General features: G+C 52.8%; 65 protein-coding genes and 1 tRNA gene (1 of these 66 cut by a window edge). 58 read left to right on the top strand and 8 right to left on the bottom strand.

What is annotated here, in order from left to right; translation table 11 throughout:
- Positions 1-10: 10 nt before the first annotated feature.
- A complete protein-coding gene (locus JXQ85_RS03455) occupies positions 11-250 on the bottom strand; it encodes a hypothetical protein (RefSeq protein WP_421747472.1) in 240 nt (79 codons plus the stop codon).
- Between the two features lie 464 nt (positions 251-714).
- On the opposite strand from JXQ85_RS03455, the gene JXQ85_RS03460 reads away from it, so the two are divergent.
- The 7 genes from JXQ85_RS03460 (at position 715) to JXQ85_RS03490 (ending at position 5,702) form a co-directional block, all read left to right on the top strand.
- Positions 715-790: transfer RNA gene (locus JXQ85_RS03460), tRNA-Trp, on the top strand.
- 73 nt (positions 791-863) lie between these two features.
- Entirely contained in the window at positions 864-1,520 is a 657-nt protein-coding gene (locus tag JXQ85_RS03465; RefSeq protein WP_421747473.1) for a CatB-related O-acetyltransferase, read from the top strand.
- Positions 1,521-1,694: 174 nt separating this feature from the next.
- Positions 1,695-2,399 (top strand): hypothetical protein, encoded by a 705-nt coding sequence (locus JXQ85_RS03470; RefSeq protein ID WP_421747474.1) that lies wholly within the window; start codon positions 1,695-1,697, stop codon positions 2,397-2,399.
- Positions 2,400-2,481: 82 nt separating this feature from the next.
- Positions 2,482-2,676, top strand: coding sequence for a preprotein translocase subunit SecE (secE, locus tag JXQ85_RS03475; protein ID WP_421747475.1), 195 nt, complete (start codon positions 2,482-2,484; stop codon positions 2,674-2,676).
- Positions 2,677-2,891: 215 nt separating this feature from the next.
- The gene (nusG, locus tag JXQ85_RS03480) at positions 2,892-3,425 is read left to right on the top strand and encodes a transcription termination/antitermination protein NusG (protein ID WP_421747476.1); all 534 of its coding nucleotides are present in this window, start codon (positions 2,892-2,894) and stop codon (positions 3,423-3,425) included.
- Between the two features lie 114 nt (positions 3,426-3,539).
- Complete coding sequence (locus JXQ85_RS03485) at positions 3,540-4,439, top strand: hypothetical protein (RefSeq protein ID WP_421747477.1); 900 nt, start codon at positions 3,540-3,542, stop codon at positions 4,437-4,439.
- Between the two features lie 114 nt (positions 4,440-4,553).
- Positions 4,554-5,702, top strand: coding sequence for an alpha-hydroxy acid oxidase (locus tag JXQ85_RS03490; protein ID WP_421747478.1), 1,149 nt, complete (start codon positions 4,554-4,556; stop codon positions 5,700-5,702).
- A 33-nt stretch (positions 5,703-5,735) separates the two neighbouring features.
- Here JXQ85_RS03490 and JXQ85_RS03495 read toward each other — a convergent pair whose 3' ends face one another.
- Positions 5,736-6,812 carry a fatty acid desaturase gene (locus JXQ85_RS03495; RefSeq protein ID WP_421747479.1) on the bottom strand — a complete coding sequence of 359 codons (1,077 nt, stop codon included), beginning with the start codon at positions 6,810-6,812 and terminating at the stop codon, positions 5,736-5,738.
- Between the two features lie 369 nt (positions 6,813-7,181).
- Between JXQ85_RS03495 and rplK the strand changes: the two genes are divergently transcribed.
- The 8 genes from rplK (at position 7,182) to JXQ85_RS03535 (ending at position 20,614) form a co-directional block, all read left to right on the top strand.
- Positions 7,182-7,634 carry a 50S ribosomal protein L11 gene (gene rplK, locus JXQ85_RS03500; RefSeq protein ID WP_421747480.1) on the top strand — a complete coding sequence of 151 codons (453 nt, stop codon included), beginning with the start codon at positions 7,182-7,184 and terminating at the stop codon, positions 7,632-7,634.
- Positions 7,635-7,637: 3 nt separating this feature from the next.
- Entirely contained in the window at positions 7,638-8,336 is a 699-nt protein-coding gene (rplA, locus tag JXQ85_RS03505) for a 50S ribosomal protein L1 (RefSeq protein WP_421747481.1), read from the top strand.
- A 140-nt stretch (positions 8,337-8,476) separates the two neighbouring features.
- Positions 8,477-9,562 (top strand): Hint domain-containing protein, encoded by a 1,086-nt coding sequence (locus tag JXQ85_RS03510; RefSeq protein WP_421747482.1) that lies wholly within the window; start codon positions 8,477-8,479, stop codon positions 9,560-9,562.
- A gap of 377 nt (positions 9,563-9,939) precedes the next feature.
- On the top strand, positions 9,940-10,458 hold the full coding sequence (gene rplJ, locus JXQ85_RS03515; protein WP_421747483.1) for a 50S ribosomal protein L10: 519 nt from the start codon (positions 9,940-9,942) through the stop codon (positions 10,456-10,458).
- A gap of 71 nt (positions 10,459-10,529) precedes the next feature.
- Entirely contained in the window at positions 10,530-10,907 is a 378-nt protein-coding gene (rplL, locus tag JXQ85_RS03520; RefSeq protein WP_421747484.1) for a 50S ribosomal protein L7/L12, read from the top strand.
- 239 nt (positions 10,908-11,146) lie between these two features.
- Entirely contained in the window at positions 11,147-15,283 is a 4,137-nt protein-coding gene (gene rpoB, locus JXQ85_RS03525; RefSeq protein WP_421747485.1) for a DNA-directed RNA polymerase subunit beta, read from the top strand.
- Between the two features lie 53 nt (positions 15,284-15,336).
- The gene (gene rpoC / locus JXQ85_RS03530; protein ID WP_421747486.1) at positions 15,337-19,590 is read left to right on the top strand and encodes a DNA-directed RNA polymerase subunit beta'; all 4,254 of its coding nucleotides are present in this window, start codon (positions 15,337-15,339) and stop codon (positions 19,588-19,590) included.
- Positions 19,591-19,723: 133 nt separating this feature from the next.
- Complete coding sequence (locus tag JXQ85_RS03535) at positions 19,724-20,614, top strand: DMT family transporter (RefSeq protein WP_421747487.1); 891 nt, start codon at positions 19,724-19,726, stop codon at positions 20,612-20,614.
- On the opposite strand, the gene JXQ85_RS03540 is transcribed toward JXQ85_RS03535, so the two are convergent.
- Positions 20,590-21,411, bottom strand: a complete 822-nt coding sequence (locus tag JXQ85_RS03540) for a putative rhamnosyl transferase (RefSeq protein WP_421747488.1) — start codon at positions 21,409-21,411, stop codon at positions 20,590-20,592. The two genes, JXQ85_RS03535 and JXQ85_RS03540, sit on opposite strands and share 25 nt — an antisense overlap.
- 193 nt (positions 21,412-21,604) lie before the next feature.
- On the opposite strand from JXQ85_RS03540, the gene JXQ85_RS03545 reads away from it, so the two are divergent.
- From JXQ85_RS03545 to JXQ85_RS03590, 10 genes are all read left to right on the top strand, one after another.
- Entirely contained in the window at positions 21,605-22,570 is a 966-nt protein-coding gene (locus JXQ85_RS03545) for an LLM class oxidoreductase (protein ID WP_421747489.1), read from the top strand.
- A gap of 149 nt (positions 22,571-22,719) precedes the next feature.
- Complete coding sequence (locus JXQ85_RS03550) at positions 22,720-23,484, top strand: SDR family NAD(P)-dependent oxidoreductase (RefSeq protein WP_421747490.1); 765 nt, start codon at positions 22,720-22,722, stop codon at positions 23,482-23,484.
- Positions 23,485-23,580: 96 nt separating this feature from the next.
- Entirely contained in the window at positions 23,581-23,952 is a 372-nt protein-coding gene (locus JXQ85_RS03555) for a MerR family transcriptional regulator (RefSeq protein WP_421747491.1), read from the top strand.
- A gap of 296 nt (positions 23,953-24,248) precedes the next feature.
- Positions 24,249-24,620 (top strand): 30S ribosomal protein S12, encoded by a 372-nt coding sequence (rpsL, locus tag JXQ85_RS03560; RefSeq protein ID WP_009810698.1) that lies wholly within the window; start codon positions 24,249-24,251, stop codon positions 24,618-24,620.
- 15 nt (positions 24,621-24,635) lie between these two features.
- Positions 24,636-25,106 carry a 30S ribosomal protein S7 gene (rpsG, locus tag JXQ85_RS03565; protein ID WP_421747492.1) on the top strand — a complete coding sequence of 157 codons (471 nt, stop codon included), beginning with the start codon at positions 24,636-24,638 and terminating at the stop codon, positions 25,104-25,106.
- 21 nt (positions 25,107-25,127) lie between these two features.
- Complete coding sequence (gene fusA / locus JXQ85_RS03570; protein WP_421747493.1) at positions 25,128-27,245, top strand: elongation factor G; 2,118 nt, start codon at positions 25,128-25,130, stop codon at positions 27,243-27,245.
- 56 nt (positions 27,246-27,301) lie between these two features.
- Positions 27,302-28,477 (top strand): elongation factor Tu, encoded by a 1,176-nt coding sequence (tuf, locus tag JXQ85_RS03575; RefSeq protein WP_421747494.1) that lies wholly within the window; start codon positions 27,302-27,304, stop codon positions 28,475-28,477.
- 202 nt (positions 28,478-28,679) lie between these two features.
- Positions 28,680-29,063, top strand: coding sequence for an SMI1/KNR4 family protein (locus JXQ85_RS03580; RefSeq protein WP_421747495.1), 384 nt, complete (start codon positions 28,680-28,682; stop codon positions 29,061-29,063).
- Positions 29,064-29,696: 633 nt separating this feature from the next.
- Positions 29,697-30,539, top strand: a complete 843-nt coding sequence (locus JXQ85_RS03585; RefSeq protein WP_421747496.1) for an FAS1-like dehydratase domain-containing protein — start codon at positions 29,697-29,699, stop codon at positions 30,537-30,539.
- Positions 30,539-31,774 carry a CoA transferase gene (locus JXQ85_RS03590; RefSeq protein ID WP_421747497.1) on the top strand — a complete coding sequence of 412 codons (1,236 nt, stop codon included), beginning with the start codon at positions 30,539-30,541 and terminating at the stop codon, positions 31,772-31,774. The genes JXQ85_RS03585 and JXQ85_RS03590 overlap by 1 nt, the downstream gene beginning before the upstream one ends.
- A gap of 125 nt (positions 31,775-31,899) precedes the next feature.
- Here the strand turns inward: JXQ85_RS03590 and JXQ85_RS03595 are convergent, their stop codons facing one another.
- Positions 31,900-33,141: an alpha/beta fold hydrolase gene (locus JXQ85_RS03595; protein WP_421747498.1), complete on the bottom strand. Its 1,242-nt coding sequence runs from the start codon at positions 33,139-33,141 to the stop codon at positions 31,900-31,902.
- A gap of 68 nt (positions 33,142-33,209) precedes the next feature.
- Here JXQ85_RS03595 and JXQ85_RS03600 point away from each other — a divergent pair, with 68 nt between their 5' ends.
- The 6 genes from JXQ85_RS03600 (at position 33,210) to JXQ85_RS03625 (ending at position 37,131) form a co-directional block, all read left to right on the top strand.
- Positions 33,210-33,629 (top strand): winged helix DNA-binding protein, encoded by a 420-nt coding sequence (locus tag JXQ85_RS03600; RefSeq protein WP_421747499.1) that lies wholly within the window; start codon positions 33,210-33,212, stop codon positions 33,627-33,629.
- Between the two features lie 278 nt (positions 33,630-33,907).
- Positions 33,908-34,216: a 30S ribosomal protein S10 gene (gene rpsJ, locus JXQ85_RS03605; RefSeq protein WP_058313903.1), complete on the top strand. Its 309-nt coding sequence runs from the start codon at positions 33,908-33,910 to the stop codon at positions 34,214-34,216.
- Between the two features lie 11 nt (positions 34,217-34,227).
- A complete protein-coding gene (gene rplC / locus JXQ85_RS03610; RefSeq protein ID WP_421747500.1) occupies positions 34,228-34,953 on the top strand; it encodes a 50S ribosomal protein L3 in 726 nt (241 codons plus the stop codon).
- The gene (rplD, locus tag JXQ85_RS03615) at positions 34,950-35,567 is read left to right on the top strand and encodes a 50S ribosomal protein L4 (protein ID WP_421747501.1); all 618 of its coding nucleotides are present in this window, start codon (positions 34,950-34,952) and stop codon (positions 35,565-35,567) included. The genes rplC and rplD overlap by 4 nt, the downstream gene beginning before the upstream one ends.
- Entirely contained in the window at positions 35,564-35,860 is a 297-nt protein-coding gene (locus JXQ85_RS03620; RefSeq protein ID WP_421747502.1) for a 50S ribosomal protein L23, read from the top strand. The genes rplD and JXQ85_RS03620 overlap by 4 nt, the downstream gene beginning before the upstream one ends.
- 233 nt (positions 35,861-36,093) lie before the next feature.
- Positions 36,094-37,131, top strand: a complete 1,038-nt coding sequence (locus tag JXQ85_RS03625; protein WP_421747503.1) for a fatty acid desaturase — start codon at positions 36,094-36,096, stop codon at positions 37,129-37,131.
- Between the two features lie 65 nt (positions 37,132-37,196).
- Here JXQ85_RS03625 and JXQ85_RS03630 read toward each other — a convergent pair whose 3' ends face one another.
- A complete protein-coding gene (locus tag JXQ85_RS03630) occupies positions 37,197-37,472 on the bottom strand; it encodes a hypothetical protein (RefSeq protein ID WP_421747504.1) in 276 nt (91 codons plus the stop codon).
- Positions 37,473-37,597: 125 nt separating this feature from the next.
- On the opposite strand from JXQ85_RS03630, the gene JXQ85_RS03635 reads away from it, so the two are divergent.
- The 6 genes from JXQ85_RS03635 to rplP all read left to right on the top strand — a co-directional run bounded on the left by JXQ85_RS03635 (position 37,598) and on the right by rplP (position 41,383).
- Complete coding sequence (locus JXQ85_RS03635; RefSeq protein ID WP_421747505.1) at positions 37,598-38,458, top strand: LysR family transcriptional regulator; 861 nt, start codon at positions 37,598-37,600, stop codon at positions 38,456-38,458.
- 281 nt (positions 38,459-38,739) lie between these two features.
- Positions 38,740-39,582 carry a 50S ribosomal protein L2 gene (gene rplB, locus JXQ85_RS03640; RefSeq protein WP_421747506.1) on the top strand — a complete coding sequence of 281 codons (843 nt, stop codon included), beginning with the start codon at positions 38,740-38,742 and terminating at the stop codon, positions 39,580-39,582.
- Between the two features lie 3 nt (positions 39,583-39,585).
- Positions 39,586-39,864: a 30S ribosomal protein S19 gene (gene rpsS, locus JXQ85_RS03645; RefSeq protein WP_421747507.1), complete on the top strand. Its 279-nt coding sequence runs from the start codon at positions 39,586-39,588 to the stop codon at positions 39,862-39,864.
- A 3-nt stretch (positions 39,865-39,867) separates the two neighbouring features.
- Entirely contained in the window at positions 39,868-40,248 is a 381-nt protein-coding gene (gene rplV / locus JXQ85_RS03650) for a 50S ribosomal protein L22 (protein WP_058313894.1), read from the top strand.
- On the top strand, positions 40,248-40,955 hold the full coding sequence (gene rpsC, locus JXQ85_RS03655; protein WP_421747508.1) for a 30S ribosomal protein S3: 708 nt from the start codon (positions 40,248-40,250) through the stop codon (positions 40,953-40,955). The genes rplV and rpsC overlap by 1 nt, the downstream gene beginning before the upstream one ends.
- Before the next feature lie 14 nt (positions 40,956-40,969).
- The gene (rplP, locus tag JXQ85_RS03660) at positions 40,970-41,383 is read left to right on the top strand and encodes a 50S ribosomal protein L16 (protein WP_058313892.1); all 414 of its coding nucleotides are present in this window, start codon (positions 40,970-40,972) and stop codon (positions 41,381-41,383) included.
- A 78-nt stretch (positions 41,384-41,461) separates the two neighbouring features.
- Here rplP and JXQ85_RS03665 read toward each other — a convergent pair whose 3' ends face one another.
- On the bottom strand, positions 41,462-41,887 hold the full coding sequence (locus JXQ85_RS03665) for a nuclear transport factor 2 family protein (protein WP_421747509.1): 426 nt from the start codon (positions 41,885-41,887) through the stop codon (positions 41,462-41,464).
- 246 nt (positions 41,888-42,133) lie between these two features.
- On the opposite strand from JXQ85_RS03665, the gene JXQ85_RS03670 reads away from it, so the two are divergent.
- On the top strand, positions 42,134-42,781 hold the full coding sequence (locus tag JXQ85_RS03670; RefSeq protein ID WP_421747510.1) for a LysE family translocator: 648 nt from the start codon (positions 42,134-42,136) through the stop codon (positions 42,779-42,781).
- A gap of 6 nt (positions 42,782-42,787) precedes the next feature.
- On the opposite strand, the gene JXQ85_RS03675 is transcribed toward JXQ85_RS03670, so the two are convergent.
- Entirely contained in the window at positions 42,788-43,366 is a 579-nt protein-coding gene (locus JXQ85_RS03675; protein WP_421747511.1) for a hemerythrin domain-containing protein, read from the bottom strand.
- The gene (locus JXQ85_RS03680) at positions 43,363-43,983 is read right to left on the bottom strand and encodes a TIGR02466 family protein (protein ID WP_421747512.1); all 621 of its coding nucleotides are present in this window, start codon (positions 43,981-43,983) and stop codon (positions 43,363-43,365) included. Before JXQ85_RS03680 ends, JXQ85_RS03675 begins: the two co-directional genes overlap by 4 nt.
- A 93-nt stretch (positions 43,984-44,076) precedes the next feature.
- On the opposite strand from JXQ85_RS03680, the gene JXQ85_RS03685 reads away from it, so the two are divergent.
- The 20 genes from JXQ85_RS03685 to secY form a co-directional block, all read left to right on the top strand.
- Positions 44,077-44,496, top strand: coding sequence for a hypothetical protein (locus JXQ85_RS03685; protein ID WP_421747513.1), 420 nt, complete (start codon positions 44,077-44,079; stop codon positions 44,494-44,496).
- On the top strand, positions 44,493-45,167 hold the full coding sequence (locus JXQ85_RS03690; RefSeq protein ID WP_421747514.1) for an HTTM domain-containing protein: 675 nt from the start codon (positions 44,493-44,495) through the stop codon (positions 45,165-45,167). Before JXQ85_RS03685 ends, JXQ85_RS03690 begins: the two co-directional genes overlap by 4 nt.
- Before the next feature lie 193 nt (positions 45,168-45,360).
- Positions 45,361-45,561 (top strand): 50S ribosomal protein L29, encoded by a 201-nt coding sequence (gene rpmC, locus JXQ85_RS03695; RefSeq protein ID WP_421747515.1) that lies wholly within the window; start codon positions 45,361-45,363, stop codon positions 45,559-45,561.
- A 12-nt stretch (positions 45,562-45,573) separates the two neighbouring features.
- Entirely contained in the window at positions 45,574-45,804 is a 231-nt protein-coding gene (rpsQ, locus tag JXQ85_RS03700; RefSeq protein ID WP_058313885.1) for a 30S ribosomal protein S17, read from the top strand.
- Between the two features lie 92 nt (positions 45,805-45,896).
- Complete coding sequence (gene rplN / locus JXQ85_RS03705; protein ID WP_035248467.1) at positions 45,897-46,265, top strand: 50S ribosomal protein L14; 369 nt, start codon at positions 45,897-45,899, stop codon at positions 46,263-46,265.
- 1 nt (position 46,266) lies between these two features.
- Positions 46,267-46,578: a 50S ribosomal protein L24 gene (gene rplX / locus JXQ85_RS03710; RefSeq protein ID WP_421747516.1), complete on the top strand. Its 312-nt coding sequence runs from the start codon at positions 46,267-46,269 to the stop codon at positions 46,576-46,578.
- Entirely contained in the window at positions 46,571-47,131 is a 561-nt protein-coding gene (rplE, locus tag JXQ85_RS03715) for a 50S ribosomal protein L5 (RefSeq protein WP_421747517.1), read from the top strand. The genes rplX and rplE overlap by 8 nt, the downstream gene beginning before the upstream one ends.
- 17 nt (positions 47,132-47,148) lie before the next feature.
- Entirely contained in the window at positions 47,149-47,454 is a 306-nt protein-coding gene (rpsN, locus tag JXQ85_RS03720; RefSeq protein ID WP_072791829.1) for a 30S ribosomal protein S14, read from the top strand.
- Positions 47,455-47,466: 12 nt separating this feature from the next.
- A complete protein-coding gene (rpsH, locus tag JXQ85_RS03725) occupies positions 47,467-47,859 on the top strand; it encodes a 30S ribosomal protein S8 (protein WP_421747518.1) in 393 nt (130 codons plus the stop codon).
- Positions 47,860-47,869: 10 nt separating this feature from the next.
- Complete coding sequence (rplF, locus tag JXQ85_RS03730; protein ID WP_421747519.1) at positions 47,870-48,403, top strand: 50S ribosomal protein L6; 534 nt, start codon at positions 47,870-47,872, stop codon at positions 48,401-48,403.
- An 11-nt stretch (positions 48,404-48,414) separates the two neighbouring features.
- The gene (gene rplR, locus JXQ85_RS03735) at positions 48,415-48,774 is read left to right on the top strand and encodes a 50S ribosomal protein L18 (protein ID WP_421747520.1); all 360 of its coding nucleotides are present in this window, start codon (positions 48,415-48,417) and stop codon (positions 48,772-48,774) included.
- Positions 48,775-48,890: 116 nt separating this feature from the next.
- Positions 48,891-49,454 carry a 30S ribosomal protein S5 gene (gene rpsE, locus JXQ85_RS03740; protein WP_421747521.1) on the top strand — a complete coding sequence of 188 codons (564 nt, stop codon included), beginning with the start codon at positions 48,891-48,893 and terminating at the stop codon, positions 49,452-49,454.
- Positions 49,455-49,466: 12 nt separating this feature from the next.
- Positions 49,467-49,655, top strand: a complete 189-nt coding sequence (rpmD, locus tag JXQ85_RS03745) for a 50S ribosomal protein L30 (RefSeq protein WP_421747522.1) — start codon at positions 49,467-49,469, stop codon at positions 49,653-49,655.
- A 440-nt stretch (positions 49,656-50,095) separates the two neighbouring features.
- Positions 50,096-50,476, top strand: a complete 381-nt coding sequence (locus JXQ85_RS03750) for a hypothetical protein (RefSeq protein WP_421747523.1) — start codon at positions 50,096-50,098, stop codon at positions 50,474-50,476.
- A 73-nt stretch (positions 50,477-50,549) separates the two neighbouring features.
- Positions 50,550-51,050, top strand: a complete 501-nt coding sequence (locus tag JXQ85_RS03755; RefSeq protein ID WP_421747524.1) for an RNA polymerase sigma factor — start codon at positions 50,550-50,552, stop codon at positions 51,048-51,050.
- A complete protein-coding gene (locus JXQ85_RS03760) occupies positions 51,047-51,802 on the top strand; it encodes an anti-sigma factor family protein (protein ID WP_421747525.1) in 756 nt (251 codons plus the stop codon). The genes JXQ85_RS03755 and JXQ85_RS03760 overlap by 4 nt, the downstream gene beginning before the upstream one ends.
- Positions 51,803-51,954: 152 nt before the next feature.
- Entirely contained in the window at positions 51,955-52,170 is a 216-nt protein-coding gene (locus tag JXQ85_RS03765) for a DUF1127 domain-containing protein (protein WP_421747526.1), read from the top strand.
- 242 nt (positions 52,171-52,412) lie between these two features.
- On the top strand, positions 52,413-52,844 hold the full coding sequence (locus JXQ85_RS03770) for a hypothetical protein (protein ID WP_421747527.1): 432 nt from the start codon (positions 52,413-52,415) through the stop codon (positions 52,842-52,844).
- Positions 52,845-52,980: 136 nt separating this feature from the next.
- Positions 52,981-53,454, top strand: coding sequence for a 50S ribosomal protein L15 (gene rplO, locus JXQ85_RS03775; RefSeq protein ID WP_421747528.1), 474 nt, complete (start codon positions 52,981-52,983; stop codon positions 53,452-53,454).
- A gap of 110 nt (positions 53,455-53,564) precedes the next feature.
- Positions 53,565-54,493: the 5' portion of a preprotein translocase subunit SecY gene (gene secY / locus JXQ85_RS03780; RefSeq protein ID WP_421747529.1), read on the top strand. The gene runs 436 nt beyond the window's last position; only the first 929 of its 1,365 coding nucleotides appear in the window; its start codon is at positions 53,565-53,567; its stop codon lies off the right edge, out of view.

The raw sequence follows: 54,493 nt of genomic DNA on the forward strand, positions 1-54,493 counted from the left end.
TGGGGAGGTCTTAGTTCAGGTGCTTTAGCAGGGAGCGCACTTGAGCTTGAGTTTGATGGAAGCTGTCATCGCCATCGTCGTTGATGGTGTTTACGATGTGAGCGATTGCTGCGTCAGAATAGCCAGACAGGTCTGCTTCAGGAGCGAACTGTTTGATGGTGCCTTCGTAAGCAGATGCTGCGCCCATTGCGGAAGCTGCACCTGCGAATGCTGTCAGAGCAACTGCGGATGCGAGAAATACATTTTTCATTGTCGTGTTCCTTTCGGTTTGTGTTGGTTCGTTTTGTAGTTCGTTTGCGGTGTGTCCCGCTGACACCAAACAAACTAGGATCGCTCTTCCGGAGTTTGAATTCACGAAAACGCACACGCTCGATCACGCTTTTCTTCCTTGAAAGAAACCTTGTGTGATCAGGGGTCTGTGCATGCCTGCAGGGGGTATGTGCACCTCAATGAAATAAGGCGCTTAAGCGCATAGATTGCGTGTGAAGGCGCGAGGTTTTCGAGAGGTATGGGTGAGGAAATTTCGCAAATACAGGCGTGTCACAAAAACGTGCAGAGAAAAAATTGTTGATATGTTTCAACAGTCTCACGGGTTTGAAAAATCCCGTTGGTGATCCGGTGTTTGACCGTGAGCAATCTGTGAGGATAATTACAGCGGATTCGCATTTTTGCCTTGCACCTCACCCGACTCTCTCTTAATCCAAGCGTCACCGTAGGGGTATAGCTCAGTTGGTAGAGCGACGGTCTCCAAAACCGTAGGTCCCGGGTTCGAGCCCTGGTGCCCCTGCCACTTCTTTAAGGAGTAAGGACAATGATTATCGCGAACTGAACGAATTCACTGAATTTCTGACAGGACCACAATCATGCCTTTTCCAAATCCAAACACAGTTCACCCGATCAAATTGCAAGATGGCACTGCGCATCAAGGAACCGTCTTTTTGAACGCAGTCCTTGAGCATCCTCGCATCGAGGTCGGTGACTATACTTATATGTCGGCGCATCAGCCCCTTCTTGAACCCGCAAATATCGCACAACGCCTTGCGCCCTATCTTTGGGATTTTGCGCCTGAGCGCCTGGTGATTGGCAAGTTCTGCCAGATTGCGCACGGGGTGCAGTTTATCACCTCATCGGCCAATCACCGTATGGACGGCTTGTCGAGTTTCCCTTTTCTGGTGTTTGGCGGCGGCTGGGAGGGGCGACCGAGCCTGCCGTCACCTGGGCCAGATACAATCGTTGGCAATGATGTCTGGTTGGGCACTGGCGCTACGATCTTGCCCGGAGTAACCATCGGTGATGGTGCGATCATTGCTGCAGGGGCCGTCGTCGCAAAGAATGTTGCCCCTTATACCGTTGTCGGTGGCAACCCCGCGCAGCTGATCCGCCAACGGGTGTCGACAGAGGACGCAGCTCGTATGCAAAAGATTGCTTGGTGGGATTGGCCCGTGGAACACATCGAGCGCCATGAAGCCGAGATTTGTGGCACGAATCTGGACGCACTTAAGGCAGTGGCACCAAAATAAGTTAACAATTGGCGGCGATTCTGGTGCTAATCTTGGTTGGTTTTGCGTGACTGTTTCCAGTACGTGGACAGAGACATTTTCTTGCCTTTTTTCAGCCTTAAATCCGACCAATCTCGAACCGAATGTCGCCGCATTGTCTCGTGTGCGAGAATCCGGGGGCGGATTGGATGAGATATGACAAAAGACAACGTGCTGCCACAGCCTGCTTCAATGCTCGAGCGGGAACTCAGTCAGGAAACGCTGGCGACCATTAAAGCGATCGTTCAGGATGATCGTGCTGCTTTGGCCGAGATCAAAGCAGAAGGTCCTTTGCACATACCGGCCCGCCAACGCGCGGGTGGAAAACCCAAAGGGCGCCGGTTTTTCAAGCGCCAACCAAAATCCGTAACGGACACCAAGGTTGAGTGCGTCAAGCCAGCCATTCAGCAGTCAGGGGCTTCTGCAAAGTCGGCGGCGCGCCAAGCCACTCGCACAGATAGCCTTTGGCGTCACCTTACACCACGTCGTGTGGCGTTGGTGGCGACACTTATGACCTTTATAATCAATCCATGGTTCCTACCGACTGTGCTGGTTGTTGTACTCTTCTTTGTGACGTTGTTCGCGTTGCTGCTGGGTCCTGATCGCATCCGTCGCTATTCAGAGGTCCTGTGGCGTCGCTATGAAAAGCGCCAACCTGCAAAAGCTGCTGCTTTACGCGTAAAAGCGTCCAAGCGAATGGATCGTTTCCAGAAGCGACTGGATAAGCTGCCAGGTAGCTGGACGCGCGGCTTGCATATGCCACAAATGCAAAGCGAAGCAGATCAGGCTGCAGCCGAAAGAGCCTATATTCGTCGTATGGCACATATGGCGCGCGAAGAAGGACAGCAGAGCTTTTCTTGATTGCTTAGGCTGCATTCCAGCACTTGAATTCAAAGCGCTGGGGGCGTATGTCACCCCTTGATCCTATCAAAGAAGATGTATCATGGCTCGTACGAACCCAGCTCAGTTTATTCAGCAGACCCGCGCAGAGATCTCTAAGGTTGTCTGGCCTAGCCGTCGCGAAGTTATTTTGACTACCGTGATGGTCTTTATCATGGCCGCATTGACCGCAGTGTTCTTTTCGCTTGTAGATCTGGGCATTCGCAGCGGTTTGGAAGCAGTTCTGAACGCTTTCTAAGAGACCCTTGAAGCGTTTATCTGGCGCGATATGCACCGACAAAGCTCTTGAACTCACCGAGCTTCCCCGGTAGGTCAATCAGTACTCTTAAACAGGCGCGCGGCGATTCGCATTGCGCGCCGCAATTTTGTTTGGGAGTCGGATAATGGGCCCGCTGGTCCAATTGGTTATAAGAATGTCGGCTTTGTGCCGCACGGACGGGAAAGAACGGTCATATGGCAAAGCGTTGGTACTCTGTAAGCGTCCTCTCTAACTTTGAGAAGAAGATCGCCGAGCAGATCCGCCAGTCCGCTGAAGAAAGCGGTCTTCAAGATCAGATCGAAGAAGTACTGGTTCCGACCGAAGAGGTCATCGAAGTACGTCGCGGTAAAAAGGTCACCACCGAACGCCGCTTTATGCCGGGCTATGTTTTGGTGCGTATGGAAATGAGCGACCAAGGTTATCACCTGATCAGCTCTATTAACCGCGTAACAGGTTTCTTGGGCCCGCAGGGTCGTCCAATGCCAATGCGCGACGCCGAAGTGCAGTCCATCTTGGGCCGTGTTGCTGAAGGTGAAGAAGCGCCGAAACTGATGATCAGCTTCGAAATTGGCGAAAAGGTCAAAGTCAACGACGGTCCATTCGAAGGTTTCGATGGCATGGTCGAAGGTGTGGACGAAGAAAACCAACGCCTGAAAGTGACTGTATCTATCTTTGGCCGCGAGACACCGGTTGAGTTGGAATACGCTCAGGTGACCAAAGAAGCGTAAGCCGCTTTAATAGTAGTGAGAGTTTTAAGGCCGTCCCTTGGGGCGGCTTTTTCTTTTGTGGTCTTGTTCTTGCGTCAGGGCCTGCGTATTCCCTCGCGAAATTGGGGATGACACATGAAATACTTTAAACTGATCGGGACCGTTGTGGCGTTGGCTGTTCCTAGTGCAGCGACAGCGGACACCTTTGCAGAGATTGACTTTGGTTTGTCGCGTGACTGGCGCAGCGGCAATGCGCTGGATTCAAGCGGCCGGGGTCTTGAGGTCGACGAAAGTAAGCGTCGTAAGTTGAACGGCGTGCTGGGGCATGCGTTCGATAATGGCTTCGTCTTGCAGGGTGGATTGAACATCGACTCTAGCAAGGCACCTGCGGTGGTGGGTTTTGCTTTTTCAGACGATACCTACCGTTTGGGGCGGCAATTTAGTTTGCAGGCGGGCCAAACATTCCAGGATTACTATCTAGGTGCCTTTGCAACTGTCGGTGAAGTTCATTTTGGTTGGGATGATGCTGATCAGCGGACCTCGTTCAAAAGCTATGGGCTTCAAGCTTCTTGGAACAACGAGATTTGGTCGATTGCGGGAACACTTGGCGTGCTAGACAGCGAAGCGGATAATCCCGAAACGCTTGCAAATGCCGTGATGCTGGGTGGTGCCGCGACCTATTCTTGGTCAGACGACACCCAATTGCAGTTTGGATTATCTTATTTCAGCGGCGAGCAGGATTTGGACTCGCGCAGTGCGCCCGATCAGGTTGATGCGATTGTCGCGAAGATCGAAATTGAACATACAATACACCGATCAGCGCATGATCGGTTTTCAATCTACGGCGGGCTGTCCGTTATCGATGTGCGCGAGGACAACGGTAGTTCCAGCTTTGATCATACACGTGACGCGATCGTAACCGCTGGTGTTCGAATGACCTTTGGAAAAGAAGCTGTAAAGGTTGGTTCCCGTCTCACATCGCCTCCTTTGCCGGAGATGTTGCGGGTTTTGGGGGCTGTTCCCGCAGTTGATTAAGCCACTTTAAGAAAAACCGAGTATTCAATGCTCGGTTTTTTTTGGTTGCATCGTATTGTTGGATCGTGTGAATTCCGAAATTGGTAATACTTGATTACCAAAGTGGAGGTTTCGATGCGCTTAACAGACTGTCATAATTTCGGGGATTTCCGGAGACTAGCCAAGCGGCGCTTGCCGGGTCCGATATTTCACTACATCGATGGCGCAGCCGACGATGAAATTACCTATCGCCGAAACACCAGTTCGTTTGATGATGTCGATCTTGTGCCGAATGTTCTGGCCGGGGTCGAGAATGTCGACATGTCCGTCGAGGTCATGGGGCAAAAGCTTGATATGCCGATCTACTGTGCGCCAACGGCGTTGCAGCGATTGTTTCACCATGATGGCGAGCGGGCGGTTGGTAAGGCAGCCACCAAATTTGGCACCATGTTTGGGGTTTCTTCGCTGGCCACGGTGACGGTTGAAGAAATCGAGAAGCTCGCGCCTGGGCCAAAGATGTTCCAATTCTACTTCCACAAAGATCGCGGCTTAAACGATACATTGCTGGAACGCGCTCGCGCTGCAAACTTTCAAGTCATGGCCTTGACCGTAGATACGATCACAGGCGGCAACCGTGAGCGTGACCTGCGTACCGGTTTCACGTCTCCGCCAAAACTTACGCCGGCCTCAGCCCTGAGTTTTGCCCTACACCCACAATGGGCGTGGAACTTCTTTACAAAAGAAAAATTCGATATGCCGCATCTGTCAGGTCACGTGAGCGCAGGCACCAATTTGGCTGTTTCGGTGGGCGAGTATTTCTCGACCATGTTGGATCAGTCGATGAACTGGAAAGATGCTGAAAAGCTCTGCGCGCAGTGGAACGGACAGTTTGCCCTGAAAGGCATCATGAGCGTTGAGGACGCAAAACGGGCCGTGGATATTGGATGCACGGGTATCATGGTCTCAAATCATGGAGGCCGTCAGCTGGATGGCTCTCGTGCGCCGTTTGATCAGCTTGCTGAAATCTGTGATGCGGTTGGTGATAAGATCGACGTGATTTGCGAGGGCGGCATTCAACGCGGGACACATGTACTGAAAGCCCTGTCGGTGGGGGCCAAAGCCTGTTCTGGTGGGCGAATGTACTTGTACGCGCTGGCCGCCGCAGGTCAGGCAGGCGTTGAGCGTGTGTTAGGTAATTTCCGAACAGAGATCGAGCGCGATATGAAGTTGATGGGCGTGACTTCATTAGATCAGTTGTCGCGTGAGAACCTGCGCTACCGGTAGGAGCGGCGCGCCTATCGGCGCGCCTCTGCCGCATTACTGCACATTCAGCAATTTGCCACGCCGTAGAGCGGAGCTATATTTTTCGTCCTGTTCCATTAGGAGGGTATGAACCCAGTGATGTTCCGCCTCTGGAATGTTGGGGAAAAGATGGTGGATGACGTGGTAGGCGTCATTTTTGGGGTGGATCAACAAGCGATGCAGAAAACCATCATTGGTGAAGGTGGTCTCGAACTCGGTTTCACCCGCTTCATAGTCGTGCTCCTCGGTTTCAGCGATGGAACGAATGATCGGCAGGAAAACCATCGCGGGTAGAACCCAAAAAATTACCCAGCCAAACAGCGCTAGCGCCATGCCCACCTGCAGCTCAAAGCCAATGCCCAATGTCAGGAGCGTTGCCAAGGGCGCGACCAGTACGCAGAAGTGCCAAGCAATAAAGAGTGTCCATTGGTAGGTGGATTGGCTGCCGATCTCACGATAATAAGCTGCGTTATAGCTAGGCAACCAGGCGACAACGGCGCGGGCGATTTTCCAATGGGTCGATAAATCAATATCAGTTACACCCATATCGGTGAACCGCTGCAGGCAGGGATCTTTATGTGATCCATATTGGCCGTGGTGAATACGGTGCGATTTCCAATATTCCTTTACAGAGCTCAACACCGGCGCACCAACAAAGAGATCTGCTAAAAAATGATTGAGTTTGGGGCTTGAACGCACCCAGGTCAGATGCGACGCGTCATGGACCATGATCTCAAGCCCGCGCAATTGGCGAGCGATGACAACACAGGCCAAAAGATAGGTCAGAATGGACGCTCCAGCTTGAACGGGAAATGCCATTTCAAGGTTAAACAGCGATAGAATAATCGCCACCGTCAGTGCGGCCATCGCAGGAATGCTTGCGACCGTCAAAGTCGCCTCGCGAATGCGCGCCCATGGCCTGCACCCCTCTGCGCTTTTCAACGTTGCGCGCACATCCGCGCTGAGGTGTTGTGTGTCGTATCCGCGCTTATACCTGCGCTCAGTCTTCTTAGCTGCTGCTTTTGCAGGCGCCACTTCAATATCTTGCGCCGCGCGCGCAGTGGCGTGGCTATCAGAACTTGCAAAGTCCAATGGTCTCGTCCTTTAATTCGGAAGACCGAGCACATGCATTAAACCGCCATTTTTGGCGTATGTTTTGTTCGGACGTTTATGTGCTCAATCTGCCCCCAGGTTGATTGGGCCTGGTCCGATTTCAGGCCTGACTTGTTTTACGCTTCAACCCAGCGCTGTGCCAAAGTATTTTTGTAAAGCGTATAATTGTGAGACTTAAAGGCCGGTTACTTTGAGGCTTGCCAATCCAGACTATCGGGCTTATTCAGCGCGCTTATCGTCTTAGGGCGAGATTCTCTCGTGGGAGATTTAAGGATCGCGATCCTGACATCGGACCACGCAACATAAACCGGACGAAACGCGTTTCGTCTTTGTTGAAAGGAACAGCAAATGGCTAAGAAGCTTGCTGGTACTATGAAGCTGCAGATCCCTGCGGGCGCAGCTAACCCATCCCCGCCAGTTGGCCCAGCACTGGGTCAGCGCGGCATCAATATCATGGAATTCTGTAAAGCGTTTAACGCGAAAACACAGGAAATGGAAAACGGTGCGCCGTGCCCAACCGTGATCACTTATTATCAGGACAAGTCCTTCACAATGGACATCAAGACGCCTCCTGCGTCTTACTACCTGAAAAAAGCCGCTGGCCTGAAGCCAGTTGGTAAGCGTAACCGTCCACGCGGTGCGGAAGCACCTGGCCGTGAAATCGTTGCCTCCGTGACTGTTAAGCAGGTTCGTGAAATCGCTGAAGCGAAAATGAAAGACCTGACTGCGAACGACGTAGAAGCAGCAATGCAGATCATCATGGGCTCCGCACGCTCCATGGGTATCGAGGTGAAAGGCTAAATCATGGCTAAACTTGGTAAACGTACCCGCGCCGCACGCGAAGCATTCGCTGGCAAAGACAATGTTTCTGTTGAAGAAGCAGTTGCACTGGTCAAAGGCAATGCAGCCGCGAAATTCGACGAAACTGTAGAAATCGCAGTTTGCCTTGGTGTTGACCCTCGTCACGCAGACCAAATGGTCCGCGGCGTTGTTGGTCTGCCAAACGGCACAGGTAAATCTGTTCGCGTAGCGGTATTCGCTCGCGGCCCGAAAGCTGAAGAAGCTCAAGCAGCTGGCGCAGACATCGTTGGTGCAGAAGACCTGATGGAATCCATTCAGGGCGGCAACCTGGACTTTGATCGCTGCATCGCGACTCCAGACATGATGCCTGTTGTTGGTCGTCTCGGTAAAATCCTTGGCCCACGCAACCTGATGCCAAACCCAAAAGTTGGCACCGTAACAATGGACGTGAAAGCGGCTGTTGAAGCGGCTAAAGGCGGCGAAGTACAGTTCAAAGCTGAAAAAGCTGGTGTTGTACACGCAGGCGTCGGTAAAGCTTCTTTCGGCGAAGACAAGCTGGTTGAGAACGTACGTGCCTTCATGGACGCGGTTCTGAAAGCCAAGCCTGCTGGCGCGAAAGGCGCATACGTCAAGAAAATCGCACTGAGCTCTACAATGGGCCCAGGCGTTTCCATCGACGTGGACAACGCAGCGGCACAATAAGCTGCCTGACAATTGAATTCGGAAAAGGCGCCTCGCAAGATGGCGCCTTTTTCTTTGTCTGTTTGGTGGTTGACGTCGGTTAAAGGGCTATTAAGTTTCAACACGTAAATTGTGCTTGAGTATTGGTTTGAGGTGGTGTTGTGCCCACTAATTTTAATGTTATCTCGTTGGGTCGAAACGACAGCATTGATACTGTTGAGGGCAATAGCCGTGCCGAAAATGCCTCAAATTTAGTGGGTCGCGAATTTGGCAGCGAAGATTCTCCCCTTTCTCAAGACGTGCAAAGGTTTGAGGCTGAAAGCTACTCAGGCGGTTCGCGATCGGCATATGATCAGAACAATTCTAATTCGAACGACAGATTTTCCATTGATGGTGGGGCTCCGCAAACATTCGATGGCGTCGCGGTTTACCGTGCGACAATCACCTATACCGATGGATCCACGGCTACGATTTCCGCGGTGGTTTTTCAGGACACAAATGGAAACACCTATCTCGCGCCTGAAATCACTGACAATTCAGATCAGGCTGCCCTTGAAGCTGGGCCCATAACGTCAATCACGCTCGATAGCCTACTCGGGTCAAATTACTCTGGGCTCGCGGCAAATCGGACTGACGCTGATTTTGTGACTTGTTTTCGCGCTGGGAGCATGATCCTCACGCCTGACGGGGAGCGGCTCGTACAGGACCTTCGTGTAGGCGATTTGGTCGTCACGCGTGATGGCGGCGCGCAGGGCATTCTTTGGATCGGTCAAAGCGAATGTGCTGTGACCGAAAAAACCGCACCTATTTGTATTACAGCAGGTGCAATGGGGGCAGGGCGTCCGCGGCGAGATTTGTTTGTGTCACCGCAGCATCGTATGGTGGTGAGTTCCGCGATAGCAAAGCGTGTTGCGGGAAGTTTGGAAGTTCTTGTGCCGGCCAAAAAGCTGACCGAGATGCCGGGTATATATGCGGACCTATCAGAGGGGCGGGTGGTATATTTTCATATTCTTTGTGCGGATCATCAAATTCTATTTGCAGAAGGCGCTGAGGCGGAATCTTTGTATCTGGGTGAAATGGTTGAAAATGCGCTTTCGGCGGAAGCGCTGGAAGAGCTGGAGTTGCTGTTTCCAGATTTGATGAGTGCAGCAATGGTGCCTGCGCGTGATCTTCTGGATGGGCGGCCCGGTAAAGATCTGCTCGCACTTCACGCTCGAAATCGTAAGTCGTTGAATATGCGGCACTAGCATTGGGCAGTTTGTGATTTGGTCTTGGTGTTTTGCCATTTCAGCCTAATTATGTTAGCTGATACCAACAGCAGTATTGATATTGATGTGAACTGAGGTTTCGCCTCATGTTCACCCTTGCGCTGTCTCGTCAATCAATCTAAACCACAGCGTACAGTTCAGCGTGCGATTCTTCGTGCGCTGTTTTGTATTTCGTCCAAGACGGTGAGTGAGGGCTTCCCTCTTAATCTCTTGCCTGAGACGGGAAAGACCAGATTGACCGAGGGATTTCCTCGGGTGGTTTTGGTTCAGCCCCGTAATTCGGACCTGAACGCTGGGTTTTATACCCAGCAAATATGAGCCGGAGGGCGGAAGCCTTCCAAATTTGGAGTAAAACTGTGGATAGAGCACAAAAAGAAAAATTGGTCGACGAACTCGGCCAGATCTTTGAAAGCTCTGGCGTTGTAGTGGTTTCTCACTACGCGGGTCTTACAGTTGCTGACATGCAGAACCTGCGCGCGTCCGCGCGTGACTCTGGTGCTGCAGTTCGCGTTGCCAAAAACAGGCTCGCCAAAATCGCCCTAGAAGGAAAGCCTTGCGCAAGCATCGGCGATTACCTGACGGGTATGACTGTTCTAACCTATTCTGAGGACCCTGTGGCAGCTGCCAAAGTGGCCGAAGACTTCGCTAAGGATAACGATAACTTCGTAATCCTTGGTGGTGCAATGGGTGAGAACGCTCTTGATCGTGCTGGCGTTACAGCAGTGTCCAAGATGCCTTCCCGCGAAGAGCTTATTGCTACTATCGCTGGTATGCTTGGCGCACCTGCTTCCAACATCGCTGGCGCAATTGGCGCACCTGCTTCGAACATCGCGGGCATTCTGTCTACCATCGAGGACAAGGCAGAAGCTGCGTAAGCAACTTGAGAACCGCGTTTGGGTAACACCTGAACGTTGGAACACATATCTTATAACGGAAAGAGTCTAAAATGGCTGATCTGAAAGCACTCGCAGAAAGCATCGTGGGTCTGACCCTGCTGGAAGCACAAGAACTGAAAACAATCCTCAAAGACGAGTATGGCATCGAGCCAGCTGCTGGCGGCGCCGTAATGGTTGCTGGTGGCGCAGACGCCGGTGGCGAAGCTGCTGAGGAAAAAACTGAATTTGACGTAATTCTGAAAGCCGCAGGCGACAAGAAAATCAACGTCATCAAAGAAGTCCGCGGCATCACTGGCCTGGGCCTCAAAGAAGCAAAAGAGCTTGTTGAAGCTGGCGGCAAAGCTGTCAAAGAAGGCGTCGACAAAGCAGAAGCAGAAGACATCAAAGCGAAGCTGGAAGCAGCTGGCGCAGAAGTCGAGCTTAAGTAATCCTTTCCGGGATTTTCCCGGATTAGGTGTGAGGCAGGGTGCGGTTTTCCGTTCCCTGCCGAACCTGTCTTAGAAAGACCCTTTTCGATGTAGGGGTTTTTCTAAGGCGAGTTACGGATCGGGTGGTCTTTGGTGGGACAGAGGCCGGGAATTGATCCAACTTGTTTGTCTCGAAAGGGGATGGTGCCGGGGCCCGACGGCATGCTGACCCGATGAGAAATTGAAAGGTGTCATCGAACATGGCTCAAACTTTTCTTGGCCAGAAACGCTTGCGCAAGTATTTCGGCAAAATCCGCGAAGTGCTGGAGATGCCGAACCTGATCGAGGTTCAAAAGTCCTCTTACGATCTGTTCCTTCGCTCCGGCGATTCCGACATGCCGCTGGACGGCGAAGGTATCAAAGGTGTGTTCCAATCGGTATTCCCGATTAAGGACTTCAACGAAAACTCCATTTTGGAGTTCGTCAACTACGAGCTGGAAAAGCCGAAGTACGACGTCGAAGAATGTATGCAACGCGACATGACTTATTCAGCACCGCTGAAAGTCACTCTGCGTTTGATCGTGTTTGATATCGACGAAGATACAGGCGCGAAGTCTGTTAAAGACATCAAAGAACAAGACGTCTTCATGGGCGACATGCCTCTGATGACACCAAACGGCACATTTGTTGTGAACGGCACCGAGCGTGTGATCGTTTCTCAGATGCACCGATCTCCTGGTGTGTTCTTTGATCATGACAAAGGCAAAACACACTCGTCTGGTAAACTGCTGTTTGCTTGCCGCATTATCCCATATCGCGGCTCTTGGTTGGACTTCGAATTCGACGCAAAAGACATCGTCTTTGCGCGTATCGACCGTCGCCGCAAATTGCCTGTGACAACCCTGCTTTATGCGCTGGGTCTGGACCAAGAAGCGATCTGCGACGCCTATTACAACACAGTGAACTTCAAGCTCGATAAGAACAAAGGTTGGGTCACCAAGTTCTTCCCTGAGCGCGTTCGTGGCACCCGCCCTACCTATGATCTGGTTGACGCGGCCTCTGGCGAAGTGATCGCGGAAGCCGGCAAAAAGGTAACTCCACGCGCAGTTAAGAAACTGATTGATGCGGGTGAAGTCACTGAACTGCTGCTGCCTTACGATCAAATCGTTGGCAAGTTCGTAGCGAAAGACATCATCAACGAAGAAACCGGCGCGATCTATGTCGAAGCAGGCGATGAGCTGACTTTCGAATACGACAAAGATGGCGACATCATCGGCGGCACTGTCAAAGAATTGGTTGAAGCGGGTATCACCGATATTCCAGTTTTGGACATCGATAACATCAATGTTGGTCCTTACATCCGCAACACATTGGCGGCAGATAAAAACATGGGTCGCGACACCGCGCTTATGGATATCTACCGTGTGATGCGCCCAGGTGAGCCACCGACTGTTGAAGCGGCGTCTGCACTGTTTGACACTCTGTTCTTTGATTCCGAGCGCTATGATCTTTCCGCGGTTGGCCGTGTGAAGATGAACATGCGTCTGGCTCTGGATGCGGAAGACACACAGCGCACACTGCGCAAAGAAGACATTGTTTCTTGCATCAAAGCGCTGGTTGAACTGCGTGACGGCAAAGGCGACGTGGACGACATCGACCACCTCGGCAACCGTCGTGTGCGTTCCGTTGGCGAGCTGATGGAAAACCAATACCGTGTGGGTCTGCTGCGCATGGAGCGCGCGATTAAAGAGCGTATGTCTAGCGTCGAAATCGACACTGTCATGCCTCAGGATCTGATCAACGCGAAACCAGCAGCGGCGGCTGTTCGTGAATTCTTCGGCTCTTCGCAGCTGTCTCAGTTCATGGACCAAACCAACCCGCTGTCTGAAGTGACACACAAGCGTCGCTTGTCTGCGCTTGGGCCAGGTGGTTTGACACGTGAACGTGCGGGCTTTGAAGTGCGCGACGTTCACCCAACCCACTACGGTCGTATGTGTCCAATTGAAACGCCGGAAGGTCCAAACATTGGTCTGATCAACTCGCTGGCGACATTTGCACGCGTGAACAAATACGGCTTCATCGAAACACCTTATCGTAAGGTGATCGAAGGTCAGGTGACTGACGAAGTTCAGTACATGTCCGCGACTGAAGAGATGCGCCACACCGTCGCTCAGGCGAACGCGCAGCTTGATGATGAAGGCCGCTTCCAGAACGAAATGGTGAACACCCGTCAAGCGGGCGACTACACCATGGCGTCTGTTGGCAACGTTGACTTGATCGACGTTTCACCAAAGCAGTTGGTCTCTGTTGCGGCATCATTGATCCCGTTCCTTGAAAACGATGACGCGAACCGCGCCCTGATGGGTTCGAACATGATGCGTCAGGCTGTGCCTCTGCTGCGTGCAGAAGCGCCGCTTGTTGGTACAGGTATCGAAGAAAAAGTTGCGATCGACTCCGGTGCGGCGATCCAAGCGAAACGTGCGGGTATCATCGACCAAGTTGATGCACAGCGTATCGTTATTCGTGCCACTGAAGACCTCGAGCTGGGTGATGCGGGCGTTGACATCTATCGTCTGCGTAAGTTCCAGCGTTCCAACCAAAACACATGCATCAACCAGCGTCCGCTGGTGAAAGTAGGTGATACAGTTGGCAAGGACGAAGTGATCGCTGACGGTCCATCCACTGATCTGGGTGAATTGTCCCTTGGTAAAAACGTGATCGTCGCGTTTATGCCTTGGAACGGCTACAACTACGAAGACTCCATTCTGATCTCCGAGCGCATCGCGCGTGACGACGTCTTCACTTCGGTGCATATCGAAGAGTTCGAAGTCGCGGCACGTGACACAAAGCTTGGCCCAGAAGAAATCACTCGCGACATTCCAAACGTCGGTGAAGAAGCGCTGCGTAACCTCGACGAGGCCGGCATCGTTTACATCGGTGCGGACGTGGAGCCAGGTGACATTCTGGTCGGTAAAATCACGCCGAAGGGTGAAAGCCCGATGACGCCGGAAGAAAAACTTCTGCGCGCCATCTTCGGTGAGAAAGCATCCGACGTACGCGACACATCTTTGCGTGTGAAGCCGGGTGACTTCGGTACTGTTGTGGAAGTACGTGTTTTCAACCGCCACGGCGTTGAAAAAGACGAACGTGCGCTACAGATCGAACGCGAAGAAGTGGAAGCACTGGCGCGTGACCGTGACGACGAGCTGGCGATCCTGGATCGTAACATCTACGCCCGTCTGCGCGATCTGGTCATCGGTAAGGTTGCTGTGAAAGGTCCGAAAGGCGTCAAAGCGAACTCCGAAATCACCGAAGATCTGTTGTCTATGCTGACCCGGGGTCAGTGGTGGCAGCTGGCGCTGGCAGAAGAAGGCGATGCACAAATCGTTGAAGCTCTGCACGAACAGTACGAGATCCAGAAACGTGCCCTAGATGCGCGCTTTGAGGACAAAGTCGAAAAAGTCCGTCGTGGCGATGATCTGCCTCCGGGCGTCATGAAGATGGTCAAAGTCTTTATCGCGGTTAAGCGTAAGCTGCAGCCGGGTGACAAGATGGCGGGTCGTCACGGGAACAAAGGTGTTATTTCCAAGGTTGTGCCTATGGAAGACATGCCGTTCCTCGAAGATGGTACACCAGTTGACTTCTGTCTGAACCCACTGGGCGTTCCGTCCCGTATGAACGTTGGTCAGATCCTTGAAACCCACATGGGCTGGGCCGCACGCGGTCTGGGCATCAAGGTTGATGACGCTCTGCAGGACTACCGTCGCACCGGTGATCTGACACCTGTTCGCGAAGCGATGGGCCACGCCTATGGCGAAGATGTCTACAATGAAGGCATCGCGGGCATGGAAGAAGCACAGCTGATCGAAGCAGCGGGCAATGTGACCCGTGGTGTTCCAATCGCGACACCAGTCTTTGATGGCGCTAAAGAGCTCGACGTGAACGATGCTCTGGTGCGTGCGGGCTTTGACACCAGCGGTCAGTCCATCCTGTTTGACGGTCGTACCGGTGAACAGTTTGCACGTCCTGTCACAGTGGGTGTGAAATACCTGCTGAAACTGCACCACCTTGTGGATGACAAAATCCACGCGCGTTCCACTGGTCCATACTCGCTGGTTACTCAGCAGCCATTGGGCGGTAAAGCGCAATTCGGTGGTCAGCGTTTCGGGGAAATGGAGGTCTGGGCTCTGGAAGCTTACGGCGCTGCATATACCCTGCAGGAAATGCTCACTGTTAAGTCGGATGACGTCGCTGGCCGGACCAAGGTCTATGAAAGCATCGTCAAGGGCGAAGACAACTTCGAAGCGGGCATCCCAGAGAGCTTTAATGTTCTCGTGAAAGAAGTCCGCGGTCTCGGCCTGAATATGGAACTCCTGGATGCGGAGGTTGAGGAATAAGGGCCTCGGTCCTTCTTCCCTTCCACCCTTCCGCACGAATTTGAGGAAAACAAATGAACCAGGAACTGACGAACAACCCGTTTAACCCGCTGACACCACCAAAGGTCTTTGACGAAATCAAAGTCTCCTTGGCGTCCCCAGAGCGGATCCTGTCTTGGTCTTACGGCGAAATCAAAAAGCCAGAGACCATCAACTACCGTACGTTCAAACCAGAGCGTGATGGCCTGTTCTGCGCACGTATCTTTGGTCCAATCAAAGATTACGAATGCCTCTGCGGCAAATATAAGCGCATGAAGTATCGCGGCGTTGTCTGCGAAAAATGTGGTGTTGAAGTTACGCTTCAAAAAGTACGCCGTGAGCGTATGGGCCACATTGAGCTGGCATCCCCAGTGGCGCACATCTGGTTCCTGAAATCGCTGCCATCCCGCATCGGCCTGATGCTGGACATGACACTGCGTGATCTGGAACGTGTTCTGTACTTTGAAAACTACGTTGTCATCGAGCCGGGCCTTACCGACCTGCAATACGGCCAGATGCTGACCGAAGAAGAGTTCATGGATGCGCAAGACGCATACGGCATGGACGCCTTTACGGCCAATATCGGTGCAGAAGCGATCCGTGACATGCTGTCCATGATCGATCTGGAAGCGGAAGCTGAGCACTTGCGTGCGGAACTGGCTGAAGCAACTGGCGAGTTGAAGCCTAAGAAGATCATCAAACGTCTGAAAGTTGTGGAATCCTTCCTGGAATCCGGCAACCGCCCAGAGTGGATGGTTCTGACCGTGATCCCAGTGATCCCACCAGAATTGCGCCCACTGGTGCCACTGGATGGTGGTCGTTTCGCGACGTCCGATCTGAACGACCTTTACCGTCGTGTGATCAACCGGAACAACCGTCTGAAGCGTCTGATCGAACTGCGCGCACCTGACATCATCGTCCGCAACGAAAAGCGGATGCTGCAGGAATCTGTTGATGCTCTGTTTGACAACGGCCGTCGTGGCCGCGTGATCACTGGCGCAAACAAACGCCCTCTGAAATCTCTCAGCGACATGCTGAAAGGTAAGCAAGGTCGTTTCCGTCAGAACCTTTTGGGTAAACGCGTCGACTTCTCTGGCCGTTCGGTCATTGTGACCGGTCCGGAATTGAAACTGCATCAATGTGGTCTTCCTAAGAAGATGGCACTCGAGCTGTTCAAACCGTTCATCTACTCACGCCTTGAAGCCAAAGGCCTGTCTTCCACTGTGAAACAAGCCAAGAAACTGGTGGAAAAAGAACGTCCAGAAGTTTGGGACATCCTCGATGAGGTCATCCGCGAACACCCGGTGATGCTGAACCGTGCACCTACGCTGCACCGTCTTGGTATCCAGGCGTTCGAACCGACCTTGATCGAAGGTAAAGCCATTCAGCTGCACCCGCTTGTTTGTTCTGCGTTTAACGCGGACTTCGACGGTGACCAAATGGCGGTTCACGTTCCTCTGAGCCTTGAAGCTCAGCTGGAAGCACGTGTTCTGATGATGTCGACTAACAACGTTCTGTCGCCTGCAAACGGTGCACCGATCATCGTTCCTTCTCAGGATATGATTTTGGGCATCTACTACGTGACCATCGCACGTGATGGCATGAAGGGCGAAGGCATGGTCTTCTCTTCTGTTGAAGAAGTAGAGCACGCTTTGGATGCGGGTATCGTTCACCTACACACAAAAATCCAAGCGCGGATTCCTCAGATCGATGAAAATGGTCTGGAAGTGATGAAGCGTTTCGAGACCACACCAGGTCGTGTGAAACTGGGTGCGCTGCTGCCACAGAACAACAAGGCGCCATTTGAGCTGGTGAACAACCTTCTGCGTAAGAAGGACGTTCAGAAAGTCATCGACACCGTCTACCGTTACTGCGGTCAGAAAGAGTCCGTGATCTTCTGTGACCAGATCATGTCCATGGGCTTCAAAGAAGCGTTTAAAGCCGGCATCTCCTTCGGTAAGGACGATATGGTTATCCCTGATGGCAAATGGCCAATCGTGGATGAGACGCGTGCGCAGGTTAAAGACTTTGAACAACAGTACATGGACGGCCTGATCACTCAGGGCGAAAAGTACAACAAAGTTGTGGATGCATGGTCAAAGTGTAACGACAAAGTCACTGAAGCAATGATGGGCTCCATCTCTGCTGCAAAGACCGACGATAATGGCGCTGAAATGGAACCGAACTCGGTTTACATGATGGCTCACTCTGGTGCGCGTGGTTCTGTTACTCAGATGAAACAGCTGGGCGGTATGCGTGGTCTGATGGCCAAGCCGAACGGCGACATCATTGAAACACCGATCATCTCGAACTTTAAAGAAGGTCTGACCGTTCTTGAGTACTTCAACTCTACCCACGGTGCTCGTAAGGGTCTGTCGGATACGGCGTTGAAAACTGCGAACTCTGGTTATCTGACACGTCGTCTGGTGGACGTTGCCCAAGACTGTATCGTTCGTATGAACGACTGTGGCACCGAACGCGCGATCACTGCGGAAGCAGCGGTCAACGACGGTGAAGTTGTGGCAACCTTGGCAGAGCGTATTCTGGGCCGTGTGGCTGCAGAAGACATCATGCGTCCTGGCACCGAAGAGGTTCTGGTTGCGCACGGTCAGCTGATCGACGAATTGATGGCAGATTCCATTGATGAAGCCGGTGTTGCTTCTGCGCGGATCCGCAGCCCACTGACATGTGAAGCTGAAGAAGGCGTTTGTGCACAGTGTTACGGTCGTGACCTTGCACGTGGTACTTTGGTCAACACAGGCGAAGCTGTCGGTATCATCGCGGCGCAGTCCATTGGTGAACCTGGTACACAGCTGACAATGCGTACATTCCACATTGGTGGTGTTGCGCAGGGTGGTCAGCAGTCCTTCCAGGAAGCCAGCCAAGAGGGTACGATCCGTTTCGAAGGCACCAACGTGCTGGAGAACGCGAATGGCGAAATCCTGGTTATGGGCCGGAACATGAAGCTCGAGATTATCGACGGCAACGGCGATTCCCGTGTAACTCACAAGTTGGGTTACGGTTCCAAACTGTTCGTCAAAGATGGTCAGAACATCGGTCGTGGCGACAAGCTGTTTGAATGGGATCCGTTCACACTGCCAATCATCGCTGAGAAAACCGGTAAAGCGAAATACGTTGACCTCGTGTCTGGTATCGCTGTCCGTGATGTGACTGATGATGCGACTGGTATGACCCAGAAAATCGTAACCGACTGGCGTGCAGCGCCAAAAGGCAACGAGCTGAAGCCAGAAATCATTCTGGTGGACGCAGATGGCGAGCCAGTACGTAACGATGCAGGCAACCCTGTCCATTACACAATGTCTGTGGATGCGATCCTGTCTGCAGAAGATGGCCAAGACGTTCAAGCTGGTGACGTTATCGCGCGTATCCCTCGGGAAGGCACGAAAACGAAAGACATTACCGGTGGTCTGCCACGGGTTGCGGAACTGTTCGAAGCACGTCGTCCAAAAGACCACGCGATCATTGCGGAAGCAGATGGTTACGTGCGCTTTGGCCGCGACTACAAGAACAAGCGTCGTATCTCGATCGAGCCAGCAGATGAGTCCATGGAGCCAGTGGAATACATGGTGCCTAAGGGCAAGCACATCCCAGTTGGCGAAGGTGACTTCATCCAGAAGGGTGAATACATCATGGACGGCAACCCTGCGCCGCATGACATCCTGTCTATTTTGGGTGTCGAAGCGCTGGCTGACTACATGATCGACGAAGTGCAAGAAGTTTACCGCCTGCAAGGTGTTAAAATTAACGACAAGCACATCGAAGTTATCGTGCGTCAGATGCTGCAGAAATGGGAGATCCAGGACTCTGGTGAAACCACGCTGCTCAAAGGCGAACATGTCGACAAGCAAGAGTTCGACGCTGCAAACGAGAAAGCTCTTTCCCGTGGCAAGCGTCCTGCGAAAGGCGAACCGATCCTGTTGGGTATCACCAAAGCATCCTTGCAGACACGTTCGTTCATCTCTGCGGCGTCCTTCCAGGAAACCACACGTGTTCTCACCGAGGCATCCGTCCAAGGTAAGAAAGACAAGCTGGTTGGCCTGAAAGAAAACGTCATCGTGGGCCGTCTGATCCCAGCCGGTACCGGTGGTGCGACACAGGCTGTGCGTCAGGTTGCGCAAGCGCGTGACAACGTTGTTGTCGAAGCGCGCCGTCTTGAAGCCGAAGCAGCAGCAGCGGCAGCCATTGCGGCGCCATCTGCCGAAGGTTTCAGCGCGGACGATGTGTTTGAAACCGCTCCGGTGGACACACCTGAAAGCCGCGAAGAGTAAACTTCTCGACATAAGCTTAAAGAACCCCGGCCATTGCGCCGGGGTTTTTCTTTTGTGAACACATGTATCACGAAGCTTGATTTGTCTTTGGTTCCAAATCAGGCATTGTCGGCCAATACTGCGGAGCATCAAGATGTCAGGATCAGACAACACGCGCGGGGCGATTTTTATGATTGCCCTAATGGCGGCATTTTCGTCCGGAGATGTGCTGACAAAAATCATCCTCGTGGATATTCCGTTGCCGCAATATCAGGCATTGCGTGGTGTGTTGTGTAGCCTGTTGATCGGCGTTTTGGCTTGGCAGCAACGGGCGCTGGTTTTGAATGTGTCTCGTCGCGATGGCAAGCTTCTGTTGATCCGAAGTGTGGCCGAAGTGATTGCCGCCTATTTGTTCCTAACGTCTCTAACCTTGCTCCCACTTGCCAACGCGACAGCCATCTTGCAGGTGCTGCCACTGAGCTTGGCACTTTCTGCTGCGCTGTTCTTCCGCGAGCCCTTGGGTTGGCGGCGGATGACCGCCATCCTGATCGGATTTTGCGGAATGCTATTGATTGTGCGCCCCGGTCCCGAAGGATTTTCAACCGGCAGTTTTTACGCACTCGCAACGGTTTTCTTTGTGACCATTCGTGACCTGGCTGCAAGACGTATGTCCAAAGATGTGCCCTCGTTGACAGCCGCATTGGCCATGTCACTGGCGGTCACGGCCTACGGGTTCGTAGCCATGACCCAGTTGGACTGGGAGCCTATGACCTTTGATATTCAGATGATGATCATTGGGGCGGCATGTTTATTGGGGCTGGGATACGTCTTTTCGGTACTCGCCATGCGGGTCGGAGACGTCTCTTTTGTGGCGCCATTCCGATACACCGGGCTGATATTCGCGCTGATTTTTGGCCTTTTGATATTTGGCGAATGGCCTGATGCGCTGACGATGTTTGGGGCCGCAATCGTTGTCGGCACAGGGATCTTTACGCTTTACCGTGAGTCTTTAGCGAAATCTCAGCCAAAAACACGGCGCACCTGATCGCAATCGATAGCAAAGCGCTGTTTGAAATGTGCTTCACCGTCTGAATCCAATGGCTCGAGGTTCACACGGGTGACCTTGGCTTTCTGACGAGAGTCGTTGAAATCATTGTGGCCGCGCACAAACATGTCTTCGTCTGAAAAAGTCGCGGTCGGCATCACTCGATTGATCTTATTGTGCCCGAAATTCATGATCGTCTTATCTGTTGTAGGAGAGACCGACATACCAAGGGCCACGCCATAATAGGGCATGAAAGACGGTGAGGATAACATTCCCTCGGCGGTTGGCCGCGCGGAGAATCCTCGGTTGAAATCAATTCCAACGGTCTCGTTTGTCGTAACCAAACCCGCACAATCTGCTGCCGCTTGGCGAAACCGTTCAACAAAGTTCACGGCCACCGCATCGTCGTCGTCATGTCTGAACTGCAAACTCGGAAGGGTTGCGTCATTGCGCAAATGATCATTGATAATACGCTTCATCACGGGGCGATGCCGTGCGGGTTCTTCAGCAACGATTTTGGCCTGAGGCATATCCGCAATCATCGCTTCAAGTTCTGCGCGATAGGTTTCTGGTAGGCAGGTGCCAACCACGATTAGGAATTCAAAATTTGGATCAGTTTGCGCTTTGAGACCGGGCAGGGCGATGGTCTCAAAGGTCCGCATACGGTCATCCATTCGATCAGGCGCGTAGAGGTAGGCACGCCGCTCTTCGATGGTTTCATGTTCGACCTGAAAACCGCCAAAGGCAGGATAAGAAAATCGGCAAAGTCCGATGACCTGCAAGTCCTGACTGTTCAATGTGCTGCCCTCGGTTTTTGTTCTGCCTTCAAGGAAAATCATGCCAGTCGGGCGACAAAAGAGCAACGCGCGAAACAGGTTTGGTCAGAAGGCGCTGAAATGTAGCAACGCAAATGGTCCCAATGGTCTTTCCTTCATCACGCTTTCCGCCCAAGGTGGCAGACACCGTCCGACAAAAGACAAGAGGCAGGCCATGAGCCAAACACTAGAGTTCCCAGTATTCAATCGTGCCTACAGCCGGACCTTTCAGCCCGGCCGTTTGACGTTTGGTTTGGTCAGCCCTCTTGAAGCTTACACGGTGGGTGATTCCCCATCGATGGAACGTCACATCGAACGGGCCCAATTGGCTGAAAAGCTTGGTTTCTCGGCCATCTGGCTGCGTGACATTCCATTTAATGTACCGGCTTTTGGGGACGTGGGTCAGATGTATGATCCGTTTGTTTACCTTGGTGCTCTCGCCGCCGTCACCAAAGACATTGGTCTTGGCATCGCTAGTGCAGTTCTGCCGCTTCGCCACCCGGCACATGTCGCCAAAAGCGCTGCGTCGGTGGATGTTCTTTCGGGTGGACGCATGCTTTTGGGTGTCGCCTCAGGGGACCGGCCCGAAGAATACCCTGCGCTAGCTGCGGACTACGAAGGTCGCGACGCTCGGTTCCGCGATAGCGTGGATTACATCCGCGCTACATTTGGTGACTTTCCCAATTTTGATGGCCAGCAGGGGCGATTGAATGGTCATATGGATATGCTGCCGAAACCTGTCTCTGGCCGCATTCCTTTGCTGATGACCGGCGGCGCGCAGCAAACGCCGGAATGGGGGGCTGAACATGGCGACGGCTGGATGACCTATCCGCGCAGGCTCGATGCCCAACAACAAGCCATTGATACCTATCGCGGAAACGTTCGGGCTACCTGCACAACCGACAAACCGGTGATGCAGTCGCTTTATGTGGATGTGATGTCTAATAACACGATGCCTGTCCGTCCCATCGCTTTGGGTTATGCTGCCGGGACCGACTTCCTTGTGGAGCATCTTAAACAGCTAGAGGAAATTGGCGTGAACCACGTGGCGCTCAATCTGCGCTACAACAATGCGGATATCGAAGAGACGCTGCACCGGATCGCAGAAGAGATTTTACCTTATTTCTCTGCAGTCAGTTGATTGCAATATTTCGTGAAAAAGAAATCAAAGTCTAAGCTTTCAAGACTCATTTATTACGCATTGCAGCCTTGACCCTGACGCTAGTGTCAAGCCGCTAACACTGTCTGCTCAAAACGATTGAATCGTTCGCAGACAGGAGAAAATGCGAGATGACACAAAGTAGTATTTGGCTAGACAAAGTAGCGATTGTGACGGGTGGAAGCTCGGGCATTGGGCGCGCCACAGCCATCGAGCTTGCCGAATTGGGCGCCAAGGTTTTGATCACGGGGCGCAATATTGAGCGGCTTTCGAGCGTAACAGAGCCATCTTCCTCTATCGAAGGTCTACAGATCGATAGCGCTGATCCCGACAGTGCAGAGCAGATCGTCAGCGAGGCTATGGCGTCTTGGGGTCGGATTGATCTTGTGGTGAACAATTCCGGTTCGGGTCATCCGATGCCATTAGAAGCCTATGATCCGGGGGCCATCGCAAACATGTCGGCGGTCAATATCGTCGCGCCGTCGCTCTTGGTGAAAGCAAGTTTGGACGCCCTAAAACAAAGTCGCGGAGCGATTGTGAATATTTCAACGGCTGTGGCGAAAAATGCAGCACCGATGGTTGCACATTACGGCGCGACAAAGACCGCCTTGGAGTACCTGACGCGGACGTGGGCGATTGAGCTCGCGGGTCATGGTATTCGCGTGAATGCGATTGCACCGGGGCCGGTTCAAAGCGGAGCTCTGACTGGAATGATGGGATTGCCAGCAGACATGGCCGCACAAATCGAACAGCAGGAAGCCGAACAGGTGCCTATGGGGCGCCGTGGTACACCTGCAGATATTGTGCCTTGGATTCTTCGCCTCGGACATTCAGAAAATGAATGGCTGACCGGCCAAGTAATTGCTGTCGATGGAGGTTGGTCGCAGCGGATTTAGTCACTTGCCGGTCAGACCTAGGCGTCTGGCCGGCACTATTCTTGAACATAGTTCAGTGGGACCACATCTGATCTCTAATGGGAAAGGAGCTTACTAATGCAAGCCAAAGAAGCCGCTGATAGGCTCGGCATCACGCAGCGCATGTTGCGCCACTATGAAAACGAAGGCCTGATGGAGATAGATCGCTCCGCCAATGGATATCGACGATATAGCGAACCAGATCTTCGCCGGGCTGGCCGAATTCGAGATTTCATTGCAACCGGATTTTCAACTCGCGAAATCAAGACGATGAGTGCCTGTTTGTCGGACGAGGGCGCAGGGCCGTGCGAAGGCGGGATTATTAAGATGCGGGAAAAACTGGAACATATTGAGCGATTGCAGGCTGACCTCGAGGCGCGTAAGAAAGCTGTGCTCGACCGGATCGAAGAATTGAAACAGGGTCTGACTGCAGAGCCGCTTGAGCTATAAGCGCAAGCTGACTTCAGGTCATTAAGACACTTTGCATGCTGTTGACAGGCCCTCCGACTCCCCCTATACGCGCGTACCATACGGCTAAGGAGAGATGTCTCTGTCGCCGCAATCAAAATTTCAGTGGCTAAGGTCCGCGCTACTTTGAAGCGTGCACCCTCTGGAAACAAACCGCGATGTTCGCCTCGGTACGGGAACATTTGCGGCTTTTTCGCTATGTGGAAACATGTGGTGCGAAAGAACCGGTAGCGTATGGGGTGACCCATGCAAAATGAGTAAGGAAACGGGAAGCAAATATGCCAACGATCCAACAGCTGATCCGCAAACCGCGTCAGCCTAAAATCAAACGCTCTAAGTCCATGCACCTGGAGCAGTGCCCACAAAAACGCGGTGTTTGCACACGTGTTTACACAACAACTCCTAAGAAACCGAACTCCGCGATGCGTAAAGTTGCGAAGGTTCGTCTGACCAACGGTTTCGAAGTGATCTCTTACATCCCAGGTGAATCCCACAACCTTCAGGAACACTCTGTGGTTCTGATCCGTGGCGGCCGTGTAAAAGACCTTCCGGGTGTCCGTTACCACATCCTGCGTGGTGTGTTGGATACCCAAGGTGTTAAAGATCGTAAGCAACGTCGTTCCAAGTACGGCGCGAAGCGTCCTAAGTAAGAAGGATATTTATAAATGTCTCGTCGTCACGCTGCTGAAAAACGCGAAGTCCTACCAGACGCAAAGTTTGGTGACCGCGTTCTGTCCAAGTTCATGAACAACCTCATGATCGATGGTAAAAAATCCGTTGCAGAAAAAATCGTTTACAACGCGCTTGATCGTGTTGAAGGCAAAGTAAAACGCGCCCCTGTCGAAGTGTTCCACGAAGCACTGGACAACATCAAACCATCCGTCGAGGTTCGCTCTCGTCGTGTGGGTGGTGCTACTTACCAGGTTCCTGTTGAAGTGCGCCCAGAGCGCCGTGAAGCACTGGCAATCCGCTGGTTGATCACTGCCTCCCGTGGTCGCAACGAGAACACAATGGAAGAGCGCCTTGCTGGTGAACTTCTGGATGCTGTGAACTCTCGCGGCAACGCCGTTAAGAAGCGCGAAGATACTCACAAGATGGCCGAGGCGAACAAAGCCTTCAGCCATTATCGCTGGTAATTCCAAAAGGTATTCTGACCAATGGCACGCGAATATACGCTTAACCACTACCGTAACTTCGGTATCATGGCGCACATCGATGCGGGTAAAACAACCTGTTCCGAGCGCATCCTGTACTACACAGGTAAATCCCACAACATCGGCGAAGTGCACGATGGTGCGGCGACTATGGACTGGATGGAGCAGGAACAGGAACGTGGTATCACCATCACCTCCGCTGCGACCACCACATTCTGGGAACGCACAGAGGACGGCGTAACTGCTGACACTCCTAAGCACCGTCTGAACATCATCGACACTCCAGGCCACGTTGACTTCACAATTGAAGTTGAGCGTTCCTTGGCGGTTCTCGATGGTGCTGTTTGCGTTCTTGACGCAAACGCCGGTGTTGAGCCTCAGACTGAAACCGTTTGGCGTCAGGCTGACCGCTACAAAGTTCCACGTATCGTGTTCGTCAATAAAATGGACAAGATCGGCGCGGACTTCTTCAACTGTGTTGATATGATCATTGACCGTACAGGCGCAAATGCTGTTCCTGTTGGTATTCCGATCGGCGCAGAAACTGAGCTGGAAGGCTTGGTTGACCTCGTGACCATGAAAGAATGGGTCTACGAAGGCGAAGACCTGGGCGCATCTTGGGACAAGCGTGACATCCGCCCTGAACTTCAGGACATGGCGGACGAATGGCGCGGTAAAATGATCGAAGCGGCCGTCGAAATGGACGACGACGCGATGGAAGCATACCTGGAAGGCGAAGAGCCATCCGTTGAAAAGCTGCGCGAGCTGCTTCGCAAAGGTACTCTGGAAATGGCATTCGTGCCGGTTCTGGGCGGTTCCGCGTTCAAAAACAAAGGTGTTCAACCGCTGCTGAACGCTGTGATCGACTATCTGCCGTCCCCACTGGACGTTGTTGATTACATGGGCTTCAAACCAGGCGACGAAACAGAAACTCGTGACATCGCCCGTCGTGCGGATGATGACATGGCGTTCTCTGGTCTGGCGTTCAAAATCATGAACGACCCGTTCGTTGGTTCCCTGACATTCACACGTATCTACTCTGGTACGCTGAACAAAGGCGACACCCTGCTGAACTCCACCAAAGGTCGTAAAGAGCGCATCGGTCGTATGATGATGATGCACTCCAACAACCGCGAAGAAATCACCGAAGCATACGCAGGTGACATTATCGCTCTGGCGGGTCTGAAAGACACAACAACCGGTGACACCATCTGTGCTGTTAACGAACCTGTTGTTCTGGAAACAATGACCTTCCCGGATCCGGTTATCGAAATCGCAGTTGAGCCTAAGACAAAAGCTGACCAAGAGAAAATGTCTCAAGGTCTGCAGCGTCTGGCAGCAGAAGATCCATCCTTCCGTGTTGAGACTGACCTGGAATCCGGTCAGACCATCATGAAAGGCATGGGCGAACTTCACCTCGACATCCTTGTGGACCGTCTGAAGCGCGAATTCAAAGTTGAAGCGAACATTGGTGCGCCACAGGTTGCGTATCGTGAGACCATCGGCCACGAAGTTGAGCACAGCTACACCCACAAGAAACAATCTGGTGGTTCTGGTCAGTTCGGCGAAGTGAAAATGATCATCACGCCGACTGAACCTGGCGAAGGCTATTCCTTTGAATCCCGCATCGTTGGTGGTTCTGTTCCTAAGGAATACATCCCAGGTGTTGAAAAAGGCATCAACTCGGTTATGGACTCCGGCCCTCTGGCTGGCTTCCCAGTGATCGACTTCAAAGTTGCCCTGATCGACGGTAAGTTCCACGATGTTGACTCCAGCGTTCTGGCCTTCGAAATTGCAGCACGTATGTGTATGCGTGAAGGTATGCGTCTGGCGGGTGCGAAACTGCTCGAACCAATGATGAAAGTCGAAGTTATCACTCCTGAGGAGTATACCGGCGGCATCATCGGCGACCTGACATCTCGTCGCGGTCAAGTGTCCGGTCAGGAACCACGTGGTAACGCGGTTGCGATCGACGCATTTGTGCCTCTGGCGAACATGTTCGGCTACATCAACACTCTGCGTTCGATGTCTTCTGGCCGCGCGCAGTTTACCATGCAGTTTGACCACTACGACCCAGTGCCAAACAACATCTCTGAAGAAATTCAGGCGAAATACGCCTAAGCGAAATTGGGGCGCGGATCGGTTCCGCGTCCCTCCTCAATTGATAGGAGGCCACTATGGCTAAGGAAAAGTTTGAACGTTCCAAACCGCACTGCAACATCGGCACAATCGGCCACGTTGACCACGGTAAAACAACACTGACAGCAGCGATCACCAAGCAATACGGTGACTTCAAAGCGTACGACGAAATCGACGGCGCACCAGAAGAAAAAGCACGCGGCATCACCATCTCTACTGCTCACGTAGAATACGAAACTGACGCACGTCACTACGCACACGTTGACTGCCCAGGCCACGCTGACTACGTGAAAAACATGATCACTGGTGCTGCTCAGATGGACGGCGCGATCCTGGTTGTGAACGCAGCTGATGGCCCAATGCCACAGACTCGTGAGCACATCCTGCTGGGCCGCCAGGTTGGCATCCCTGCGATGGTTGTTTTCATGAACAAAGTTGACCAAGTAGACGACGAAGAGCTGCTTGAGCTGGTTGAAATGGAAATCCGTGAACTGCTGACAGAATACGAATACCCAGGCGACGACATCCCAGTCATCGCGGGTTCTGCTCTGGCAGCTCTGGAAGACCGTGACGACAACATCGGTAAAGAGAAAATCGCTGAGCTGATGGCTGCAGTTGACGAGTACATCCCACAGCCACCACGCGCTGTTGATGAGCCGTTCCTGATGCCAATCGAAGACGTATTCTCGATCTCTGGTCGTGGTACAGTTGTGACTGGCCGTGTTGAGCGTGGCGTGATCAACGTTGGCGACGAAATCGAAATCGTTGGCATCAAAGACACATCCAAAACCACATGTACTGGTGTTGAAATGTTCCGCAAGCTGCTGGATCGCGGTGAAGCTGGCGACAACATCGGCGCATTGCTGCGCGGCGTTGACCGTGAAGGCGTTGAGCGTGGTCAGGTTCTGTGTAAGCCAGGTTCCGTTAAGCCACACACAAAGTTCGAAGCAGAAGCATACATTCTGACTAAAGAAGAAGGTGGTCGTCACACCCCATTCTTCGCGAACTACCGTCCACAGTTCTACTTCCGTACAACTGACGTGACCGGCACTGTTAACCTGCCAGCAGGTACAGAAATGGTTATGCCAGGCGACAACCTGAAATTCGACGTTGAGCTGATCGCGCCTATCGCGATGGAGCAAGGTCTGCGCTTCGCGATCCGCGAAGGTGGCCGTACCGTTGGTTCCGGTGTTGTGTCCAAAATCACTGAGTAAGTTTGAACATCCGTAAGGATTTCAAACAGGCGGTAGGGGCTTTTGGTAAGCCAAAAGCTCCCGAAAGCCTCAGGTGAATTTATGAAAGGCCGTCCCTTAGGGCGGCCTTTTTGATTTGGTCGAATTAGCCCATAACATCATTCTAGTTGCTTCCCCCGGATAGATGATCACAAATTCCAGTTTACCAACTTTGAGATGACGGATGAATATCAGCGCACTTAAGAACAGATTCTCTAAATTATACTCTGCACCGAGAGGCCCAACAGTCGCATCTAACTTAGACAGTGATTTACCGGTTGATTATTTGGTGTTTCTGCAAAAGATAGGCGGCGGAACGATTGGAGACACCCTTTTTGAAATTTACGATCGACCGTTAACAGCTAGTGAAATTTATGGCGACGTTTCTTCGTTATCGCTAAGTGGTATCTGGTTTTTGGGTGACGACTATAACGGGTATTGTGTTGGTCTAGACCCAAGCAGGGATTGGGCAGTGGTCGAAGTCGACAAGGTTTCAAAAGAAAAAGAAGTAATAGCCGATAGTCTCGTGGCATTTTTGATGCATGATTTTCGCTTGGGTGACACCTAAATATTACGACATGTGCTTCACCTGGAACAAGGCCCGTAGCGCCGCCGGGCAGCGCCCAACCACCCGCCGGGAGGGCGCTTTTGCAACGCTTCGCCATACGCATCGTTCGATTAAAAGCGGTTAGATAAACTGCCCCACGAGAGCGGACTGATGCCCACCCAAGGTCGGGCACTGTACGGCTCTATTTTAACGTTGCACGAACCGAGGGAAGGGCGCAAAACGCTCGCGTTTAGCTGAAGGCAGGCGGGGTAGTTCGGGGGCTGCAAAATCTTTGAAATTGCATTGGGTATGACAGGAATAATCTCTCGCGACTCTCATACCATAAGTCGCTCATCATTCTCAGCTTCACTCCCAATACGCTGTTTTCGCTAAGCTTCTGTGCATTTCCGACAGCCGGTTTTTTCCTTGTCTTGCGCCTTCTGTGTCATCCCGTCGCACGCTGCAATTGCAGCAAGTTGGATGCACCTGCAGCGCCAATCCAAAAAGTTCTATGTTCTCAGGGAACTCGCCGTTTCGTATGCCATGGTGCCCTGACTTGGTATACGGCAGTATCCATTTAAGTGTTTAAAATCATTTGATTTTCCCGTCTGTGCCCCCCCATTTCTAGGAACGATTTGATAGGGGAGGTTCAGTATGGACCAGGTCAATATTCAGGCCTTGAAGGGGCAAAGTGAGATGACAACTGGCATGATGTCAGCACTGGATGTTTCACGCATGCATGCTGCGATTGGGGACGGTTCTCAGCCGGCACCTGCCGCAGGCGCGCTGTTGCCACCGCTTTGGCATTGGGCGGCCTTTCCGCCATTGACCCCCACAGATCACCTTGGAGAAGACGGTCATCCCCCGACCGGCGGGCTGCTGCCTCCTATGGCCCAAAAACGACGCATGTGGGCGGGCGGATCTCTTAGATTTCACGCGCCCCTTTTGGTCGGTGAAAAACTCAAGCGAAAATCCACAGTGCTTGACATCAAAATCAAGGAAACCGGCGCAGGCGATATGGTTCTTGTGACGGTCGAGCACCGTATCTGCGGGCAGGCGGGTCTCGCCATCGAAGAACGTCAGGACATCGTTTACCTCAATATGCCGACCTCTTTTGTGCCGCCGAAAAAACGCGCCATGCCGGACAGCCCAGCCTTTCAGGCATCCCATGCGACCCCGGCCACGTTGCTCTTCCGGTATTCCGCCGTGACATATAACGCGCATCGTATTCACTATGATCTGCCCTACGCCCAAGAGGTCGAGCATTACCCAGCACTTGTCGTGCATGGCCCGTTGCAAGCCACATTGCTGATGCAGGCAGCCACAGCCCACAAAGACGCGGTCCCCAGTGACTTCCACTATCGCGGTGTGCACCCGATGTTTGGCGGCACTGACCTTGATATCGTAGCTGTCGAAGAAGACGGCGCCCTTAATCTTTTCACCGGCCAGGATGGCCATCAGGGCATGCAAGCCACTGCCATGTGGGAGGCCGCATAATGGGTATCTTAAAAGGAATGCGTGTGGTCGAAGGATCAGCCTTTGTGGCGGTCCCGCTCGCAGGGATGACACTGGCGCAAATGGGCGCTGAAGTCATTCGCTTTGATCGTATTGGAGGAGGTCTCGATGCCGGACGCCTGCCGCTCGCACCTTCGGGCCAGAGTCTCTTTTGGGCGGGCCTGAATAAAGGCAAGAAATCCCTCGCTGTCGATATGAAGTCGCAGGAGGGACGCGAACTGATCACCCGTGTGGTCACAGCCCAAGGCGAAGATGCTGGCCTATTTCTGACCAACCTGCGCGTGCGTGGATGGATGGATTACGAGACGCTTTCTCAGCACCGCGAAGACATGATTATGGTCACGCTGTCAGGTGACCGGCATGGCCGTCCGCAGGTGGATTATACCGTCAACCCAGCCCTGGGTATTCCGGAAATTACCGGACCTGAAGGCTTTGATGGCCCGGTTGCGAATGCTTTACCGGCCTGGGATTTGATCGCTGGCAACCTGGTTGTCTCAAGTCTTTTGGCGGCAGAACGTCACCGATTGCGTCATGGCAAAGGTCAGAATGTTGACCTTGCGCTAAAAGATGTTGCTGCAGCCACTTTGGGGCATTTGGGTATGATCGGAGATGCGGTGGTGAACCCCGCGCCGCGCACAAAATCGGGCAATGCGCTTTACGGCGCCTATGGGCAGGATTTCCTTTGTGCCGATGGGCAACGCGTCATGGTTATCGGCCTGACCGATCGTCAATGGCGTGGATTGGTGAAGGCAACGGATAGTGCAGAGGCGATGACATTGCTTGAAAAGCGGAGCGGCAAATCTCTGCGCGATGAGGGCAACCGCTGGGCGCTACGGCATGACATCACCGAAATCCTTGCCCCATGGTTCGCCGCCCGCGCGCTTTCGGAGTTTGCTGAGGACTTCGACAATAACGGCCTGACTTGGTCGGTTTTCCGCACAGTGAAAGAGGCTGTCGCGCAGGATCCGGACCTTTCGACAGAGAACCCAATATTCGAGATGCTCGATCAGCCTGGCCTCGGGCGCTTTCCTGTGCCGGCCTCTCCGGCGGAGTTTTCAGAGGTGCTGAGAGATGCCCCCGGCCGCGCGCCATCTTTGGGTGAGCACACCGAAGAAATTCTGGCCGACGTTGCAGGGCTGGATTTTACAGAGATCGCGAAGCTCTTTGATAAAGGAGTAGTGGCGACAGGCGACGCGGCTTTGGGGAAGGCCGCCTAAGCTGCCTTTCTAACAACCCGATGGCCGCTCAAGATTGGCTACATTTATGTCCCGGATCCGGGAATGTCTGGAATATATTTATTGGAAAGGGTTGCCGAACGGCGCCCTTTCACATGTTTTAGACATCAGTTGTCGTCAAAGGCGATTTTCTTGTGGTCGCCGCGTAAGTTGTCGACGATCCACGATGCAGCCACACGATCTTCTATGTCACCTTCTGGGCAGTGGCCCGGTTCATCCAAGACGATCCGAGTGCTATTGGTTGCACGGTTCAGCAAGGCATCAACGTCTTCGAGGGGCGCAACCGGATCTTGATTGGTTGTCAGCACTAATATCGGTGTGTTGATCTCGGGGCCGTCAAGTAAATCGGAATTGCTGAGAGCAACTGGTCGAATTGCTCGTGCGAATGAGCGCATGGAGGCATCAGGTGCAACATTGATCCGTGCACGCACGCCATCGATTGTGAAGGCAGGCAAAGCCTCATATGCGCTTGGAGGTGCTTTGAAAGGCGCGTCAAGTGGCGCGCAAAAAGACATCACCCCCGCAAGTCCGAGTGTGTCAGCCTGTGTGAAGACGCGCGCTGCGGCGTGGCCCCCAAAACTGGCACCTTGCACAAAGATATTGTCATGGGCGAAGCCGTCCTGTGTTTTAATCCATTGGATCGCGGCAAGATGAAGCTTGTCAGACTTGCCATCCGCGAAGTCAAAGTTTGCGCTGCCACCCATCCCAGGAAGATCAAGCGAGACCAGCGCGATTCCGCGCGGGGCTAAATAATCCAGGAAGTACTCGAGCAACATTTCTTTGGATTGATCTGATCCCTGTGAAGCGACCACAACGGGAAACGGACCGTTGCCAGCTGGAAGATGGACGAAGCTTTGAAAAGTCCCCTCAGTAGCGGTAATTTCTTGATCGATTACAGAGTAGGGCGTGAGGCTAGCTGCCAGCAGATAGGCCTCTGAGGCTTTGGCTAATGCGCGTCGCTGATTTGGGTCGTTTGTGTGTGGGGCGGATGCCAAATGGAAGTAGACCCGCGCCGCCTGAGCAGAGGCCATGGATTGATTTGTGTGCGCAGTCTCTAGGGCCTCATCGCCTAGCTGTTCCCATTCGTAGGTCCAATGCCCCGGGCCGTAGGCCATTAAAGTGTCGGGTTGTTCAGGATCTTCTCGCTTGCCTACGGTGTCTGCGATCGCACTTAACGTCTCCTTGATTTTGGTTTCTTCCGCTCCGAGAGATACCCATTCTTCAATTTCAATCGGGTGATACCAATCGCCCTCGCCTTCGGTTCGGAAACCAGAGGCATCCTGCGCAGACACTGTGGTCACTGATACGGCGAGGCTTGCGATAGAGGCTAATAAAACAAGGTTTTTCATATGTCATCTCCATAAAGTCAACTTGGGTTGACTGTTGACAAATGGGCGTCGTGTTGGAAATAACAACCATGGTTGACCAAAATAATATTCGCGGACTTGTTCAAGATCTGAGCGAGCTTTTGGATCGGCGCATGGAGGTTTTGCGCGAAGGCACTGTTCTCGGCAGTGTGCGCCCATCGGATGCCAAGGTTTTTATGCTCGCATCGCGGCATTCTAGGACTACAGCGGATATTGCGCGGGATCTTGGGGTTTCTAAGCAGGCCGTCCATATGTCAGTGCAGCGTTTAAAGGAAAAAGACGTGGTTCGCATGGTTCCTGCTGAAAATAGCAATCGTGATAAGGTGATCGAAATCACAGAGCGTGGCCAAGAAATCCGTGGGTTGGTTGCGAAAAAGATTGCAATCATAGAAGCCGAAATCGAAGCCAAGCTCGGCAAAGGGAAAACCAAGGAGTTTCGGCAAAGTTTGTTGAAACTTTTGGAGCCTTAGGTCTCGTCACAGCAATGGTTCGTAGCAAAGTCCTGGGTTTGGAATATCTAGTAGGTAAGTGTTGCTTTTGGCTAGATTTAGAACACTGATGCCAAACGCTTCACAAAAGCATGCGTGAAGGGCCGAAACCCCTTGCCACGAAGCCACTCGGGACGTATATCGCGCGAGTTCTCTTTAAGAACATGAAGGCGGGGTGATTCCCGTCTTTTGGGTTCGAAGAGGGTTTGCGGTGGTCGCAGCTCCTCCTCTCAACCTTTACGCCAATGAAGGCTGACGAAATGCAAAGTCAAAATATTCGCATTCGGCTGAAGGCATTCGATTACCGTGTACTGGACGCCAGCACACAGGAAATCGTAAACACTGCAAAGCGCACCGGCGCTGATGTACGTGGCCCGATCCCACTGCCAAACAAAATCGAGAAATTCACCGTTCTACGTGGTCCTCACGTCGACAAAAAATCTCGTGACCAGTTCGAAATTCGTACGCACAAGCGTATGCTGGACATCGTTAACCCAACCCCACAAACCGTGGACGCGCTGATGAAGCTCGACCTGGCGGCTGGCGTTGACGTTCAGATCTCAGTTTAAGGGGTTCTGATATGCGTTCCGGTATTATCGCGAAAAAAGTGGGCATGACCCGCTTGTTCATGGAAGACGGTAAACAGATCCCTGTTACTGTTCTTTCTCTCGACGGTCTGCAAGTTGTAGACCAGCGCACCAATGATCGTGACGGCTATACAGCTGTTCAGCTGGGTGCAGGTTCCGCAAAGGCAAAGCGTACTTCTAAAGCCATGCGTGGTCACTTCGCAAAAGCGAATGTTGAGCCTAAGCGCAAGGTTGCAGAATTCCGCGTTGACGAAGCAAACCTGATCGAAGTTGGTGCAGAAATTTCTGCAGAGCACTTTGTTGACGGTCAGAAAGTTGACGTTGCGGGCACATCTATCGGTAAAGGTTTTGCCGGTGCGATGAAGCGCCACAACTTCGGCGGTCTGCGCGCAACACACGGTGTTTCGATCTCTCACCGTTCTCACGGTTCCACAGGTCAGTGTCAAAACCCTGGTCGCGTCTTCAAAGGTAAGAAGATGGCGGGTCACATGGGTGCGGTACGCGTGACTACACAAAACCTGGAAGTCGTCAAAACTGACGCGGACCGCGGTCTTGTGTTCATCAAAGGCGCCGTACCTGGCTCCAAAGGTGGCTGGGTCACAGTGAAAGACGCCGTGAAAAAGAAACTGCCTGAGAACGTTCCGTTCCCAGCAGCTCTGAAATCTGCAGCAACTGAAGCACCAGCTGAAGAAGCGCCTGCGGAAGGTGGTGAAGCATGAAACTAGACGTCATCAAACTGGACGGCGGCAAAGCGGGTTCCGTTGAGCTGTCTGAAGATCTGTTCGGTCTGGAACCACGTGCGGACATCCTGCACCGTGTTGTTCGCTGGCAGCGTAACAACGCTCAAGCGGGTACTCACAAGGTTAAGACACGTTCTGAAACTTCTTACTCCACTAAAAAGATCTATCGCCAAAAAGGCACCGGCGGCGCACGTCACGGTGACCGTAACGCGCCGATCTTCCGCGGTGGTGGTATCTATAAAGGCCCGGTTGTCCGTTCCCACGGTCACGACCTGCCTAAGAAGTTCCGCAAGCTTGGTCTGAAGCACGCTCTGTCTGCGAAAGCAAAAGCAGGTGAGCTGATTGTGATCGAAGACGCGTCTGCTGAAGGCAAAACCGCTGCTCTGGCGAAACAGGTTAAGAACCTGGGCTGGAAACGCGCGCTGGTCATCGACGGTGCGGAAGCCAATCAGGACTTCCTGAAGGCATCCCGCAACATTGAAGGTCTGGATATCCTGCCGACAATGGGCGCAAACGTTTATGATATCCTCAAGCGTGACATCCTTGTGATCACCAAAGCGGGTATCGAAGCACTGGAGGCTCGACTGAAATGAGCGCGAAGGCAGAACACTACGACGTGATCCGCAAGCCGGTTGTCACTGAGAAAGCAACGATGGCGTCTGAAAATGGCGCGGTTGTTTTCGAAGTTGCGATCGACAGCAACAAACCTCAGATCAAAGAAGCTGTTGAAGCTTTGTTTGGTGTGAAGGTGAAAGCTGTAAACACAACGATCACTAAAGGTAAAACCAAGCGTTTCCGTGGGACTATCGGTAAGCGTAAAGACGTTAAAAAAGCATATGTGACGCTCGAAGAGGGCAACACAATCGACGTCTCCACCGGTCTCTGATTGGTGCGTTGGTAAAATTCACGAAAGCCCCTGCGAGAGCGGGGGCTTTTGTTTTTCGAGCGATAAAATGCAACCAGTAAGGAATGGGCCCAGCCCGATCTTTGCGCAGAGTTGCGAAAAACAATGTTCGGTAAATCTCTTTACACGACTGGCCACCGACTAAGGGCCTCGTATATGGGATGGAAATGCGCCTTTGATTGCGTCGCTGAATATTACGACCAAAGAGCGAGCGCATGTTCGATTTAACATCTAAGTCTTCTACAACCGATGGCCCGGCCACGGCAAAGGAGTGGGTCAGAGTTCTGGCCAAATACCGTACCCCAAATCTGGGGCGCAGCCTGTTTGAACTTGCGGCGACGCTTATTCCATTTGTGGCAATCTGGGCTTTGGCCTTGGCTGCAATGCCGGTCAGCTACTGGTTGACCTTTGCGATTGCTTTGCTCAATGGCCCGTTCTTAATCCGTCTCTTTATTATTCAACATGACTGCGGGCATCGCTCGTTCGTTGAAAACCGCACGTTTGGCGATTGGATCGGCCGGTTCATGGGCGTGCTGACGGTGACACCCTATGAAATGTGGCGACATGCGCACGCCGTGCATCACAGCGCATCTGGCAATTTGGATCGCCGTGGCTTGGGTGACATTCACACAATGACGGTGCGCGAGTATAACGAAGCTGGCCTTATGGCGCGGCTGTATTACCGAATTTACCGCAACCCGATCATGACGTTCCTGATCGCGCCAGGCATCTTGTTCCTTTTCGTGAACCGCTTGCCCTTTGGGTTTATGGGCGAACGCAAGTTCTGGATCAGCGCGATGGGCAATAACCTTGGCATTTTGGCGTTGCTTGGCCCGATCTATGCCTTTGGCGGTTGGGCACCGATCCTGTTGATCTTTGTACCGTCTACCGTTTTAGCGTCTTCTATTGGGGTTTGGCTGTTCTATGTTCAACACCAGTTTGAGCATGCCCATTGGGAAGAAGATGGCGATTGGGACATGCACGAGGCAGCGCTACATGGCAGCTCGCATTATGTTTTGCCGCCACTGCTACAATGGCTCAGCGGCAATATCGGCATCCACCACGTGCATCACCTGAACAGCCGCATCCCATTTTATCGCCTGCCAGAAGTTTTGCGAGATCATGGTGATCTGGCCGTTGGCGCTCAACTGACAATCCGCGAGAGCCTGGCGTCGGCAAAGCTTCATCTGTGGGATGAAGAGGGCAAACGGCTCTTGTCATACAAAGAGGCGCGGGCCTTATCGCTAACGTAGGTAATCTATGTAAAAAAGCCCCGAGATGTTCTCCGGGGCTTTTTTGTTGGATTGCTATTTCGTCATTAAGGCGTGGGAGGTGTGCTGCTGGTCGGCGGTACAGTCGTCCCGGTGAACGTTGGATCTCTTGGATCATCATCATCCGGCGGGCGCTCATCATCGGGCTCTGGGATACACTCACCCATCCACGGAGTTCCCGGGATGTAGATGTAACCCTCATCACATTCACCACCACCCATTTTGTTATAAGTGGGCTCAGGAGCGACCATGGTTGTCGTCGGCGTGCTGCACGCTGCGAGACTCAGCATCGCCAATGCTGATGTCGTCAGAAGTATTCGCATTTTAGTCTCCTATCACGAGGTTTCGGCGTCTTGTCTTGAAGGCATTGGGAAAACTGTATTTGTGTGCAGCTTGGCAGTTAAGGTGAAATTGTGCACAAAGGTCATGTAAAAATGCAGGATTCTACATGAACTGGGCCAATCTCGAAATCGTGCTGGCCATCGCCAAAGCAAAATCCCTCACCAGCGCAGCGCAACTCTTGTCGATGGATCAGACCACTATTGGTCGGCGTCTTTCGGCGATTGAGCATGAGTTGAAAGCCCCACTTTTTGTGCGCCTCAAGTCAGGCATCGTACCCACTGAAGAAGGGTTGATTGTGATTGAACACGCCTATCGGCTTGAGGCGGAGTTGAGCGCTATGAACGAGCGCCTCGATTTTGCACGAGGCGAGGTATCCGGTGTTATGCGTATTTTAGCTAACTCTTGGATGTTGGAAAAACTGGCAGGGCAGCCAGCCGCGCAATTGTTAATGCGGCATCCGCAATTGGAATTGCGTCTATCGGCCCGTTTGCCGCCCGTGCCTGTCTATAGCGAGTCTACACTGTCACTGTGGTTTGATGCTGATCCGCGCGAGGGGGAAGTGGCTCGCCCCCTGTGCCGCATTCCCTATTCCGCGTATCGCGGAGTTTCAGTTGGGGCGGATGTTAAAGAGTGGGTTGAATTCCGTGATGACAACGCGACTGGCCGGAACTTCACGCGCCAGATTAGAAAACGTCGATCAAAGGATGCTTATGTGCGCTTGTCAGCGACAGATGCTGGTACTCTAACGTCGGCAGTGCAAGCTGGGGTTGGAATTGGGATATTGCCGGTCTGCTTGGCGGAGGGTCAGGCGGATCTGGTAGAGCATAATCCGGATCGCCATCGCACGGAACGTATCCTGCATGTGCACGCCAAACCTGAAGTTCATGACAACACCAAAGCCCGAGTGGTGATAGATTGGTTGAAAGGAACGGTTGGTGAGGCTTTTGGAGCATTGCCAATTGGATAGGCCGAAACCTCATGACGCCCCCAATATTAGAAATGACCCAAACATTAGGGCTGTGGGATTCTGAAGAGGCATACCACTATCCCATTGCCACATCCCTCAATCCCTGATACTCGGCGCGAGTGGAAATCGGCCTCAGATTCGTTCTGGGGCTGATTGCCTTTTCTACCGGGACCTTCGGGGCCCTTCATACGGTCACCCATTCTTCCAAGATGGGGGGCTAACATCGCGGGTACCGGCACCTCATAAGGCCAGCCCGCATTGCTAAACGGAAGACAGTAAACATGGCACTCAAGTCGTATAAACCGACGACGCCGGGCCAGCGTGGGCTGGTTCTGATCGACCGTTCGGAGCTTTGGAAAGGACGTCCAGTCAAGGCCCTCACTGAGGGTTTGACCAAATCGGGCGGCCGGAACAATACCGGACGGATCACATCTCGTCGTCGTGGCGGTGGCGCAAAGCGTCTGTACCGGATCGTTGATTTCAAACGTAACAAGTTTGATGTCGCGGCAACTGTAGAGCGGATCGAATACGACCCGAACCGGACCGCGTTCATCGCACTCGTTAAATACGAAGATGGCGAGCAAGCTTACATCCTGGCGCCTCAGCGTCTGGCGGTAGGTGATCAGGTCATCGCGTCTGCGAAAGCAGATATCAAACCAGGTAACGCAATGCCGTTCTCTGGTCTGCCAATCGGTACCATCGTGCACAACATCGAACTGAAGCCTGGTAAAGGTGGTCAGATCGCACGTGCAGCGGGCACCTACGCTCAGTTCGTAGGCCGTGACGGTGGCTACGCTCAGATCCGCCTTTCTTCTGGCGAACTGCGCATGGTCCGTCAGGAATGCATGGCAACCGTTGGTGCGGTATCCAACCCAGACAACTCTAACCAGAACTACGGTAAAGCCGGTCGTATGCGCCATAAAGGCATCCGCCCGTCTGTTCGTGGTGTTGTTATGAACCCAATCGACCACCCGCACGGTGGTGGTGAAGGTCGTACTTCTGGTGGTCGTCACCCGGTTACTCCTTGGGGTAAACCAACTAAGGGTAAGCGCACTCGCAACAAGAACAAAGCGTCGCAAAAGCTTATTATCCGCTCGCGTCACGCCAAGAAGAAGGGACGTTAATCTATGTCTCGTTCAGTCTGGAAAGGCCCTTTTGTTGACTCTTATGTCCTCAAGAAGGCAGAAGCAGCTCGCGAAAGCGGCCGCAACGAAGTGATCAAAATCTGGTCCCGTCGTTCCACCATCCTGCCACAGTTCGTTGGCCTGACATTTGGTGTGTACAACGGTCAGAAACACGTGCCTGTCAACGTAACCGAAGAAATGATCGGTCAGAAGTTTGGTGAGTATTCACCATCTCGGACCTATTACGGTCACGCGGCAGACAAAAAAGCGAAACGGAAGTAAGTCATGGGCAAGGCAAAGAATCCCCGCCGCGTGGCAGATAACGAAGCAATGGCAAAACTGCGCATGCTCCGTACTTCCCCGCAAAAACTGAACCTGGTTGCTGGCATGATCCGCGGCAAGAAAGTTGAGAAGGCTCTGACCGACCTGACTTTCTCCAATAAGCGTGTCGCTCAGGACGTGAAGAAATGTCTTCAGTCCGCCATCGCCAATGCTGAAAACAACCACAACCTGGATGTGGACGAGCTGATCGTTGCAGAAGCTTACGTTGGTAAGAACCTGACAATGAAGCGCGGTCGTCCTCGTGCACGTGGTCGTTTCGGTAAAATCATCAAGCCATTTGCTGAGATCACCATCAAGGTGCGTCAAGTAGAGGAGCAAGCCTAATGGGACATAAAGTCAATCCGGTCGGCATGCGCCTGCAGATCAACCGTACTTGGGACAGCCGCTGGTATGCGGACACCAAGGACTACGGTGATCTTCTGCTCGAAGACCTGAAAATCCGTGAGTTCATCAAAACTGAGTGCAAGCAAGCTGGTATTGCTCGTGTGATCATTGAACGTCCGCACAAAAAGTGCCGCGTGACAATCCACACAGCGCGTCCTGGCGTTATCATTGGCAAAAAAGGTGCGGACATTGAAGTTCTGCGCAAGAAAATTGCTGCGATGACTGACTCCGAGCTGCACTTGAACATCGTTGAAGTACGTAAGCCAGAGCTCGACGCTCAGCTGGTTGGCGAGTCTATCGCTCAGCAGCTGGAACGCCGTGTGTCTTTCCGTCGTGCGATGAAACGTGCCGTTCAGAACGCAATGCGTATGGGTGCCCTGGGTATCCGTGTAAACGTTGCGGGTCGTCTGGGTGGTGCTGAAATCGCGCGTACCGAATGGTACCGTGAAGGCCGCGTGCCTTTGCACACTCTGCGTGCGGACATCGATTACGCTCACTCTGAAGCGATGACACCATATGGTATCATCGGGATCAAAACCTGGATCTTCAAAGGCGAGATCATGGAGCACGATCCAGCGGCACGTGATCGTCGTTCTCAGGAAGTTCAAGACGGTCCAGCACCTCGCGGTGCCGGCGGTCGTCGCTAAGGGAGACATAGATTATGTTGCAACCAAAGCGTACTAAATTCCGTAAGGCGCACAAAGGCCGGATTAAGGGCGATGCGAAGGGTGGTTCCACTCTGAACTTCGGTTCTTTCGGTCTAAAGGCGACCACTCCAGAGCGTGTCACTGCGCGTCAGATTGAGGCGGCACGTCGTGCGATGACCCGTCACATGAAACGTCAGGGTCGTGTATGGATCCGCATCTTCCCAGATGTGCCAGTAACAGCCAAGCCTATCGAAGTTCGTATGGGTAAAGGTAAAGGCTCTGTTGACCGTTGGGTCTGCAAAGTGAAGCCTGGCCGCGTGATGTTTGAAATCGACGGTGTGTCCGACGAAGTTGCGCGTGAAGCGCTGCGTCTGGCCGCAATGAAGCTGCCGGTTAAAACACGCGTTGTTCTGCGCGAAGACTGGTAAGGTGGTGCCGGGCTGAAGCCCGGCCTACGATGAGATTTGACCCCCGGCGCGCAAGCGGCGGGGGTTTTTGTTTGCCGATTATTTGGCTGTTGCTTTAAAAGCGACGGTTTGGGATTGGATCTTGCCTCCGTCTATGAAGAACGTATCCGTTGCATATTCATACACGTTGTCAGCCGTTTCGGCCGACCAGACGATGTAGGCGACATTGCCATTGATATGTGTGGTGTCTAATGAAAAGCTCATACCGGGTTTTGAGAATTCAGCCACCAGTGCCTCAAACAATCCTCGGATTGCTTCAGGTCCTTCCAGTACGCCAAACGGCACGATGATTACGCTACTGTCCTCGTAGTCCTTCATGATTGCATCAACATCGCCGGCACCAAACGCCGTCAAATGATGAGTTAGAACCTCTTCGGTTGAGCGAGAGTGTCCTTCAGCGAAGGCTGAAGTTGCGAAAACTAGACAGAGGGCAAAGGCCGTGCCGATACGTGACATTAGTTTCATTATTAGTCTCCCCGTTATTGGTGCCGCCCAAAGCGACACGGAAAACATAACATAAAATACATTCAAAAGTTACTATTTGACACTTTGTTGCATGTGCAACATTGAACAACCGCCTTGCACGTAGGCATTTTATGGATACGAATGTTTCTTTAATCGAATGTCACTCGGCGATCTGATCATAAGTTATTGATTGATTTCAAAGGTGATGAATGATTCTGTGCGCGTCGCACTCAAGGACATAGCCCCATGGAAACCGTGACTCCATATCTTGCCTATATTGCAGCACTTGGCATTTCGGCCATTATTCCCGGCCCGGGGATCGCAGCCTTTGTTGGGCAGGCCTTGGGCGGAGATCGTCGCGCGTCGGCCATGTTTCTTGGCGGGATTGCTTTGGGCGACGTGACCTATCTTACAGTTGCCATCGTCGGTCTAGCTGCCATCGCCAAGACCTTTGCCAGCGCGTTCATTGTGATCAAAGTGCTCGGCGGGGCTTACCTTGTCTATTTGGCCTATAAGTTCTGGACCAGTGACGTCGGCCTGACCAAAATCAAACGCACCGAAGCGCAATCTGGCATCGGATCCTTTCTGGCAGGGTATTTTGTGACCCTGGGCAATCCTAAAGCCATTGTGTTTTACCTCGCGCTTTTGCCGACGGTTCTGGATTTGAACAATGTGCATTTTGCCCAGTGGGCTGTGCTTGCCGTGTTGACCGTCCTGATCATTTTTGTGGCCCTGTCGCCTTATGCCGTGCTTGCCAGCAAGGCGCGCACCATGATGACGCAGCCGAAGGCGTTGCGCCGACTGAACCGCTTTGCGGCGGCTTTTATCGGCGGGGCGGGGACGTTGATTTTGGCGGAAGCGGCGTCGGCAGCTTACAAGACCACGCGCATTTAGGTGGGGTTAGAGACCTTCTAGGAAGAGGCCGATGGCTTCTTCCAATTGGGTTTCCTCATAGCCGAAGTGAGAGCGGATCACCTCTTCGAGCTTCCAATAGACGGCTTTGGCTTCGGCAAAATTTTCCGGTGTGGTTTCAAACATCAGGGCCATGGCCGCGCGTTCGAGGCGGATGATCAGCTCGTGCACCACTTTGTGTTCCGCGCGCAGGCGGGCGACGAGGGCAGTGAGCGCGTCGACTTGCTGCGCTTCGAGCTGTGGGAAGATGCTGTGTTCTTCGGCGTCGTGGTGAAATGCGAGCACTTTGCATTCGCGGCCACAAAGCGAGCCGAAGCTGCGCATGTTTTCGGTCAGCTCCAAGCCCCGAACGGCTTTGTTCAGCTCTTCGGGGCTAGCGTCGCCCAATTCGGTGCGTCTGAGCAGTGCAGCAATGCGGGCCATATCCATTAAGTGCATGCGATGGATCGCGGCCAGTTTACGGCCTTGGCGACGATGATCCTCGGTCGCGCCGGGCAGGGGCGGCATTTCGGGACGCTGGTCGAACTCGACTGTTAGGTCTGCGAGCGGCGTTTCCGAATAGTTCATACCCATTTATAGTTAAAGCTGACTGAAATTCGTTCGTCTTCGGCCATGTTCATCGGCACTTCGTGGCGCAGCCAGCTTTCCCATAGCAGCACGTCGCCTACGTCGGGTTTCATATAGATAAAGTTCTTCATCTCGCGGCGCGCACCTTTGACGCGGGCCGGGGCACCCATCATCATGGCGTGGCGCGGGTCTTCGAGTTTCAAAGCGCTGGTGCCTTCGGGCATGGATACATAAGTTGTGCCGGAGATCACGGAATGCGGGTGGATGTGGCTACCGTGTGATCCGCCTTCAGGCAAGATATTGATCCAGAGGTCTTCGAGAACCAGCTTGCCTTCACCCAGATCAAACTCGAGGTCTTTGGCAAAGGACATCACGTGTTGATCGAGCACTTTCACCAAATCAGCAAAGATCGGGAAGCGCCAAGGCAGGTCGGTGAGCGATGCATAAGACGTATAGCCCGGATAGCCCTGTTCTTCGCACCAGGCGTGGCCGGCTTCGTCATCTTCAGCGATGACGATGCAGGAGGTCTCTAGTTCTTGGGCATCGATGACTGGTTTGAATTCAGACAAAGGAGCGCGGTAGAGGCGGGTGACGAAGAGTGATTCAATCTGTGACATGGCGTTTCTATAGCGTGCGAAAGCGGTGCAGAAAACCTTTGGTTCGCGCACATCTTTAAAGCTGCTGAAATCGCGGGTCAGTAATGATGGGGCATGTTGCGACGCACGATTGATTTGCTTTTGCCAGCGCTTTTCCCGAGTTGGCGGTTCTTTAAACAGGTGGGGCCGTCCCCGCGGGTGGAATACCGCATTCTAAATGGAGGGCAGGGGAGTGAATGGTGTGAAAGCCACCCGATCCCCGACGATGTTGGTTTGGGTCGCATGGCGCGGCGGATGATTTGGAACCCAGCGCGGAATACGCAGCTTTATATGGTAGCTTTGGCCGAACGGCTGGTGTCGGGCTTGGTGGATCACTCTGAGGCAGAGTTGAACAGGTTGATTGCTGAGAATATCCCGGAGGTTGCTGGGGAGATACAGTTTCGACTGATGTTTATGACGCCGGAGGACGATCAGATCATCGGGACAGTGGTTTATGAAAGCCAACCAGTGTCTCTCTCGGAGCTGCGGGTATGAGTTTTGACGCGATGATGCGCCTCACCGAGGTGATGCTGGCTCTGGCGATCTTGCAGGCCGTTGTCGAACATATCTGGGTGGGCCGGGATCGTGCGCTGTTTGCTTCGCGGGTATTAGCCTGCGTTTGGCTTTTGACTGGGGTCTACAGCGGGTTTGCTGTTGGGGGGCTTTGGCTAACAAGCCTTGTTCTGCTGCATCGCTTTGGTGGGCCGTATAATGGTGGCGCTGATAAGATGACGATGCTGATCACCACCTGCCTCGGCGCGGCACATTTGTTTCCGAGCTGGGCGGATTTGGCCATGGCTTATCTGGCGGTGCAACTGGTGCTGTCTTATTTTGTCTCGGGCTATGTGAAGCTCGTGAACCCAGAATGGCGGTCGGGGCAGGCTTTGGTCGATGTGTTTCGCTTTTCGGCCTATCCGGTATCGGAACGGTTGCGGGGGTGGGCGGACCGGCCACGACTGCTTTGGTTGATGAGTTGGAGCGTGATTGGCTTTGAGGTGATCTTTCCACTGACCCTGCTTAATCCGATTTCCCTTTTGGCTGGCATGGTGGTGGCAGCGACATTCCACCTCACCAACGCCTGTTTGTTTGGGCTCAATCGATTTTTCTGGATTTGGCTATGCGCCTATCCGAGTTTGATTTGGCTCCAAGATCGTCTGTTTGGATAACGCTGATTATCGCCAAGAAATATTGGGTTTTTGGGATTCTTTCGCTTGCTCTAACCCCCTGACACTCCTATAGAGGCTCATCTCACGATTCCTGCTTGCGGGATTCGTGTGTTTTGTTTTGGTCCACCAGATCAAAAGGGTCACCCTGAACATAACGTCAGGCGCTCTCTGGTGTAGGAAAGGAAGAGGCGACATGAACGCCAATGAACTTCGCGAGAAGTCCGCAGATCAACTGCGTGAAGAACTCGCAAACCTGAAAAAAGAAAGCTTCAATCTGCGCTTTCAACAGGCAACCGGTCAGATGGAAAACACAGCAGGTATCAAAGCGGCTCGCCGCAACGCTGCTCGCGTGAAAACCATCCTGAACGAAAAAGCCGCGCAAGCCGCAGAATAAGGAGCTTGAGAGATGCCTAAACGTATTCTGAACGGTGTTGTCACAAGCAACGCAAACGAACAGACAGTAACTGTTTCTGTAGAGCGTCGCTTTACACACCCAGTTCTGAAGAAAACCATCCGTAAGTCCAAAAAATACCGGGCTCACGATGAAAAGAACGCTTTCAACGTTGGTGACAAAGTCAAGATCATCGAGTGTGCACCAAAGTCGAAAACGAAACGTTGGGAAGTTTTGGAAGCTTAATTCAATAAGCTTCCCGAACGACTTAACAAAGTCGAAACCCTGGGAACATAGCTGACACGCATCGTCAGTTCCCAAAGGTCGGGAGAAACCAAATGATCCAGATGCAAACAAACCTGGATGTTGCTGACAACTCTGGCGCTCGCCGAGTTCAGTGCATCAAGGTTCTGGGTGGCTCTAAGCGTAAGTACGCATCCGTAGGCGACGTTATCGTTGTTTCGGTTAAAGAAGCTATCCCACGTGGTCGCGTTAAAAAAGGTGACGTCCGTAAGGCCGTTGTCGTACGCACCGCTAAAGAAGTTCGCCGTGAAGACGGTACCGCGATCCGTTTTGATCGTAACGCTGCAGTGATCCTGAACAACGCAGGTGAGCCAGTCGGTACACGTATCTTTGGGCCAGTTGTTCGTGAACTGCGCGCAAAGAACTTCATGAAAATCATCTCACTCGCGCCGGAGGTGCTGTAAGATGGCTGCTAAGCTGAAAAAAGGCGACAAAGTCGTCGTGCTGGCCGGCAAAGACAAGGGCAAAGAAGGTACTATCACTTCTGTTGACCCTAAAGCTGGCAAAGCAGTGGTTGAAGGCATCAACATGGCCATCCGCCACACAAAGCAATCCCAGACTGATCAAGGTGGCCGCGTGCCTAAAGCACTGCCGATCCAGCTGAGCAACCTGGCATTCTTGGACGCAAACGGCAAAGCAACACGCGTTGGCTTCAAAGTTGAAGGCGACAAGAAAGTGCGTTTCGCTAAAACCACAGGAGATGTGATCGATGCTTGATAACGCTGACTACACTCCACGTCTGAAGACACTGTACAAAGAAACAATCCGCCCAGCTCTGAAAGAAGAGTTTGGCTACAAGAACGACATGCAGCTTCCTAAGCTGGATAAAATCGTTCTGAACATCGGTTGTGGTCGTGCGGCAGTCAAAGACTCCAAGAAAGCCAAATCCGCTCAGGCAGATCTGACTTTGATCGCAGGTCAAAAAGCCCTGACAACCAAGGCGAAAAACTCTATTGCTGGCTTCCGCGTTCGCGAAGACATGCCAATGGGTGCCAAGGTTACTCTGCGCGGCGACCGCATGTATGAATTCCTTGATCGTCTGATCACCATCGCGATGCCACGTATTCGTGACTTCCGTGGTGTGAAGCCATCTTTTGACGGCCGCGGCAACTTTGCCATGGGCCTGAAGGAACACATCGTCTTCCCAGAAATCGACTTTGATAAAGTTGACGAAAACTGGGGCATGGACATCGTAATTGCAACCGACGCTAAATCCGACGCTGAAGCAAAGAGCCTGTTGAAAGCTTTCAACATGCCGTTCAACGCTTAAGCGCGGGAGAGGATATCATGGCTAAAAAATCTATGATCGCACGCGAGAAAAAGCGCGAAGCTTTGGTTGCTAAATACGCTGCCAAACGCGCCGAGCTTAAAGAAATCGCAAACGACGAAAGCAAGCCAATGGAAGAGCGCTTTAAAGCGCGTCTGAAACTGGCAAAACTGCCGCGCAACAGCTCGGCTACTCGTCTTCACAACCGTTGCCAACTGACTGGCCGTCCTCACGCTTACTACCGTAAGCTGAAGGTAAGCCGGATCGCGCTTCGGGAACTGGGCTCCAATGGCCAGATCCCAGGCATGGTTAAATCTAGCTGGTAAGGAGAGAACATTATGAACGATCCTATCGGTGATATGCTGACCCGTATCCGTAACGGTCAATTGCGCGGCAAGTCCACAGTGTCTTCGCCTGCGTCTAAACTGCGCGGTTGGGTTCTGGATGTACTGGCTGATGAAGGCTACATCCGCGGCTACGAAAGCACCACTGGTTCCGACGGCCACCCGGCTCTCGAAATCAGCCTGAAGTACTACGAAGGCACCCCTGTTATTCGTGAAGTGAAGCGGGTTTCTAAACCTGGCCGTCGCGTATACATGGCTGTCAATGACATCCCAACAGTCCGTCAGGGCCTGGGTGTGTCGATTGTCTCCACCTCTAAAGGTGTGATGTCTGATGCAAACGCTCGTGCCAACAATGTTGGTGGCGAAGTGCTTTGCACGGTCTTCTAAGGGGAAGCTGATGTCTCGTATTGGTAAAAAACCGGTCGAGCTGCCAGCAGGCGTAACTGCCTCTGTCTCCGGCCAGACCATCGAAGTTAAGGGTCCAAAAGCGACTCATAGCTTCACCGCAACCGACGATGTGACACTGTCCGTTGAAGAGAACACTGTCACAGTGACTCCTCGCGGTAAGTCCAAGCGCGCGCGTCAACAGTGGGGCATGTCCCGTACTGTTGTACAAAACCTCGTCACCGGCGTATCCGAAGGCTTTAAGAAAGAGCTTGAGATCGTTGGTGTTGGTTACCGTGCACAAGCACAGGGCAAAGTCCTGAAGCTTGCATTGGGCCTGTCTCACGACGTTAACTTCGAAGTTCCAGAAGGCGTTACGGTCACTGCACCTAAGCCTACTGAAATCATCATCGAAGGCACCGATTCACAACTCGTTGGTCAAGTCGCGGCAAACATCCGCGAATGGCGTAAGCCTGAGCCTTACAAAGGCAAAGGTATCAAATACAAAGACGAGTATATCTTCCGCAAGGAAGGTAAGAAGAAGTAAGGATCAGCAAAATGGCAAACAGCAAACGGGAACTGTTCCTAAAGCGCCGCCTGCGCGTCCGGAACAAACTTCGCAAGGTCAACGTTGGCAAGCTTCGCTTGTCCGTGAACCGCTCCAGCAAGAACATCAGCGCACAGCTGATCGACGACGCACAGGGCATCACACTGGTATCTGCTTCCTCCTTGGAAAAAGATCTGGGTATCGTTGGCAAAAACAACATCGAAGCAGCGACCAAAGTTGGCGCGGCAATCGCAGAACGTGCGGTCAAAGCTGGCCACACCGAAGCGTACTTCGATCGCGGTGGTCGTCTCTTCCACGGCAAAGTGAAGGCTCTGGCCGACGCTGCGCGTGAAGGTGGCCTGAAAGTCTAAACATTGCGGAGGACGGTCTCGTCCTCCCGATGATCCGGGTCTGGCTGGTTCTTCCTGCCAGACACCAGGATTGGATTTAACGGCGCCAAACGCGCCAGAAAATGAAGGAATGCCAAATGGCAGAACGTGAAAATCGTCGCGGCCGCGGTCGTAAGCGCGAAGAGGAAACTCCGGAATTCGCGGATCGCTTGGTTGCGATCAACCGTGTGTCTAAAACCGTAAAAGGTGGTAAGCGCTTTGGCTTCGCTGCTCTGGTTGTTGTTGGTGACCAAAAAGGTCGCGTAGGCTTCGGCAAAGGTAAAGCGAAAGAAGTACCTGAGGCGATCCGCAAAGCGACTGAGCAAGCAAAACGCCAGATGGTACGCGTACCTCTGCGTGAAGGCCGTACATTGCACCACGACGTCGAAGGTCGTCACGGCGCAGGTAAAGTCATCATGCGTACAGCACCTGAAGGTACTGGTATCATCGCCGGTGGTCCAATGCGTGCCGTGTTTGAAATGCTGGGTGTGAAGGACGTTGTTTCAAAGTCCATCGGTTCCCAGAACCCATACAACATGATCCGCGCCACCATCGACGGTCTGAAAGCTGAAGCGAGCCCTCGCCAAGTTGCAGCACGTCGTGGCAAAAAGGTAGCTGACATCCTTCGTAAGGATGAAGCGCCTGCAGCAGCAGACGCGTAAGGAGACCGTACAATGGCTAAAACTATCGTTGTTAAGCAGGTCGGTTCCCCGATCCGCCGCCCACAAGACCAGCGCGCGACGCTGATCGGTCTGGGTCTGAACAAGATGCACAAGACTCGTGAACTGGAAGACACACCTTCCATCCGTGGTATGATCAACAAGATCTCACACATGGTCGAAATCATCGAAGAAAAAGACTAAGGTCTTTTCTGTTTAAAGCTTTGAAAACGCCCTCGGATTTCCGGGGGCGTTTTTCTTTGGCGCTATTCACATTTGCTAACAAATGGTTAATGTATGGCTCATATTGATACTATTTGTGATATTGTGATGAAAATTCTTACCTTGGCCGCATTTACATTGGCTCTAATGACACCAGCAGTTGCAGCAACTTCAATCCAACCTTTTTCGACTTTCAAACTGTCTGAAATAGCCCATGGAGGTGGTTGCCGAAAGTCGTCTCCAGCGGGACAATGCTGTCACATGGAGCGAAAGACAGGTATTGTTCACTGTCATTAAGCAGTTGGAAGCGCTCTCAAATTTGAGAGCGTTTTTCTTTTTTGCATTTTCTCGGGAATAAACTTCGTTTGGGCGGCGTATGTCTTGTACCTGCACCACGCAGGGCAACCCACTAGGAGCCCAACATGACCCGTATTCTTATGATCACCGCCGCAGCTGTTTCCCTGTCTGCATGTTCCGCTTACGCCGCGGGCCACGCGTCTTCTGATGTGAAGACATCAGATGCTAGCTACCTCACTGATGGTCACGACATGACGCTTTATACCTTTGATAAAGACGATGCCGGTAAATCCAACTGCTATGCAGGTTGCGCCAAAGCATGGCCGCCTCTGTTGGTCGAAAGCGACAAGCCACTGCCAGAGGGCTTTAGCGTGATCTCTCGCAAAAATGGGGATCAGCAAATCGCTTACAAAGACCAGCCGCTGTACCTGTGGATCCAAGATAAGAAGCCTGGCCAGACCACCGGCGATGGCGTGCAAGGCGTTTGGCATATCGCGAAGCCTTAATCAGACATTGCCGGCTGGCTTCCTTGGGCCAGCCGGTCCATTCTATCCCTATTGTTTGGTTAAGGTGTGTTCAGTGTCCTTTGACAGCCAGCTAAAAGAAGCGCTGCCCCATTTGTGGCGCTATGCGTTTTCCCTGACCCGAGATCGGGCGCAGGCGGATGATTTAGTGCAGGACAGTGTCGAACGCGCCATTCGCAAACGAAAACTGTGGGATATGTCTCAGCCATTGCGGCCTTGGGTGATGAAAATCCTACTGAATGTGTTTCGGGATCGGTTTCGCGCGCGCAATCGATTGGCTGAAGTGCCGTTTGAACCGGAATACAGCGGAGCGGCGGAAGATCGTAGTGTTGAAGATCGATCAGAGCTGAATGCCGTGATCGCACGCATGCAAGGTCTGCCAGACACGCAGCTGCAAGCCCTGCAACTTGTGGCCTTTGGTGGCCTGACCTATGCGGAATGCGCCGATGTGCTGGGCGTGCCCACCGGAACGATCCTATCGCGCGTCGCCCGTGCCCGCGCTAAACTGAACGAAGATGTAAATAAAGCCGCCCCACCGCTCAGGAGTGTCAAATGACCGACTTCAAAACCATCGAAGAACGTCTTGCCGCCTATCTGGACGGGGAAATGACGCCAGAAGAACGTGCCACCTTTGAAGATGAGATGGAGCAAGACCCGTCTCTGGCAGAACGCGCTGCCTCTTGGGGGCAGACGGATGATCTGCTGCAGTCTTTGGTACCAACACCTTCTGAAACCCATGTGCAGAGTTTGATGGCGGCCAATCAGCCATCAGAGCCGCGTTGGGCCAAACGCCACATCGCGGCGGCCTTGATGATGTTCATCGTTGGCGGGGCAGGGGGCTATGGCCTCAATGTGGCGTCGACGCGTGATCCGCAGATTCTTGTGGTGCAAGCCACCATTGATGCCGCTGATGCGCACCGGTTGTTTACAGCAGAGGTTCGCCATGCTGTCGAAGTGCGTGCGGATGAGACCGAGCATCTGCAGACATGGCTGACCAAACGCATGGGGCGCGAGATGACTGTGCCGCAGCTAGAGGACCATGGGTTCAACTTTGTCGGCGGGCGAATGCTGCCCTTCGAAGGCAAAGCCGCTGCGCAATACATGTATGAAACCACCGAAGGTGAGCGCCTGACGTTGTTTATGGCCAGAACCGAAGATGAGGCGCAGACCTCGTTCCGATTCTTGGAGAGCGATGATCTGAACACCATCCGTTGGCAGGAAGGTCCCTGGGTTTTTGTGGTGGTTGCACCGGTTGAGCGTGAAAAGCTTTCACCAATTGCCACTAAAATGCACGATACGCTGATCTAGGATGCACCTGCAGCAATAGCCATGCTGCGGATGCATAACGGCTAGACCGAACTGTGCGTTGTTGGCGCTAACGAGATTTCCTAATTTGAGGGCACGAGGAGAACGAAACAAACTTGGGGAATAGGCCCCAGACCTCAAAAGGAAACGTAAAAATGGCATCAGTCGCAAACACAACTTACACAGCAGTCTCTTTCGCAGATCGCATCCGTAAAGCATACGCAGACTTCCAAGCCGCTCGCGCAATGCGCGCAGAATATGTGACAACCGTACGTGAGTTGGACGCTCTGTCTGACCGCGATCTGGCAGATCTGGCGATCTCTCGCTACGACATCACACGTCTTGCACGCGAGCATGTCTACAACGCATAAGCCAAGACACTAAAATTGAGATTTTCGCGCCTCCCAATTTGGGGGGCGTTTTGTATTGAAGGGTGTGGCTTTCCACGAAGGGCGGCGCCCGATCCTGGGTGGGTGCGAAGCGCCCTCCCGTGGGGAGGGTCGGGCGCTGCCCGGCGGTGCCGGGCTCTTGAGACGATTTTAGAACATTTTTGTTCTTATCGAAATTTTGAGTTGATAACTTTAAATCAGTTTTAGATTTGAGAGATTTCAAAATGACTTTAGATTTACTCATTCAACTGAAGCAGATTGCGAAATCAGCTCCGGAAAGCGTGTTGGAACAAATCGCTCGGCACGACTCTTATGAAAAGCCGGAAGGAACGGCGAAGCATCTGCGGCAGTTAATTTATTTGATTCATGAGCGCGATTGCGAGTTAGATTGGGAGACGATGTCTTGGTACCCTCACGAAGCCATTTCGCTTGCGAGTTACAAAAAGCGTGATGTGGATGTTTTTGCGGTTTCGATAGCGCTGTTGTTGATTTTTGACCTTTGTGCAGGTGAGGACTCGGACGCTATGGAAAGCATGCTTGGCAAGTTGTCGGACAATTACATATCGAGTTACCAGGAGCTGCCTGATCGTTATCGCGAACCCATTCTTGCAGGAGTCGAAATGCTACGATCTCGGTGGCCCGACGAGTTACATTAGTCTGCACACTTGCCAAGGTAGGCCTCTCCGCCTATACGCCACCAGTGGCCTCATCCGCCACAGAATCACAAATCAAGAAAAGCCGTGTTTGGCCCGCTTTACGCTTCAGGGGTCAGTTCCGGCAAGGAGAAGCGAAATGAAACTGCACGAACTTAGCGACAATCCTGGCGCAACCAAAAAACGCATGCGCGTTGGCCGTGGCCCTGGCTCCGGCAAAGGTAAAATGGGTGGCCGTGGTATCAAAGGTCAAAAATCCCGTTCAGGTGTTGCGATCAACGGTTACGAAGGCGGCCAAATGCCTTTGTACCAACGTCTGCCTAAGCGTGGCTTCAACAAGCCAAACCGTAAGGCATTCGCTGTTGTAAACCTGGGCTTGATCCAGAAATTCATCGACGAAAAGAAACTGGACGCATCCGCACCAATCACCGAAGAAGCCTTGGTTGCTTCCGGTCTGGTTCGCCGCGTTAAAGACGGTGTACGTGTTCTGGCAAAAGGTGAAATCACCGCAAAAGCCAACATCGAAGTCACCGGCGCGTCCAAATCCGCTGTTGAAGCTGTTGAAAAAGCAGGTGGCTCTCTGAAGGTCACTTCCGCGCCAGCGGCTGAATAAGAGGTTGTGAGCGCAAACTTATGCGCTTACATACACTCTAGTTTTCCTATTTGACGCCGCCAGAGCTGGAAAACGCTCTTGGCGGCGTCGTCATTTGAAGAGAGATCCGAATGGTATCTGCAGCAGAGCAAATGGCGGCCAACACAAGCTGGGCCGCGCTTGGTAAAGCGACCGATCTTCGCAACCGCATCCTGTTCACCATCGCGCTTTTGATCGTTTATCGTCTTGGTACCTTTATTCCGGTTCCTGGCATTGACGCAAATGCGCTGCGTGAGTTCATGGAAGGCGCGGCGCAGGGCATCGGCGGCATCCTATCCATGTTTACCGGTGGCGCATTGGGCCGCATGGGCATCTTTGCTTTGGGCATCATGCCGTATATTTCAGCATCGATCATTGTTCAGCTTCTGACCTCGATGGTTCCAGCTTTGGAACAGTTGAAGAAAGAAGGTGAGCAGGGCCGTAAGAAGATCAACCAATACACACGTTATGGTACGGTTTTCCTGGCGACGTTGCAGTCCTATGGCCTGGCCGTGTCCCTGCAGTCTGGTGATTTGGTCACCAACCCGGGCCTGTTCTTCATTGTTTCCTGCATGGTCACTCTTGTGGGCGGCACCATGTTCCTGATGTGGCTGGGTGAGCAGATCACCGCACGCGGCATCGGCAACGGTATCTCATTGATCATCTTCGTGGGTATTGTGGCGGAACTGCCAGCCGCTCTGGCGCAGTTCTTTGTCTCTGGCCGTTCTGGGGCGATCAGCCCTGCGGTGATTGTCGGCGTGATCGTTATGGTCGTTGCAACGATTGCTTTTGTTGTGTTTATGGAGCGCGCGCTGCGTAAGATCCACATTCAATACCCACGCCGTCAGGTTGGTATGAAAGTCTACGACGGTGGCTCTTCTCACCTGCCAGTCAAAGTAAACCCAGCCGGCGTTATCCCTGCGATCTTCGCAAGCTCTCTGCTGCTGCTGCCTACAACGATTTCGACTTTCTCTGGCAACTCCACAAGCCCGATCATGTCGACTATTCTGGCCTACTTTGG

Origin of the sequence: Cognatishimia sp. (assembly GCF_049116455.1) — a bacterium.
Lineage (GTDB): Bacteria > Pseudomonadota > Alphaproteobacteria > Rhodobacterales > Rhodobacteraceae > Cognatishimia.

Coding starts and splice junctions, on each gene's coding strand:
- JXQ85_RS03620 (WP_421747502.1), top strand. CDS start 35,564: ATGAGCGCGAAGGCAGAACACTACGACGTGATCCGCAAGCCGGTTGTC.
- rpsL (WP_009810698.1), top strand. CDS start 24,249: ATGCCAACGATCCAACAGCTGATCCGCAAACCGCGTCAGCCTAAAATC.
- rpsJ (WP_058313903.1), top strand. CDS start 33,908: ATGCAAAGTCAAAATATTCGCATTCGGCTGAAGGCATTCGATTACCGT.
- JXQ85_RS03630 (WP_421747504.1), bottom strand. CDS start 37,472: ATGCGAATACTTCTGACGACATCAGCATTGGCGATGCTGAGTCTCGCA.
- JXQ85_RS03465 (WP_421747473.1), top strand. CDS start 864: ATGCCTTTTCCAAATCCAAACACAGTTCACCCGATCAAATTGCAAGAT.
- JXQ85_RS03485 (WP_421747477.1), top strand. CDS start 3,540: ATGAAATACTTTAAACTGATCGGGACCGTTGTGGCGTTGGCTGTTCCT.
- rplB (WP_421747506.1), top strand. CDS start 38,740: ATGGCACTCAAGTCGTATAAACCGACGACGCCGGGCCAGCGTGGGCTG.
- rplO (WP_421747528.1), top strand. CDS start 52,981: ATGAAACTGCACGAACTTAGCGACAATCCTGGCGCAACCAAAAAACGC.
- JXQ85_RS03550 (WP_421747490.1), top strand. CDS start 22,720: ATGACACAAAGTAGTATTTGGCTAGACAAAGTAGCGATTGTGACGGGT.
- rpmC (WP_421747515.1), top strand. CDS start 45,361: ATGAACGCCAATGAACTTCGCGAGAAGTCCGCAGATCAACTGCGTGAA.
- JXQ85_RS03685 (WP_421747513.1), top strand. CDS start 44,077: ATGTTGCGACGCACGATTGATTTGCTTTTGCCAGCGCTTTTCCCGAGT.
- JXQ85_RS03670 (WP_421747510.1), top strand. CDS start 42,134: ATGGAAACCGTGACTCCATATCTTGCCTATATTGCAGCACTTGGCATT.
- rplD (WP_421747501.1), top strand. CDS start 34,950: ATGAAACTAGACGTCATCAAACTGGACGGCGGCAAAGCGGGTTCCGTT.
- nusG (WP_421747476.1), top strand. CDS start 2,892: ATGGCAAAGCGTTGGTACTCTGTAAGCGTCCTCTCTAACTTTGAGAAG.
- JXQ85_RS03690 (WP_421747514.1), top strand. CDS start 44,493: ATGAGTTTTGACGCGATGATGCGCCTCACCGAGGTGATGCTGGCTCTG.
- rplP (WP_058313892.1), top strand. CDS start 40,970: ATGTTGCAACCAAAGCGTACTAAATTCCGTAAGGCGCACAAAGGCCGG.
- JXQ85_RS03590 (WP_421747497.1), top strand. CDS start 30,539: ATGGGTATCTTAAAAGGAATGCGTGTGGTCGAAGGATCAGCCTTTGTG.
- rplV (WP_058313894.1), top strand. CDS start 39,868: ATGGGCAAGGCAAAGAATCCCCGCCGCGTGGCAGATAACGAAGCAATG.
- rplC (WP_421747500.1), top strand. CDS start 34,228: ATGCGTTCCGGTATTATCGCGAAAAAAGTGGGCATGACCCGCTTGTTC.
- JXQ85_RS03580 (WP_421747495.1), top strand. CDS start 28,680: ATGAATATCAGCGCACTTAAGAACAGATTCTCTAAATTATACTCTGCA.
- JXQ85_RS03535 (WP_421747487.1), top strand. CDS start 19,724: ATGTCAGGATCAGACAACACGCGCGGGGCGATTTTTATGATTGCCCTA.
- rplR (WP_421747520.1), top strand. CDS start 48,415: ATGGCAAACAGCAAACGGGAACTGTTCCTAAAGCGCCGCCTGCGCGTC.
- JXQ85_RS03625 (WP_421747503.1), top strand. CDS start 36,094: ATGTTCGATTTAACATCTAAGTCTTCTACAACCGATGGCCCGGCCACG.
- rpoB (WP_421747485.1), top strand. CDS start 11,147: ATGGCTCAAACTTTTCTTGGCCAGAAACGCTTGCGCAAGTATTTCGGC.
- JXQ85_RS03600 (WP_421747499.1), top strand. CDS start 33,210: ATGGTTGACCAAAATAATATTCGCGGACTTGTTCAAGATCTGAGCGAG.
- secE (WP_421747475.1), top strand. CDS start 2,482: ATGGCTCGTACGAACCCAGCTCAGTTTATTCAGCAGACCCGCGCAGAG.
- JXQ85_RS03585 (WP_421747496.1), top strand. CDS start 29,697: ATGGACCAGGTCAATATTCAGGCCTTGAAGGGGCAAAGTGAGATGACA.
- rplA (WP_421747481.1), top strand. CDS start 7,638: ATGGCTAAACTTGGTAAACGTACCCGCGCCGCACGCGAAGCATTCGCT.
- rplN (WP_035248467.1), top strand. CDS start 45,897: ATGATCCAGATGCAAACAAACCTGGATGTTGCTGACAACTCTGGCGCT.
- JXQ85_RS03765 (WP_421747526.1), top strand. CDS start 51,955: ATGGCATCAGTCGCAAACACAACTTACACAGCAGTCTCTTTCGCAGAT.
- JXQ85_RS03665 (WP_421747509.1), bottom strand. CDS start 41,887: ATGAAACTAATGTCACGTATCGGCACGGCCTTTGCCCTCTGTCTAGTT.
- fusA (WP_421747493.1), top strand. CDS start 25,128: ATGGCACGCGAATATACGCTTAACCACTACCGTAACTTCGGTATCATG.
- JXQ85_RS03470 (WP_421747474.1), top strand. CDS start 1,695: ATGACAAAAGACAACGTGCTGCCACAGCCTGCTTCAATGCTCGAGCGG.
- rpsN (WP_072791829.1), top strand. CDS start 47,149: ATGGCTAAAAAATCTATGATCGCACGCGAGAAAAAGCGCGAAGCTTTG.
- rpmD (WP_421747522.1), top strand. CDS start 49,467: ATGGCTAAAACTATCGTTGTTAAGCAGGTCGGTTCCCCGATCCGCCGC.
- JXQ85_RS03555 (WP_421747491.1), top strand. CDS start 23,581: ATGCAAGCCAAAGAAGCCGCTGATAGGCTCGGCATCACGCAGCGCATG.
- JXQ85_RS03680 (WP_421747512.1), bottom strand. CDS start 43,983: ATGTCACAGATTGAATCACTCTTCGTCACCCGCCTCTACCGCGCTCCT.
- JXQ85_RS03490 (WP_421747478.1), top strand. CDS start 4,554: ATGCGCTTAACAGACTGTCATAATTTCGGGGATTTCCGGAGACTAGCC.
- rplX (WP_421747516.1), top strand. CDS start 46,267: ATGGCTGCTAAGCTGAAAAAAGGCGACAAAGTCGTCGTGCTGGCCGGC.
- rplF (WP_421747519.1), top strand. CDS start 47,870: ATGTCTCGTATTGGTAAAAAACCGGTCGAGCTGCCAGCAGGCGTAACT.
- JXQ85_RS03635 (WP_421747505.1), top strand. CDS start 37,598: ATGAACTGGGCCAATCTCGAAATCGTGCTGGCCATCGCCAAAGCAAAA.
- rpsQ (WP_058313885.1), top strand. CDS start 45,574: ATGCCTAAACGTATTCTGAACGGTGTTGTCACAAGCAACGCAAACGAA.
- JXQ85_RS03760 (WP_421747525.1), top strand. CDS start 51,047: ATGACCGACTTCAAAACCATCGAAGAACGTCTTGCCGCCTATCTGGAC.
- tuf (WP_421747494.1), top strand. CDS start 27,302: ATGGCTAAGGAAAAGTTTGAACGTTCCAAACCGCACTGCAACATCGGC.
- JXQ85_RS03455 (WP_421747472.1), bottom strand. CDS start 250: ATGAAAAATGTATTTCTCGCATCCGCAGTTGCTCTGACAGCATTCGCA.
- rpoC (WP_421747486.1), top strand. CDS start 15,337: ATGAACCAGGAACTGACGAACAACCCGTTTAACCCGCTGACACCACCA.
- JXQ85_RS03675 (WP_421747511.1), bottom strand. CDS start 43,366: ATGAACTATTCGGAAACGCCGCTCGCAGACCTAACAGTCGAGTTCGAC.
- JXQ85_RS03750 (WP_421747523.1), top strand. CDS start 50,096: ATGACCCGTATTCTTATGATCACCGCCGCAGCTGTTTCCCTGTCTGCA.
- rpsE (WP_421747521.1), top strand. CDS start 48,891: ATGGCAGAACGTGAAAATCGTCGCGGCCGCGGTCGTAAGCGCGAAGAG.
- JXQ85_RS03595 (WP_421747498.1), bottom strand. CDS start 33,141: ATGAAAAACCTTGTTTTATTAGCCTCTATCGCAAGCCTCGCCGTATCA.
- rplE (WP_421747517.1), top strand. CDS start 46,571: ATGCTTGATAACGCTGACTACACTCCACGTCTGAAGACACTGTACAAA.
- JXQ85_RS03545 (WP_421747489.1), top strand. CDS start 21,605: ATGAGCCAAACACTAGAGTTCCCAGTATTCAATCGTGCCTACAGCCGG.
- rpsH (WP_421747518.1), top strand. CDS start 47,467: ATGAACGATCCTATCGGTGATATGCTGACCCGTATCCGTAACGGTCAA.
- rpsG (WP_421747492.1), top strand. CDS start 24,636: ATGTCTCGTCGTCACGCTGCTGAAAAACGCGAAGTCCTACCAGACGCA.
- JXQ85_RS03770 (WP_421747527.1), top strand. CDS start 52,413: ATGACTTTAGATTTACTCATTCAACTGAAGCAGATTGCGAAATCAGCT.
- rpsC (WP_421747508.1), top strand. CDS start 40,248: ATGGGACATAAAGTCAATCCGGTCGGCATGCGCCTGCAGATCAACCGT.
- rplL (WP_421747484.1), top strand. CDS start 10,530: ATGGCTGATCTGAAAGCACTCGCAGAAAGCATCGTGGGTCTGACCCTG.
- rpsS (WP_421747507.1), top strand. CDS start 39,586: ATGTCTCGTTCAGTCTGGAAAGGCCCTTTTGTTGACTCTTATGTCCTC.
- rplK (WP_421747480.1), top strand. CDS start 7,182: ATGGCTAAGAAGCTTGCTGGTACTATGAAGCTGCAGATCCCTGCGGGC.